General features: G+C 71.8%; 44 protein-coding genes (1 of these 44 cut by a window edge). 33 read left to right on the plus strand and 11 right to left on the minus strand.

Annotated elements, in window-relative coordinates:
• Positions 1 to 897 carry the 5' portion of a TldD/PmbA family protein gene (locus ACZ6RT_RS02540; RefSeq protein WP_470152013.1) on the minus strand. 603 nt of this gene lie to the left of the window's left edge, so the window shows 897 of its 1500 coding nt (coding positions 1–897); it begins with the start codon at positions 895 to 897; its stop codon lies off the left edge, out of view.
• Positions 898 to 973: 76 nt separating this feature from the next.
• Between ACZ6RT_RS02540 and ACZ6RT_RS02545 the strand changes: the two genes are divergently transcribed.
• The gene (locus ACZ6RT_RS02545) at positions 974 to 1678 is read left to right on the plus strand and encodes a beta-ketoacyl-ACP reductase (protein ID WP_399188570.1); all 705 of its coding nucleotides are present in this window, start codon (positions 974 to 976) and stop codon (positions 1676 to 1678) included.
• A gap of 1 nt (position 1679) precedes the next feature.
• Positions 1680 to 2444 (plus strand): enoyl-ACP reductase FabI, encoded by a 765-nt coding sequence (gene fabI, locus ACZ6RT_RS02550; RefSeq protein ID WP_344903142.1) that lies wholly within the window; start codon positions 1680 to 1682, stop codon positions 2442 to 2444.
• A gap of 111 nt (positions 2445 to 2555) precedes the next feature.
• Here fabI and ACZ6RT_RS02555 read toward each other — a convergent pair whose 3' ends face one another.
• Positions 2556 to 3650, minus strand: coding sequence for a hypothetical protein (locus tag ACZ6RT_RS02555; RefSeq protein WP_470152015.1), 1095 nt, complete (start codon positions 3648 to 3650; stop codon positions 2556 to 2558).
• Between the two features lie 324 nt (positions 3651 to 3974).
• Complete coding sequence (locus tag ACZ6RT_RS02560; protein ID WP_470152016.1) at positions 3975 to 4919, minus strand: aldo/keto reductase; 945 nt, start codon at positions 4917 to 4919, stop codon at positions 3975 to 3977.
• Between the two features lie 65 nt (positions 4920 to 4984).
• Between ACZ6RT_RS02560 and ACZ6RT_RS02565 the strand changes: the two genes are divergently transcribed.
• The 5 genes from ACZ6RT_RS02565 (at position 4985) to mshC (ending at position 9476) form a co-directional block, all read left to right on the plus strand.
• The gene (locus ACZ6RT_RS02565) at positions 4985 to 5686 is read left to right on the plus strand and encodes a histidine phosphatase family protein (RefSeq protein WP_470152017.1); all 702 of its coding nucleotides are present in this window, start codon (positions 4985 to 4987) and stop codon (positions 5684 to 5686) included.
• A gap of 9 nt (positions 5687 to 5695) precedes the next feature.
• Positions 5696 to 6268: a DUF3090 domain-containing protein gene (locus ACZ6RT_RS02570; RefSeq protein ID WP_399188578.1), complete on the plus strand. Its 573-nt coding sequence runs from the start codon at positions 5696 to 5698 to the stop codon at positions 6266 to 6268.
• On the plus strand, positions 6265 to 7026 hold the full coding sequence (locus ACZ6RT_RS02575) for an SCO1664 family protein (protein ID WP_344903126.1): 762 nt from the start codon (positions 6265 to 6267) through the stop codon (positions 7024 to 7026). The genes ACZ6RT_RS02570 and ACZ6RT_RS02575 overlap by 4 nt, the downstream gene beginning before the upstream one ends.
• A 279-nt stretch (positions 7027 to 7305) precedes the next feature.
• A complete protein-coding gene (locus ACZ6RT_RS02580; RefSeq protein ID WP_470152018.1) occupies positions 7306 to 8034 on the plus strand; it encodes an NRDE family protein in 729 nt (242 codons plus the stop codon).
• Between the two features lie 218 nt (positions 8035 to 8252).
• Positions 8253 to 9476 (plus strand): cysteine--1-D-myo-inosityl 2-amino-2-deoxy-alpha-D-glucopyranoside ligase, encoded by a 1224-nt coding sequence (gene mshC / locus ACZ6RT_RS02585; RefSeq protein ID WP_470152019.1) that lies wholly within the window; start codon positions 8253 to 8255, stop codon positions 9474 to 9476.
• Between the two features lie 215 nt (positions 9477 to 9691).
• On the opposite strand, the gene ACZ6RT_RS02590 is transcribed toward mshC, so the two are convergent.
• Together ACZ6RT_RS02590 and ACZ6RT_RS02595 are read right to left on the minus strand one after the other, a co-directional pair.
• Positions 9692 to 9895, minus strand: coding sequence for a cold-shock protein (locus ACZ6RT_RS02590; protein ID WP_344903117.1), 204 nt, complete (start codon positions 9893 to 9895; stop codon positions 9692 to 9694).
• Positions 9896 to 10107: 212 nt separating this feature from the next.
• Entirely contained in the window at positions 10108 to 10614 is a 507-nt protein-coding gene (locus ACZ6RT_RS02595) for a peptide deformylase (protein WP_470152020.1), read from the minus strand.
• A 204-nt stretch (positions 10615 to 10818) separates the two neighbouring features.
• Between ACZ6RT_RS02595 and ACZ6RT_RS02600 the strand changes: the two genes are divergently transcribed.
• The 7 genes from ACZ6RT_RS02600 (at position 10819) to ACZ6RT_RS02630 (ending at position 20841) form a co-directional block, all read left to right on the plus strand.
• Complete coding sequence (locus ACZ6RT_RS02600; protein ID WP_399188588.1) at positions 10819 to 12141, plus strand: MFS transporter; 1323 nt, start codon at positions 10819 to 10821, stop codon at positions 12139 to 12141.
• A 253-nt stretch (positions 12142 to 12394) separates the two neighbouring features.
• Positions 12395 to 14467 carry a molybdopterin oxidoreductase family protein gene (locus tag ACZ6RT_RS02605; protein WP_470152021.1) on the plus strand — a complete coding sequence of 691 codons (2073 nt, stop codon included), beginning with the start codon at positions 12395 to 12397 and terminating at the stop codon, positions 14465 to 14467.
• Positions 14464 to 15867 (plus strand): FAD-dependent oxidoreductase, encoded by a 1404-nt coding sequence (locus tag ACZ6RT_RS02610; protein WP_399188592.1) that lies wholly within the window; start codon positions 14464 to 14466, stop codon positions 15865 to 15867. Before ACZ6RT_RS02605 ends, ACZ6RT_RS02610 begins: the two co-directional genes overlap by 4 nt.
• A gap of 56 nt (positions 15868 to 15923) precedes the next feature.
• Complete coding sequence (gene nirB / locus ACZ6RT_RS02615) at positions 15924 to 18371, plus strand: nitrite reductase large subunit NirB (protein WP_470152022.1); 2448 nt, start codon at positions 15924 to 15926, stop codon at positions 18369 to 18371.
• Between the two features lie 151 nt (positions 18372 to 18522).
• The gene (gene nirD / locus ACZ6RT_RS02620; RefSeq protein WP_399188596.1) at positions 18523 to 18885 is read left to right on the plus strand and encodes a nitrite reductase small subunit NirD; all 363 of its coding nucleotides are present in this window, start codon (positions 18523 to 18525) and stop codon (positions 18883 to 18885) included.
• 55 nt (positions 18886 to 18940) lie between these two features.
• Entirely contained in the window at positions 18941 to 20110 is a 1170-nt protein-coding gene (locus tag ACZ6RT_RS02625) for a uroporphyrinogen-III synthase (protein WP_399188598.1), read from the plus strand.
• Entirely contained in the window at positions 20107 to 20841 is a 735-nt protein-coding gene (locus ACZ6RT_RS02630) for a sirohydrochlorin chelatase (protein ID WP_470152023.1), read from the plus strand. The genes ACZ6RT_RS02625 and ACZ6RT_RS02630 overlap by 4 nt, the downstream gene beginning before the upstream one ends.
• Positions 20842 to 20971: 130 nt before the next feature.
• On the opposite strand, the gene ACZ6RT_RS02635 is transcribed toward ACZ6RT_RS02630, so the two are convergent.
• Complete coding sequence (locus ACZ6RT_RS02635) at positions 20972 to 21826, minus strand: PAC2 family protein (protein ID WP_344903097.1); 855 nt, start codon at positions 21824 to 21826, stop codon at positions 20972 to 20974.
• A gap of 232 nt (positions 21827 to 22058) precedes the next feature.
• On the opposite strand from ACZ6RT_RS02635, the gene metH reads away from it, so the two are divergent.
• The 8 genes from metH to ACZ6RT_RS02675 all read left to right on the plus strand — a co-directional run bounded on the left by metH (position 22059) and on the right by ACZ6RT_RS02675 (position 33386).
• Positions 22059 to 25553, plus strand: coding sequence for a methionine synthase (metH, locus tag ACZ6RT_RS02640; RefSeq protein WP_470152024.1), 3495 nt, complete (start codon positions 22059 to 22061; stop codon positions 25551 to 25553).
• Entirely contained in the window at positions 25550 to 26227 is a 678-nt protein-coding gene (locus ACZ6RT_RS02645; protein ID WP_470152025.1) for an HAD family hydrolase, read from the plus strand. Before metH ends, ACZ6RT_RS02645 begins: the two co-directional genes overlap by 4 nt.
• A 135-nt stretch (positions 26228 to 26362) precedes the next feature.
• Entirely contained in the window at positions 26363 to 26962 is a 600-nt protein-coding gene (locus ACZ6RT_RS02650) for a cellulose synthase (protein WP_470152026.1), read from the plus strand.
• A gap of 264 nt (positions 26963 to 27226) precedes the next feature.
• Positions 27227 to 28237 (plus strand): ABC transporter permease, encoded by a 1011-nt coding sequence (locus tag ACZ6RT_RS02655; protein WP_399188608.1) that lies wholly within the window; start codon positions 27227 to 27229, stop codon positions 28235 to 28237.
• Positions 28238 to 28295: 58 nt separating this feature from the next.
• On the plus strand, positions 28296 to 30077 hold the full coding sequence (locus tag ACZ6RT_RS02660) for an ABC transporter substrate-binding protein (protein WP_399188610.1): 1782 nt from the start codon (positions 28296 to 28298) through the stop codon (positions 30075 to 30077).
• Between the two features lie 81 nt (positions 30078 to 30158).
• On the plus strand, positions 30159 to 31172 hold the full coding sequence (locus ACZ6RT_RS02665) for an ABC transporter permease (RefSeq protein WP_399188612.1): 1014 nt from the start codon (positions 30159 to 30161) through the stop codon (positions 31170 to 31172).
• Positions 31169 to 32212 carry an ABC transporter ATP-binding protein gene (locus ACZ6RT_RS02670; RefSeq protein WP_399188614.1) on the plus strand — a complete coding sequence of 348 codons (1044 nt, stop codon included), beginning with the start codon at positions 31169 to 31171 and terminating at the stop codon, positions 32210 to 32212. The genes ACZ6RT_RS02665 and ACZ6RT_RS02670 overlap by 4 nt, the downstream gene beginning before the upstream one ends.
• 58 nt (positions 32213 to 32270) lie before the next feature.
• Positions 32271 to 33386, plus strand: coding sequence for an ABC transporter ATP-binding protein (locus ACZ6RT_RS02675; protein WP_399188616.1), 1116 nt, complete (start codon positions 32271 to 32273; stop codon positions 33384 to 33386).
• A gap of 121 nt (positions 33387 to 33507) precedes the next feature.
• On the opposite strand, the gene ACZ6RT_RS02680 is transcribed toward ACZ6RT_RS02675, so the two are convergent.
• A complete protein-coding gene (locus ACZ6RT_RS02680; protein ID WP_344903073.1) occupies positions 33508 to 34191 on the minus strand; it encodes a response regulator transcription factor in 684 nt (227 codons plus the stop codon).
• Positions 34191 to 35123 (minus strand): sensor histidine kinase, encoded by a 933-nt coding sequence (locus ACZ6RT_RS02685; protein ID WP_470152027.1) that lies wholly within the window; start codon positions 35121 to 35123, stop codon positions 34191 to 34193. The genes ACZ6RT_RS02680 and ACZ6RT_RS02685 overlap by 1 nt, the downstream gene beginning before the upstream one ends.
• 507 nt (positions 35124 to 35630) lie before the next feature.
• On the opposite strand from ACZ6RT_RS02685, the gene ACZ6RT_RS02690 reads away from it, so the two are divergent.
• On the plus strand, positions 35631 to 37163 hold the full coding sequence (locus ACZ6RT_RS02690; protein WP_470152028.1) for a DUF1996 domain-containing protein: 1533 nt from the start codon (positions 35631 to 35633) through the stop codon (positions 37161 to 37163).
• A 134-nt stretch (positions 37164 to 37297) separates the two neighbouring features.
• On the opposite strand, the gene ACZ6RT_RS02695 is transcribed toward ACZ6RT_RS02690, so the two are convergent.
• Positions 37298 to 38218 (minus strand): RecB family exonuclease, encoded by a 921-nt coding sequence (locus tag ACZ6RT_RS02695; protein WP_470152029.1) that lies wholly within the window; start codon positions 38216 to 38218, stop codon positions 37298 to 37300.
• Positions 38219 to 38385: 167 nt separating this feature from the next.
• Here ACZ6RT_RS02695 and ACZ6RT_RS02700 point away from each other — a divergent pair, with 167 nt between their 5' ends.
• From ACZ6RT_RS02700 to ACZ6RT_RS02715, 4 genes are all read left to right on the plus strand, one after another.
• Positions 38386 to 39477: a site-2 protease family protein gene (locus tag ACZ6RT_RS02700; protein ID WP_399188927.1), complete on the plus strand. Its 1092-nt coding sequence runs from the start codon at positions 38386 to 38388 to the stop codon at positions 39475 to 39477.
• 157 nt (positions 39478 to 39634) lie between these two features.
• The gene (locus ACZ6RT_RS02705; protein WP_470152030.1) at positions 39635 to 41170 is read left to right on the plus strand and encodes a hypothetical protein; all 1536 of its coding nucleotides are present in this window, start codon (positions 39635 to 39637) and stop codon (positions 41168 to 41170) included.
• A gap of 12 nt (positions 41171 to 41182) precedes the next feature.
• The gene (locus tag ACZ6RT_RS02710) at positions 41183 to 41620 is read left to right on the plus strand and encodes a hypothetical protein (protein ID WP_470152031.1); all 438 of its coding nucleotides are present in this window, start codon (positions 41183 to 41185) and stop codon (positions 41618 to 41620) included.
• Entirely contained in the window at positions 41617 to 43077 is a 1461-nt protein-coding gene (locus tag ACZ6RT_RS02715) for an FHA domain-containing protein (RefSeq protein WP_399188628.1), read from the plus strand. Before ACZ6RT_RS02710 ends, ACZ6RT_RS02715 begins: the two co-directional genes overlap by 4 nt.
• Before the next feature lie 96 nt (positions 43078 to 43173).
• On the opposite strand, the gene ACZ6RT_RS02720 is transcribed toward ACZ6RT_RS02715, so the two are convergent.
• Positions 43174 to 43764 carry a TetR/AcrR family transcriptional regulator gene (locus ACZ6RT_RS02720; protein WP_399188630.1) on the minus strand — a complete coding sequence of 197 codons (591 nt, stop codon included), beginning with the start codon at positions 43762 to 43764 and terminating at the stop codon, positions 43174 to 43176.
• 85 nt (positions 43765 to 43849) lie between these two features.
• Between ACZ6RT_RS02720 and ACZ6RT_RS02725 the strand changes: the two genes are divergently transcribed.
• Complete coding sequence (locus tag ACZ6RT_RS02725) at positions 43850 to 44782, plus strand: carbohydrate kinase family protein (protein ID WP_399188632.1); 933 nt, start codon at positions 43850 to 43852, stop codon at positions 44780 to 44782.
• 100 nt (positions 44783 to 44882) lie between these two features.
• Positions 44883 to 46106: an aminotransferase class III-fold pyridoxal phosphate-dependent enzyme gene (locus tag ACZ6RT_RS02730; RefSeq protein ID WP_399188634.1), complete on the plus strand. Its 1224-nt coding sequence runs from the start codon at positions 44883 to 44885 to the stop codon at positions 46104 to 46106.
• 92 nt (positions 46107 to 46198) lie between these two features.
• Here the strand turns inward: ACZ6RT_RS02730 and ACZ6RT_RS02735 are convergent, their stop codons facing one another.
• Positions 46199 to 47329, minus strand: a complete 1131-nt coding sequence (locus tag ACZ6RT_RS02735) for a GNAT family N-acetyltransferase (RefSeq protein ID WP_470152032.1) — start codon at positions 47327 to 47329, stop codon at positions 46199 to 46201.
• Positions 47330 to 47490: 161 nt separating this feature from the next.
• Between ACZ6RT_RS02735 and ACZ6RT_RS02740 the strand changes: the two genes are divergently transcribed.
• From ACZ6RT_RS02740 to dop, 4 genes are all read left to right on the plus strand, one after another.
• Entirely contained in the window at positions 47491 to 48369 is an 879-nt protein-coding gene (locus tag ACZ6RT_RS02740; RefSeq protein ID WP_470152033.1) for a tRNA (adenine-N1)-methyltransferase, read from the plus strand.
• 206 nt (positions 48370 to 48575) lie between these two features.
• Positions 48576 to 50339, plus strand: a complete 1764-nt coding sequence (gene arc, locus ACZ6RT_RS02745; RefSeq protein ID WP_470152034.1) for a proteasome ATPase — start codon at positions 48576 to 48578, stop codon at positions 50337 to 50339.
• A 341-nt stretch (positions 50340 to 50680) separates the two neighbouring features.
• Positions 50681 to 51847 (plus strand): acyltransferase family protein, encoded by a 1167-nt coding sequence (locus ACZ6RT_RS02750; protein ID WP_399188642.1) that lies wholly within the window; start codon positions 50681 to 50683, stop codon positions 51845 to 51847.
• An 87-nt stretch (positions 51848 to 51934) separates the two neighbouring features.
• Positions 51935 to 53452, plus strand: a complete 1518-nt coding sequence (gene dop / locus ACZ6RT_RS02755; protein WP_344903034.1) for a depupylase/deamidase Dop — start codon at positions 51935 to 51937, stop codon at positions 53450 to 53452.
• Positions 53453 to 53589: the final 137 nt, after the last annotated feature.

Genomic DNA, 53589 nt, shown 5'->3' on the forward strand with positions numbered 1-53589 from the left:
CTCGGAGCCGTACACCAGCTCGCCGAGCCGGTCGAAGGTGGCGAAGCTCGTCCCGGCGTACGCCGCCTCGTACCCCAGGGCGCGGTCCAGCTCGGTGGCGTGCCCCACCGACTCGTGGATGGTCAGCCACAGGTTCGACGGGTCGATCACCAGGTCGTACGGGCCCGCCTCGACCGAGGGGGCCCGCAGCTTCTCGGCGAGCAGCTCCGGGATGCGGGCCAGCTCGGCGGGGAAGTCCCAGCCGGTGCCGGTGAGGTACTCGTACCCCCGGCCGACCGGAGGGGCGAGCGTCCGCGCCGAGTCGAAGCGGCCGTCCAGCACCCGCATCGCCTGGACGCGGGGATGGACGCGCACCCGCTGCTGGGTGGTGACCGTCCCGGCCGTGTCGGCGTAGAACTTCTGCTCCTTGACCTGCATCAGCGACGCCTGCGTGTGGTCCACGCCCGGGTCGCGCAGCAGGTCGCCCGACCAGTCGGCGAGCAGCGCCGCCTTGTCGCGCATCGGCACCTCGAACGGGTCGAGCTCGTAGGAGGAGACCCAGGTGACGTCGGCGTGCACCGGCTCGGGGGCCAGCTCGACCGGTTCGCGGTTGATCGCCGCGCTGACGACCGCCACCGCCACCGCCTGCTCGGCGACCGCGGCGGCGGCCTCCGCGGTGAGCTCGATGCCCGCGGCGAAACCCCACGTGCCGTCCTTGACGACCCGCACGGCGTACCCGAGGGTGTCGGCGTCGATGGCCCCCTCCAGCGAGGTGTCGGACAGGCGCACGGTCTGGCCGCGGATCCGCTCCAGCCGGAAGTCGGCGTGCTCGGCGCCCAGGTCACGGGCGCGCTGCAGGGCCGCGTCCGCCAGCCGCCGCAGCGGGAGGGCGAGGAAGTCGGCATCGATCTGGCGCATGCCGACGATCCTAGCGCCGTGATCTTGTCCCTCTCGGACAACAGAGTTACCGCTCGGTAGCCGATACCTTCGGACCATGGCTCGCTCTGTTCTCGTAACCGGCGGCAATCGCGGCATCGGCCTCGCGATCGCCCGCGAACTCGCCCAGGCAGGCGACGACGTCGCCGTGACCTACCGATCCGGACAGCCCCCCGAGGGACTGTTCGGCGTGCGCTGCGACGTGACCAGCACGGCGGACGTGGACGCCGCGTTCGCGAAGGTCGAGGCCGAGTACGGCCCGGTCGAGGTGCTCGTGGCCAACGCGGGCATCACCCGGGACACGCTGCTGCCGATGATGAAGGAGGAGACCTTCACCGACGTCATCGACGCCAACCTCACCGGCGCCTACCGGGTCGCCAAGCGCGCCACCCGGGGCATGCTCCGGCTCAAGCGGGGACGCATCGTGCTGATCTCCTCGGTGGTGGCGATGCTCGGCTCGGCCGGGCAGAGCAACTACGCCGCCTCCAAGGCGGGCATGATCGGCTTCGCCCGGTCGGCGGCCAGGGAGCTCGGCTCGCGCAACATCACCGTCAACGTGGTCGCCCCCGGTTTCGTGGAGACCGACATGACGGCCGAGCTGGACGAGGCGTACCAGGAGCAGATCAGGAAGAACATCCCGCTGGGCCGGTACGCCAGCGCGGAGGAGATCGCACGTGTGGTCAGGTTCGTGGCCGGCGAGGACGCCGCCTACATCACGGGGGCCGTCATCCCCGTCGACGGCGGCCTGGGAATGGGACACTGACATGGGAATCCTCGACGGCAAGCGACTCCTGATCACCGGTGTGCTCACCGACGCCTCCATCGCCTTCACGGTGGCCAAGCTGGCCCAGGAGGAGGGCGCGCAGATCGTGCTCACCGGCTTCGGCCGGCTCAGCCTGGTCGAGCGCATCGCCAAACGGCTGCCCGAGCCGCCCCCGGTGCTGGAGCTCGACGTCACCAGCGAGGAGCACCTCGGCTCGCTGGCCGACCGGGTCGGCGAGCACCTGGGCGGACTGGACGGGGTGGTGCACGCCATCGGCTTCGCCCCGCAGAGCGCCCTGGGCGGCAACTTCCTGAACACCTCGTGGGAGGACGTGGCGACCGCCCTCCAGGTCTCCACGTACTCGTTCAAGTCGCTCGCGACGGCCGCGCTCCCGCTCATGAAGGAGGGCGGCGCGATCGTCGGCCTGGACTTCGACGCGACCAAGGCGTGGCCGGTCTACGACTGGATGGGCGTGGCCAAGGCCGGGCTGGAGTCCTGCTCGCGCTACCTGGCCCGCGACCTCGGCAAGCACGGCATCAGGGTCAACCTGGTGGCGGCCGGGCCGATCCGGACGATGGCGGCCAAGAGCATCCCCGGCTTCGTCGAGTTCGAGGACAGCTGGCCCGCCAAGGCCCCGCTCGGCTGGGACGTCAACGACCCGGGCCCGGCGGCCAAGGCGTGCGTCGCCCTGCTGTCGGACTGGTTCCCCGCGACGACCGGTGAGATCGTCCACGTCGACGGCGGGGTGCACGCCATCGGGGCGTGACGTTCCCCGGCGTTCCCGGGGGCGTCCCCGGGGCCTTCGGTGCCCCTTCCGTGCCGTTCTCGCGTCCCGGCCGTGCCTCGCCGCCCGGCCGGGACGACGGCGTTCCCGGGGTCACGCCACCCGGTGGTGGTGTCCCGGCGGGACCGGCTCGAACGGTATCGACTCCTTGATCTTCCGCCTGCTGTAGAGCAGGCGGACCGCGAGGATGGCCCCGACGAGCACCACCGTGGTGAGCACGGTGCCCGCGGTGTCGGACGACCTGGTCGGCGTCACCGGCCGCTCGTTCCTCATCTGCCGCTGCAGCTCCTGCATCAGCGGGGCCGGCCAGAGCAGTTCCACCCGGGGGGCCTCGGCGTCGACCACGGGCGACGGGCGGGGGGACGGTCTGCGGTCCTCGCCGACGGTGAGGGGGTGCGGGTCCGGCGGCCGTGACGGCGCGTGCCAGGTCACCGCGGGCAGCGGGGTCCTGCGGGTGGGCGCGGGGCTCGGGCTCCGGGAGGGCTTCGGGGTCCGCGAAGGACTCGGGGAGGCCTGCGGCGAGGCCGTCTCCTCCGGGAGGGCGTCGGCCGACGGGGCGGTGCATCCGGGGGAGGCCGACGCGGACCGGCAGGGGGCGTCGAGGGTCTTGGGCGCGTCCTGTGACGTCCTGGCGGTCTGGTCCTGGCCTGAGGAGTCCTGCGGCCTGTCGGGGGCGGGGGCCTTCGTGGGCGCGGCGTCCGGTGCGCGCGTCGGCTGCCCGGTCGGCGGCTCCTCCTCGGCGGGCGGCTCCTCCTGCACCGGGGGGACCTCCTCGCCGCCGTTGCGCTTCTCCTTGTGCTCCTTCTCGTGACCCCTGCCGCGGTCGTCGGAGGGCGACGAGGGCGGCGGCGTGGCGAACGAGAACGGGGAGGACAGCAGCGGGGCCGGAGGGACGCCGACGCCGCCGACGCCGCCGACGATCCTGTCCGTGACCCCGTTCACCGCATGGCAGAGACCGCCGGTGACGGCGCCCAGCAGCCCTTCGTGGTCACAGCCGTCCGCCCGCGTGCCCGTGTCGCCTCGCGGGTCCGTGCCGTCCCGCGTGGTGTGCGCGGGAGTGAGGGGCACGGACGTGACGTTCGAGGGCATGACGGCGGCCCGCGCGGCGCTCACGGGCGCGATGGCGGCCGCCGGGATTCCGCTCCCCAGCGCCAGCGCCAAGATGCCCGCGGACATCGCAGCTCGCACTCGTCTCCTTCCCCCGGTCCCGGCAACGGCCGTGGCACCTCGCCGATGTCCGGACCCCCTGCCCGTCTGTCAGACAGTTTTGTAGGGGGGCTCGCTTTTTCCACGGAAAGTCGTCCTTCGGTATCGACTAGTGATACGTGAGACGAATTCTCGTTCTGCTCTTTCCCGTTCGCTTCCCCGGGAGCGGCCCTCCCGTCGAGGCCGCCCGTCCCGTCCGGTACCGTGCCGCCCTCCCGGCCCGCCGTCACGGCCCGTCACGGCCCGTCACGTGCCCGTGCGGCTCGTACACGTTCTGTACGCGCTGTACGCGGCGCGTGCCGCCCCTCAGTCGGCCGAGACGTCGTCGAGCGCCTCCCTTATCTCCACCGGCAGCGTCAGCTCCTCGGCCTGGAGCACCCCGGACAACTGGGCGTGGGTACGGGCCCCGACGATGGCGGAGGTCACCCCCGGCTGGTCGCGTACCCACGACAGGGCCACCGACAGCGGGGAGACGCCCAGCCCCTCGGCCGCGGTCGTCACCGATTCGACCACCCGGCGGCACCGCTCGTCCAGGTAGGGCGTGACGAAGTCGGCGAAGTGCGGGGTCGCGGCCCGCGAGTCCGCGGGGATCCCGGTGCGGTACTTGCCGGTGAGCACCCCTCGCCCGAGCGGGGACCAGGCCAGCACGCCCGCGCCCACGTGCTCGGCCGCGGCGATCAGCTCGCGCTCGGCCTCGCGGGCCAGCAGCGAGTACTCCACCTGGGCCGCGACGATCGGCACCCGGCCGGGGACCGCCCGCTGCCCCACCGCGGCGGCGGCGAGCTGCCAGCCCGAGTAGTCGCAGACCCCGGCGTACGCGGCGCGTCCCGAGGACACGATGGCGTCCACCGCGGCCAGGGTCTCCTCCAGCGGGACGTCGGGGTCGAAGGCGTGCAGCTGCCACAGGTCGACCTCGTTGACGCCCAGACGGGTCAGGGAGGCGTCGATCGCGGCGATCAGGTGCTTCCTGGAGGCGTCGCGGGGACGGCGGCCGGCCGGGGTGAGCACGGCCTTGGTGGACAGCACCAGCTCCGAGCGCGGCACCGAGTCGCGCAGCAGCCGCCCGAGCAGCCGTTCGGCGTCACCGCCCGTGTAGACGTCGGCGGTGTCGATGAGCGTGCCGCCGGCCTCGGCGAACGTGCGGAGCTGCGCCGCGGCCTCCTCGGCTCCGGTGTCACGCCCCCACGTCATCGTCCCGAGACCCAGGCGGGACACCGACAGGCCGCTCCGGCCCACATAGCGCTGCTCCATGATCCGGCCAGATTACCGCCCGGCCACTTAAAAGTAGTGGAGTGAGGGCTGTAAGACTTGGCCCCGTGACGACCTTGTTGCTGGCCAGACACGGCCTTACCCATCTCACCGGCCCGGTGCTCGCGGGCTGGACCCCCGAGGTCCACCTCAGCGACGCGGGACGGGCCCAGGCGGAGGCGCTCGCCGCGCGGCTGGCCGGCCTGGAGCTCGACGCGATCGTCTCCAGCCCGCTGGAGCGCTGCCAGGAGACCGCGCAGGCGGTCGCCGGGGGGCGGCCGGAGGCCGAGGTGCTGACCGACGAGCGCTTCGGCGAGTGCCGCTACGGCGACTGGACGGGCCGCCCGATCGCCGAGCTCGTCAAGGACCCGCTGTGGCCGGTCGTCCAGGCCCACCCGAGCGCGGTGACCTTTCCCGGGGGCGAGTCGCTGGCGGCCGTGCAGCACCGCGCCGTGACCGCCGTCAGGGAGTGGAACGAGCGGCTGGGCCCGAAGGCGACCTACCTCGTCTGCAGCCACGGAGACGTGATCAAGGCCATCGTGGCCGACGCCATGGGGCTTCACCTGGACCAGTTCCAGCGGATCACGGCCGATCCGGCCTCGCTCACCGCCGTTCGCTACACCCCCCTGCGTCCCTTCGTGCTCAGGCTCAACGACATCGGGGGAGATGTGAGCGGATTGCGGCAAAAGGAGGGTTCGGAGGGCGAGGAGGGGGGAGAAAATTCCACCGGGAGCGATGCCGCAGTCGGCGGCGGATCCGGGACCACGTAAGGTCGGGCTATGCCGGTCTTCGACTACGATCCACCCGAGAGATTCGTGGCCGGTGCCGTGGGGCAACCGGGATCACGAGCCTTCTTCCTGCAGGCTCGGGGCCAGGGCAGGCTGACCACCGTGGCGCTGGAGAAGTTCCAGGTCGCGGCGTTGGCCGACCGTCTCGACGAGCTGCTCGACGAGGTGCTGCGGCGGGGCGAGGGCGACGTCCCGATGCCCGCCGTCCAGGCCGCGCCGGCGGACAACGCCCCCCTGGACGTGCCGATCAGCGAGGACTTCCGCGTGGGCGCCATGGCGCTCGCGTGGGACTCCGAGGCGGCCCAGGTGGTCATCGAGGCCCAGGAGGCGGTCGCCGAGGAGGAGGAGTTCGACCCCTCGGAGACGGACGAGCCCACGGTACTGCGCGTTCACATCAGCCCCGTCGCCGCACGGGCCTTCACCAGGCGGGCCCTGGCGCTCGTCGCCGCCGGGCGCCCGCCCTGCCCGCTCTGTGCCCAGCCCCTCGACCCCGAGGGGCACATCTGCGTGCGGCTCAACGGTTACCGGGGTAATAGCGCTTCAGCTGCTGGAGGAGGCGAATGAGTGCTGAGAGCGAGCCGACGCTGAGTGCGGCGCCGGCCACGGGGCTCGACGAGGAGACCGCGACGCGTCTGCTCCGGAACGGAAGGCTGGAGGTGGCGGGCCGCCTGGTCGAGGCGACCAACATGACGCTCTACTGCTCGATACGGCACGCCGGGCTCTCGGCGGCCTGCGTGTACAAACCCGTGCGGGGCGAGCGCCCCCTGTGGGACTTCCCCGACGGCACCCTGGCCGCCCGCGAGGTCGCCGCCTACGAGGTGTCCGCGGCCATCGGCTGGCGGATCGTGCCGCCCACCGTCTACCGCGACGGCCCCTTCGGTCCCGGCATGTGCCAGCTGTGGGTGGACACCGACCCCGAGATCGACCTGATGGTGCTGATCCGCAGCCGCCACCCCTCGCTGCGGCGGATGGCGGTCTTCGACGCGGTCGTCAACAACGCCGACCGCAAGGGCGGCCACCTGCTGCCGCTCGCCGACGGCCACATCTACGGGGTCGACCACGGGGTCTCCTTCTCCGCCGAGGACAAGCTGCGCACCGTGCTGTGGCAGTGGCGCGGCAAGCCGCTGTCGCGCGAGGCCATGAACGTCCTGACCCGCCTCGAACGCGACCTGGAGGAGGGCCGCCTCGGGAACCGCCTGCGCGAGCTCCTCACCTCCCACGAGGTCGAGGCCACCTGGGCCCGGGTCCGCAGGCTCCTCGACACCGGCCTGCACCCGATGCCCTCCAAGGACTGGCCCGCCATCCCGTGGCCGCCGATCTGAGCCCTTCACCCCCTGCACCACCGCGCGACCCTCACCACCGCGCGACCCTCACCACCGCGCGACCCTCACCACCGCGACCCTCGCCGCCCCGCGGCCCCACCGTCCCCGCGACCGGCCCGCCGGGACGATCCCACCGGGAGAGCCGTCCCCGGACGACCGTCCCCGGAGGACCGCGCCCGGACGACCGCGCCGTGACGCCGGGACGGCCTCGCCGTACGGACCCTCGCCGTACGCACCCCCGCCCCGACGGCGTGCCCGCCGAGGGCGTAATCTCCCGGCATGTGCACGGTTGTCGTCAGCATCGATCCGAGCGCCGAGATCCCCCTGATCGTGGTCGGGGTGCGCGATGAGTTCACCGACCGTCCATGGGTCCCCCCGGGCGAGCACTGGCCGGGGGAGCGTCCCGGCCTGATCGGCGGGCGTGACCTGCGGGGCGGCGGTACCTGGCTGGCGGTCGATCCCGGGAGCAGGAGGGTCGGGGCCGTCCTCAACGGGCACGGCCTGCCCGCCCCGGACGCGACCCGCCGATCGCGGGGCGACCTGCCGCTGCTCGCGGCGGCCGGGGAGGACCTGCCCGAGAGCGGCCTGGGCGGCTACGACCCCTTCCACCTGCTCCGGGCCGACCTCGGCGGGGCCCGGCTGTGGCACTGGGACGGGGTCGCGCTGGGGCGGGAGGACCTCCCCCCGGGAACCCACATGATCGTCAACAGCGGCTGGGAACGGGGCGAGGAGGACGAGCGCGTCGCCTTCTTCCGGCCGCTGTTCGCCGCCGCGGAGCGCCCGTCCGGGCTCGACGGCCCCTGGGAGAGGTGGCGGGAGCTCGCCACCGGCGCGGGAGTGCCGTCCGGCGACCCCCGTACCATGATCGTCAATCGTGATCTGCCCGAGGGCCGGGTCTTCGGGTCGGTGTCGGTCACCCTGCTGGGGCTGGCGCCCGGGGGTGTCCGCTACGAGTTCACCGCCGACCCCCGGGACCCGGCCGCCTTCGGCGTGATCCTGCCGGAATGATCTGGTGAGCCCCCGGGGTTGAGGTGAATGTCCTTGTTCACCACCCCGGGGTGACCGGGATGGTCGGTTCGCTGGATAGGCTCCTTTTTTGACGTCCTCCCATGGCCGGCGCCGGGACCACCGGCCTCCCGCGGTCCGGATCCCCGCCGGCACCGGGCGGTCCGCTCCGCTTCCCCTCCCGGGGTTAGAATCCGGGGTCCCCACGCTGGAGGTATGTGATGAGATCGTGGTCGGCGCCGACGGTTCCCGGGCTTCCCGGTGCCGGTGTCCCGCTGCGGCTGTTCGACACGGCCGCGCGCGAGGTCGTCACCACGCGGCCGGGTGCCACGGCACGGATGTACGTCTGCGGCATCACCCCCTACGACGCCACCCACATAGGGCACGCGAACACCTATCTCGCCTTCGACCTGGTCAACCGGGCCTGGCGGGACGCCGGGCACGAGGTGCACTTCACTCAGAACGCCACCGACGTGGACGACCCTCTGCTGGAGCGCGCGGAGCGGACCGGCGTGGACTGGCGTGAGCTGGCAGAGCGTGAGATCGAGCTGTTCCGGACCGACATGGAGGCGCTGCGCATCCTCCCGCCGCGCGACTACGTGGCCGTGACCGAGGTGATCGACCAGGTGGCGGACCTGGTCGAGGTGCTGCGCGACAAGGGCGCCACCTACGAGCTCGACGGGGACGTCTACTTCGACGTGTCCGCGGCCCCCAAGTTCGGCGCCGTGTCGGGCTACTCCGAGGAGCGGATGCTGGCCCTGTTCGGCGAGCGCGGGGGAGACCCCGGCAGGCAGGGCAAGAAGCACCCCCTGGACTGGCTGCTCTGGCGCGCGGAGCGCCCGGGGGAGCCGTCCTGGCCCTCGGTGTTCGGGCCGGGCAGGCCGGGCTGGCACATCGAGTGCACCGCGATCGCCCTGGCGAACCTGTCCGGAGGCTTCGACGTCGCGGGCGGCGGCTCCGACCTGATCTTCCCGCACCACGAGTGCGGGGCCCACGAGGGCCATGTGGCGTCCGGCGAGTGGCCCTTCGCCAAGGCCTACGTCCACGCGGGCATGGTCGCCCTGGACGGCGAGAAGATGTCCAAGTCCAAGGGCAACCTGGTCTTCGTCTCCCGCCTGCGCCGGGAGAGCGACCCGATGGCCATCCGGCTGGCGCTGCTGGCCCACCACTACCGCTCGGACTGGGAGTGGACGGCCGGCCTGCTGGCCTCGGCCGAGGCGCGGCTGGCGCGCTGGCGCTCGGCCGCGGCGCTGAAGGCCGGCCCGGACGCCGGTGCCCTGCTGGAGCGGGTACGCGACCGGATGGCCGACGACCTGGACGCCCCGGGGGCCCTGGCGGCCGTCGATGACTGGGCCGAGCGGGCCCTGTCCGGGGGCGGGACCGACCCGGACGCCCCGGCCCTGGTCGGGCGGATCGCGGACACGCTGCTGGGGATCGCCCTGTGACCCCCTGACCCCCGGGGACCGCGCTCTGCGCTCCGGGCTGCTCCCCGGCGCCCCTGTGGACGCCGGGGAGCCCCGATCTCCCCTGAGCACCGGGGGATCCGAAGGCCCGGCGGGGAGCGGCGCGACCGGGGAAAGAGCGGGTGAAAACGAGCGAGCCCGCCCCGCTCGCGCGGGACGGGCTCGATCTGAAGTCTTTGTCAGACCATCAGACCAGGTCAGATGACCTGAACCTGGTCGGCCTGCGGGCCCTTCTGGCCCTGCGTGGTGACGAAGCTGACACGCTGGTTCTCCTCCAGGCTGCGGTAGCCGCCGGAGTTGATTGCCGAGTAGTGCACGAAGACATCGGCGGTGCCGTCATCCGGTGCGATGAATCCGAAGCCCTTTTCGGCGTTGAACCACTTAACGGTGCCCTCAGACAAAACTACTTCTCCTCATTGGGAGCCTCACCGAACCGCCAGGTCGGCGGCACGGGGCTGCGTTGCGGACCCTACCATGCACCCGCGGAGACCATCCGGAGAAACCTGTAACGTCCGCTGTCGGCGGACTCTCATAAGCACTTGAGATGATAAGGCTAAGCGAGCATTACGACTGCAACAACCTAACTCTATCGCCCCGCATCGAGACGCACAACTCACGAGATGGAGGCGAGGAACCGCTCCCGATCCTCGGCGGGCAGGCGGTCGACGAACAGGGTTCCCTCGAGGTGGTCGGCCTCGTGCTGCAGCACCCGGGCGAGCATGCCCAGCGCCCGGACCGTGACGGGTCTGCCGAACATGTCGCGGCCACGCGCCGTGACCATGTAGGAGCGTTCCAGTGGCCACCAGTGGCCCGGCGCCGACAGGCAGGCCTCGTCGGCGGTGATCCTGCGCTCGGACAGCTCCAGGCGGGGGTTGACCAGGTGACCGGACCTGCCGTCCAGCTCGTAGACGACCACCCGCAGCGGGACCCCGATCTGCGGCGCGGCCAGACCGGCACGGCCGGCCCCCGCCCGCATCGTGGCCTGGAGCGACTTGACCAGGACGCGCAGCTCCCGGTCGAAGACGGTCACCGGCTCGGCGACCGTCCGCAGCACGGGATCGGTGAAGGGTCGGATCGGCTGGACGGCCACGCGCACTCCCCGCAGAGGTCGAATCGGCATCGAGGACGGTTCCCGCTGCCGCCGTGGCTCAACCGTCACCCTCCGGGACCCCGTGTTTCGGTCATGTTGCCGGAGTGCGGCGTGTGCATTGCATATTTCCACGGTTAGTCACATGTAACCGGCGCACCATCACACATAGTGAATGTGCGTAACCGCCCCCTCGTAGTTTTCGGACCGAAGCCCCGAAAACCCGCAGGAGGAACGATGGCGAAGCCCTGGATCAGTGACTGGCGGCCCGACGACCCGGACTTCTGGCAAGGCCAGGGCAAGAGGGTGGCCCGGCGGAACCTGATCTTCTCCATCTTCGCCGAGCACCTGGGGTTCACGCTGTGGACCGTGTGGAGCATCGTGACCGTGAAGATGGGCTCCTACGACTTCTCCACCGACCAGCTCTTCTGGATCGTCTCACTGCCCAACCTGGTCGGCTCGGCCCTGCGCATCCCCTACACCTTCGCCCCCGCCAGGTTCGGCGGCCGGAACTTCACCGTGGTCAGCGCCCTGCTGCTGCTGATCCCCGCGGTGCTGCTGGCGTTCGCGGTCGGTGACCCGAACACCCCGTACTGGGTGTTCCTGGTGATCGCGGCCACCGCGGGCCTGGGCGGCGGCAACTTCGCCTCCAGCATGGCCAACATCACCCACTTCTACCCTCAGGGCAGGCAGGGGACGGCGCTCGGCCTCAACGCGGCGGGCGGCAACATCGGGGTCAGCTCCGTGCAGCTCGTCATGCCCCTGGTGATCGGCGCGTTCGGGCTGGCCGCGGCCGGGCTGTTCTGGATCCCGTTCATCCTGGCCGCCGCGCTCGGCGCCTACTTCTTCATGGACAACCTGACCTCCGCCAAGGCCAGCCCCGCGGACCAGCTCAAGGTCGCCGGACGGGCCCAGACCTGGATCATGTCGCTGCTGTACATCGGCACGTTCGGCTCGTTCATCGGCTACGCCACGGCGTTCCCGCTGCTCATCAAGAGCCAGTTCCCCGAGCAGGCCTCCCTGGTCGCCCTGGCCTTCCTCGGCCCGCTGGTCGGTTCCCTGATCCGCCCGGCCGGAGGCTGGCTGTCGGACCGGCTCGGCGGCGCCCGGGTGACGCTGGTCAACTTCGGCGCCATGGCCGGCGCGGCGGCGCTGGTCTGGCAGGGCCTGGCCCAGCACGCCTTCCCGCTCTTCTTCTGCGCCTACATGCTCCTGGTCGCCACCACCGGAATCGGCAACGGCTCCACCTACCGCATGATCCCGGCGATCTTCCGGGCCAAGGCCGTCGCGGGCCTCGCCCCGGGCACGACGGCCTACGAGGCGGCGCTCGCGGTCGGCAGGCGGGACTCCTCCGCGGCGGTCGGGATCATCTCCGCGATCGGCGCGTTCGGCGGGTTCTTCATCAACCGCGGGTTCGGCAGCTCCATCGCCGCGACCGGGGGAGCCGGTGCCGCGCTGGGTTCGTTCGCCGCCTTCTACGTGCTGTGCGCGATCCTCACCTGGGCCTGCTACCTGCGTACCGCGGGTTCGGTGCCCAGCCTGGCGGCGGCCCGCGTGTGACCGGCGGCGCGCCGGGCACCCCGGGCACCCCGGGCCCGCCGGGCGAGCCGGGCACCCCGGCACGTCCGGAAAGCCCGGCACGCCCGGCACGCCCGGGACCCGGTGCGCGGCGCGCCCTCACATCCGGCGCGGGCCCGGCCGACGGACCACTCACACCCGCCTCATCGCGCATGTGAACGCGGTTAGCGGCTTGTAGCACATCGGTAACAGGGGGGACCTCGCGGTGAAACCGCCTGAAAGCACCATCGGATCCATGCCGGTCTCACTTCCCGCCCCGCCGCCTGTGAAGGCCGGGACGGCGACCCACTGCCCGTACTGCGCCCTGCAGTGCGGCATGAACGTCGCGACGGGTGAGACGATCACCATCACCCCGCGCCAGGACATTCCCGCCAACGCGGGAGGACTGTGTCAGAAGGGCTGGACCGCCGGTGAGCTCCTCACCGGTGACCGGCTCACCACCCCCCTGCTGCACGGTGAGGAGGCCGGCTGGGACGAGGCGCTGGACTTCGTCGCCGACCGGATCCGCGCCGTCCAGGCCGCCCACGGCCCCGACGGGGTGGCCGTGTTCGGCGGCGGCGGGCTGACCAACGAGAAGGCCTACCAGCTCGGCAAGTTCGCCCGGGTGGTGCTGCGGACCAGCCAGATCGACTACAACGGCCGGTTCTGCATGTCCTCGGCCGCCGCGGCCACCGGCCGCGCCTTCGGCATGGACCGCGGCCTGCCGTTCCCGATCACCGACCTGGCCCGCGCCGACGCGGTGCTGCTGGCCGGCGGGAACGTGGCCGAGACCATGCCGCCCTTCGTCCGGCACCTGGCCGCGATGCGCGAGGCCGGCGGGCGGCTGATCGTCATCGACCCCCGCGTCACCCCGACCGCCCGCCAGGCCGACCTGCACCTGCAGCCCACCCCCGGCACCGACCTGGCGCTGGCGCTGGGCCTGCTGCACATCGTCGTCGCCCAGGGCGACGTCGACGAGGACTACGTGGCCGCCCGCACCACCGGGTTCGAGGCGGTCCGCACCTCGGTCGCGGCCTGGTGGCCCGAGCGGGTGGAGCGGATCACCGGCGTGCCGGTCGCCTGGATGCGCGCCGCGGTGGCGATCCTGGCCGCCGCGGACCGGGCCGCGATCCTCACCGGCCGCGGGGCCGAGCAGCACGCCAAGGGCACCGACACGGTCGGCGCGTTCGTCAACCTGGCCCTGGCCCTGGGCCTGCCCGGCCGCGAGGGATCGGGGTACGGCTGCGTCACCGGCCAGGGCAACGGCCAGGGAGGCCGCGAGCACGGACAGAAGGCCGACCAGCTCCCCGGCTACCGGAAGATCGACGACCCGGCCGCCCGCGCGCACGTCGCCGCGGTCTGGGGCGTCGACCCCGACGAGCTGCCCGGCCCGGGCCGTTCGGCCTACGAGCTGCTGGACGCGCTCGGCACCCCCACCGGCCCCCGGGCGCTGCTGCTGTTCGGCTCCAACCCGCTGGTCTCGGCGCCGCACGCCGGGCGGGTGGCCGAACGCCTCGGCGCGCTGGACCTGCTGGTGGTCTCGGACATGGTCCTGTCGGAGACGGCCGCCACGGCCGACGTGGTCCTGCCCACCACCCAGTGGGCCGAGGAGAGCGGCACCATGACCAACCTGGAGGGACGGGTGCTCTTGCGCCGCCGGGCGATCGACCCGCCCGCGGGGGTGCGCAGCGACCTGGAGATCCTGCGCGGCCTGGCCGCGCGGCTGCGCGGCACGGACGGCTTCTCCGCCGACCCCCGCGAGGTCTTCGACGAGCTGCGCCGCGCCTCGGCCGGCGGGATCGCCGACTACGCGGGCATCACCTACGAGCGGATCGCGGCCGAGACCGGCGTGTTCTGGCCGTGCCCGGCCGAGGACCACCCCGGCACCCCGCGCCCGTTCCTGGACCGCTTCCCCACCCCCGACGGGCGCGCCCGCTTCCTGCCGGTCGAGCACCGCCCGCCCGACGAGGACGTCGACGCCGAGTACCCGCTCTACCTCACGACCGGGCGGGTGCTGGCCCACTACCAGAGCGGCGCGCAGACCCGGCGGATCGCCGCGCTCAACGCGGCGGCACCGGAGGGCTTCGTGGAACTGCACCCCGACCTGGCCGAACGGCTGGACGTGACGCACGGCGAGAGGCTGCGGGTGATCGGCCGGCGCGGCGAGACCGAGGCCCCGGCCAGGGTCAGCGCGGCCATCCGGCCCGACACCGTGTTCATGCCCTTCCACTGGCCGGGCGTCAACCTGCTCACCAACCCCGCCCTGGACCCGGTGTCGCGGATGCCGGAGTTCAAGGTGTGCGCGGTCAGAGTGGAGCGTGCCCGATGACCCGGATCGTGGTGGTGGGCAACGGCATGGCCGGCGCCCGCCTGGTGAGCGAGATCCGCGCCCGTGACCGGCACGTGGGACTGACCGTGTTCGGCGCCGAGCACGGCCAGCCCTACAACCGGGTGCTGCTGTCGAACGTGGTGGCCGGGACGATGCCCCCCGACCAGGTGCGGCTGCTGGACCCGGCCTGGTACGCCGACCACTCGGTGACGGCCGTGCCCGGCGTCGAGGTGGTCGCGGTGGACCGGGAGAGCCAGTTCGTGATCACCGCGACCGGCAGGCGCGAGCCGTACGACGTCCTGGTCCTGGCGACCGGCAGCGAGGCCGTGGTGCCGCCGGTGCCGGGCGCGGAGCGGGCCGTGACGTTCCGGACGATGGACGACTGCCACGCGATCCTGCGGGCGGCCGGATCGGCGCGGCGCGCCGTGGTGGTCGGCGGCGGGCTGCTCGGCATCGAGGCGGCCAGGGGCCTGGCCGGGCGCGGGCTGCCGGTGACGCTGCTGCACCTGGCCGGGCACCTGATGGACCGCCAGCTCGACGCCGAGGCCGGGCTCGTGCTGGGCCAGACCCTGGGCGGGCTGGGCGTGGAGATCAGGACCGGCGTCACCGTCGAGGAGATCGCCGACGACGGCGTGCGGCTCTCCGCCGGCGAGCTCGTCGAGGCCGACCTGGTGGTGCTGGCCTGCGGCGTCCGCCCGGTGACCGCCCTGGCCAGGGACGCGGGCCTGGAGGTGGCGCGCGGGATCGTCGTCGACGACGAGATGCGCACCGACGACCCCTCGATCTTCGCGATCGGCGAGTGCGCCGAGCACCGGGGCAGGGTCTACGGGCTGGTCGCCCCGGCCTGGGAGCAGGCCGCGGTGGTCGCCGACCTCGTCACCGGCACCGACAAGACCGCCCGCTACCGGGGGTCGCGGCTGGTGACCCGGCTCAAGGCCAGGAGCGTGGAGCTGGCCGCGATGGGCGAGACCCACCTGACCGAGGACGACGCCGAGGTCGTGCGGTTCAGCCACCGGGCGACCGGCACCTACCGCAAGCTGGTCATCCGGGACGGCCGCCTGGTCGGCGTGATCCTGCTGGGCGAGACCTCCACGGTGGGCAACCTCACCCAGCTCTTCGACCGGGGAGGGCCGCTGCCGGGCGACCGGGCGGGGCTGCTGTTCCCCGGCCTGTCGGGCGGAACGGTCGCCGAGAGCCCGGTCAGGATGCCCGACGCGGCCAGGGTCTGCCAGTGCAACAACGTGACCAAGGGCCAGATCAGGGCCTGCTGGGAGTCCGGTGCCCGGGACGTCGCGGCCGTGGCGGCCGCCACCCGGGCCACCACCGGCTGCGGCGGCTGCCACGACGCGGTGGAGGGCATCGTCGACTGGCTCTGCGAGCAGGAAGGGGTCTCGGCATGACCGGCGGGACGGGCGCGGGGCGGACGGACGAGATCGACGAGAAGGGAAGGACGACCATGTCACGGCTTGTCGTCGTGGGACACGGACCGACATCGCACCGCCTGGTCGAGGCCCTGATCGCCAAGGGTTTCGCGGGCCGCATCACCGTGCTGGGGGAGGAGCCCCGATCGGCGTACGACCGGGTGGCGCTGACCTCGTACCTGACCGGGAAGAGCGTGGAGGACCTCAGCTACCCGGTGCCCGGCGGCGTCGTGCTGCGCCTGTCGTCCCGGGTCGTCGAGATCGACCGCCGGGCGCGGGAGGTCGTCACCGCCGACGGCCACCGGGAGCCCTACGACACGCTGGTGCTGGCCACCGGGTCCAGCCCGTTCGTGCCGCCGGTGCCCGGCAGGGAGCTGGAGGGCTGCTTCGTCTACCGCACGATCGACGACCTCGACGCGATCAGGCGGGCCGCCGCGGACGCCACCGGCGGCGTGGTGATCGGCGGCGGGCTGCTCGGCCTGGAGGCCGCCGACGCGCTGCGCGGCCTGGGCATGGACACGCACGTGGTCGAGATGGGCGGCTGGCTCATGCCCCGCCAGGTCGACGAGGGCGGCGGCTCCGTGCTCCGGGGCCACGTGGAGGCGCTCGGCCTGACCGTGCACACCGACGCCGGCGCGAAGGAGATCGTCGCCGGCCCGGACGGGCGGGTCGCCGGGCTCCTCAAGCCCGACGGGGAGACCATCGACGCCCAGATCGTGATCTTCTCGGCGGGGGTCAGGCCCCGTGACGAGCTGGCCCGGCAGTCCGGGCTGGAGGTCGGCGCGCGCGGCGGGATCGCGGTGGACGACGGCATGCGCACCGGCGACCCGGCGATCTACGCGATCGGCGAGTGCGCCCTGCACGACGGCATGGTCTACGGGCTGGTCGGCCCGTGCTTCACGATGGCCGAGGTCGCCGCCGACCGCATCTGCGGCGGCGAGGCGGTCTTCACCCGCGCCGACCTGTCCACCAAGCTCAAGCTGCTCGGTGTGGAGGTCGCCCAGTTCGGCGCCATGGAGGGCGCCCTGGACGTGACGTTCATGGACCCGGTGGGCGGCGTCTACCAGAGGCTCTTCGTCAGCGACGACGCCCGCACGCTGCTCGGTGGGATCTGCGTCGGCGACGCCACCCCGTACAACACCCTCAAGCCGTTCGTCGGCCGCGAGCTGCCGGGATCGCCGAGCGAGCTGCTGTTCACCGGCGGCCCGTCGAACATGGAACTGCCCGACGACGCCCAGGTCTGCTCCTGCAACAACGTCACCAAGGGGCAGGTGTGCTCGGCCATCGCCGACCACGGCCTCACCGACGTGCCCGGCATCAAGGCGTGCACCCGCGCGGGCACCACCTGCGGCAGCTGCGTCCCGATGCTCAAGCAGCTCCTCGTCTCCTCGGGCGTGGAGGTCTCCAAGGCCCTGTGCGAGCACTTCGCGCAGAGCAGGGCCGAGTTGTTCGACATCGTGCGGGTCCGCGGGCTCACCACGTTCTCGCAGATCATCGCCGAGCACGGCACCGGGCGCGGCTGCGACGTGTGCAAGCCCGTCGTCGCCTCGATCCTGGCCTCGCTCGGCAACGGCCACATCCTCGACGGCGAGCAGGCCGCGCTGCAGGACACCAACGACCACTTCCTGGCCAACATCCAGCGCAACGGGACCTACTCGGTGGTGCCGCGCATCCCCGGCGGGGAGATCACCCCCGAGAAGCTGATCGTGATCGGCGAGGTGGCCCGTGACTTCGACCTCTACACCAAGATCACCGGAGGGCAGCGGATCGACCTGTTCGGGGCCCGGGTGGAGCAGCTGCCGCTGATCTGGAAGCGCCTGGTGGACGCGGGCTTCGAGTCCGGCCACGCCTACGGCAAGGCGCTGCGCACGGTCAAGTCGTGCGTGGGCTCCACCTGGTGCCGCTACGGCGTGCAGGACGCGGTCGGCCTGGCGGTGGCGCTGGAGCTGCGCTACCGGGGGCTGCGCTCGCCGCACAAGCTCAAGTCGGCCGTGTCCGGCTGCGCCCGCGAGTGCGCCGAGGCCAGGGGCAAGGACTTCGGCATCATCGCCACCGAGCAGGGCTGGAACCTCTACGTGGGCGGCAACGGCGGCTTCACCCCCCGCCACGCCGACCTGTTCGCCTCCGACCTGGACACCGAGGAGCTGATCCGCGTCATCGACCGGTTCCTGATGTTCTACATCCGCACCGCCGACCGCCTGCAGCGCACCTCGGTGTGGCTGGAGAACCAGGGGCTGGCCTACGTCCAGGAGGTGATCCTGGAGGACTCCCTGGGGATCTGCGCCGACCTGGACGCCCAGATGGCGCGGCACGTGGCCGGTTACGCCGACGAGTGGCGCGTCACGATCGAGGACCCGGACAAGCTGCGGCGGTTCGTCTCGTTCGTCAACGCCCCCGGGACCCCGGACCCCTCGATCGCCTTCGAGACCGAGCGCGACCAGGTCAAGCCGGTCCTGATCCCGCTGGAGGCGATCCGCTCCTGAGCCGGGCGCCCGGCCGCCCCGGCCACCGAGCCCACCGAGAGCACCGAGCCCACCGAGAGCACCGAGAGCACCGCGCCGGGCGGCCCCGGCACCCCGGGAAACCCGAGCACTCCGAGCAGATCGAGCAGACCGAGCAGAAAGGCCCGCACCGATGACCGCCGTACGCGAAGACCTGGAGACGCTGGAGACGACCGTCTGGACGCCGGTCTGCTCCTACACCGACCTGCTGCCCGAGCGCGGAGCCTGCGCGCTCGTCGGCGGCCACCAGATCGCGGTGTTCCGCACCTTCGACGGTGCCCTGTTCGCGGTCGGCAACCGCGACCCGTTCAGCGGGGCCCACGTGCTGTCCCGCGGCATCGTGGGCACCCGCGCGGGCGAGCCCATCGTCGTCTCGCCCATGCACAAGCAGGCGTTCTCCCTGATGACGGGGGTCTGCCTGGACGAGGCGTCGGTGGCCGTGCCGATCTACCCGATCCGGCTGGCCGGCGGGACGGTCGAGGTGAGCGCCGGATGAGCGCGAGAGGGGCCCGCGGCCGCCCGGACACCCACGAAGGAGTGGTGAACGACAGATGAGCATCACCGCCGCCGACGACCAGGCCGGCTCCCCGGAGACCGCGCCCGACGCGCTGGCCGGGTTCACGATCGGGGTCACCGCCACCCGGCGGCGCGAGGAGTTCTGCGCGCTGCTGGAGCGCAGGGGGGCCAGGGTGGTGAGCGCGCCGGCGATCCGGCTGGTGCCCGTGGCCGAGGACGCGGAGCTGCTGGCCGCCACCCGGGCCGGCCTGACCGCCCCCATCGACGACGTGGTGATCACCACCGGGGTCGGTTTCCGGGGCTGGATGGCCGCGGCCGAGGGCTGGGGGCTGTCGGGGGAGCTCGCCGAGCACCTGGCCGCCGCCCGGCTGCTGACCCGCGGCCCCAAGGCGCGCGGCGCGGTCCGGGCCGCGGGCCTGACCGACCACTGGACCCCGCCCACCGAGTCGTGCGAGGAGGTCAAGCAGTACCTGCTCGCCCAGGACCTGCGCGGCCGCCGCATCGCCGTGCAGCTGCACGGGGAGCCGCTGACCGGCTTCGTGGCCGCGCTGCGCGAGGCCGGGGCCGAGGTCATCGAGGTGCCGGTCTACCGGTGGCTGCCCTACCGCGACGTGTCGCCGCTGCGCCGCCTGGTCAGTCAGGCGATCTCCGGCGGGGTGGACGCGGTGGCGTTCACCAGCGCCCCGGCCGTGCTGGCCATGCTCAACTCCGCCCGCGCCGAGGGGCTGGAGGACGCGCTGATCGCGGCGTTCGCCGGTCCGGTGGTGGCCGCCTGCGTGGGCCCGGTCACCGCGGCGCCCCTGGAGGCGCGCGGGGTGCCCACCGTGCAGCCCGAGCGCTCCCGGCTGGGCACGCTGGCCCGTACGCTCGCCAGGCACCTGCCCCGGCACAGCGTCACCCGGCTGACCGCCGGCGGCCACCGGCTGGAGATCCGCGGCCACGCCGTCGCGGTGGACGGCGAGCTCAAGCCGCTGCCCCCGGCGCCGATGGCGGTCCTCAAGCGCCTGGCCGACAAGCCGGGCCACGTGGTGGCCCGCTCGGACCTGCGGACGGTGCTCCCGGGCGGACCCTCGCGCGACTCGGCCGAGCACGCGGTCGAGATGGCCATCACCCGCCTGCGCCGAGCCCTCGGCCCCTCGGGGATCGTCGAGACGGTCGTCAAGCGCGGCTACCGCCTGGCCTGCGACCGGGGCGAGGGCCTGTGACGACGCTGGTCCTGGCCGGGCACGGCACGCGCAGCGCCCGGGGGGAGGAGACCCTGGCCGGACTGTGCGACCTGGTACGCGCCGGGCGTCCCGGGACCCGCGTCGAGCAGGCGTTCCTGGAGATCAGCTCGCCCCCGCTGGCCGGCGTGCTCGCCGGCCTGACCGGTCCCGTCGTGGTGGTCCCGCTGCTGCTGGCGGGCGGCTACCACGTGCACATCGATCTTCCCTCGGTGGTGGCGGCGGCCGGTTCGGACGCCGTGGTCGCGCCCCCGCTGGGGCCCCACCCGCTGCTGGCCGCGGTCCTGGCCCGCCGGCTGGCCGCCGCCGGCCTGCGGGCGGCGGACTCGGTGATCCTGGGCGCCGCGGGCTCCTCCGACCCCGCGGCCCTGGCCGACGTACGGGCGGCCGCCCGGCTGCTGGCGGCCCGGCTCTCCCGCCCGGTCGTCGCGGCCTTCGCCGCCGCGGGCACCCCCACGGTCGCCGAGGCCCTGGAGCGGCTGCGCTCGGGACCGGCGCCACGGGTCGCGCTGGCCTCCTACCTGCTGGCGCCCGGTTTCTTCCAGGGCCGCCTGGAGGCCGCGGGAGCCGACCTGGTCGCCGCGCCCCTGGGGGTGGACACCGACCTGGCCGCGCTCATCTGGACCCGTTTCGACCAGGCCCACCGCACGGCGACGGCCGCCGGCACCGGCCGGGTGCCGCGGGGCCCGCGGGAGATGTCGCACCGGGCCTGACCGCGGGGGACGTCACCGCGGGCGTCCCGAGGCACCCTGGAGGCACCCTGGAGGCACCGGGAGACGCCGGGAGACGTCGTGGGCGATCATGCGGAGCCCCCGGGCGGCCGGACCCCCGGCCCCGGAGGTCTCAGCCGTCGGAGTCGCGGTCGCGGCGGCGCAGGTAGCGCTCGAACTCGGCCGCGATGGCGTCGCCGCTCGCCTCGGGCAGCTCGGCGGCGTCCTTGCGCTCCTCGAGCTCCTTGACGTACTCGGCGACCTCGCTGTCCTGCGAGGCCAGCTCGTCCACGCCGTGCTCCCAGGCCCGTGACTCCTCGGCCAGCTCGCCCAGCGGCATCGGGATGTCGAGCAGGTCCTCCATCCGGCTGAGCAGCGCCATGGTGGCCTTCGGGTTGGGCGGCTGGGCCACGTAGTGCGGCACCGAGGCCCACAGCGAGACGGCGTGCATCCCGGCGGCGCCCAGGGAGTGCTGGAGCACGCCGACGATGCCGGTCGGGCCCTCGTAGCGGCTCAGCTCCAGGTTGATCGCCCTGGCCAGGCCCTCGTCGGTCGCCGACCCCACGATCGGCACCGGCCGGGTGTGCGGCGAGTCGTTGAGCAGGGCGCCCAGCAGGACGGCCAGCTCGACCCCCAGCTCGCGGCAGACGAACACGATCTCCTCGCAGAACGCCCGCCAGCGCATGTTGGGCTCGATGCCGCGCAGCAGCACCACGTCGCGGTCGACGCCCGGGGGCCTGGCCACCGAGAGCTTGGTGGTGGGCCAGGTGATGGAGCGGGTCAGCCCCTCACCCATCTCGACGATCGGGCGGGTCACCTGGAAGTCGTAGTAGTCCTCCGGGTCCAGGGCGACCAGCGGGGTGGCCTTCCACTCGTCCTCCAGGTGCGCGATCACTCCGCTCGAGGCCTCACCCGCGTCGTTCCACCCCTCGAACGCGGCGATCATCACCGGGTCGACGAGCTCGGGCAGACCTTCGATTTCGATCACGCGCCCCTCCTTTTCGCCGTACCGTCCTATCCGGCTAAGCCTATGCGGTGAGGGGGGCTTCACGTCACCTTCCCGACGTGGTGCGGACGATCAGGACGTGACCGCCGGGAACGGTGTGGCGCGCCGCGCGGTCACCTCCCGCGAACGGCGGGGCCGCCGGGGGCCGCGCACGGCCGAGGGCGGCGATCATGGTGCTCGATGGCGCCGGACGGGCCCCGGTATTCTTGCCCCCATGACGAGCACCCCGTCCACCCCCTCTACCTCTACCCCCACCCCTTCCTTCCGTGACGTCCTGGCCGAGCGTGTGATGGTGGCCGACGGGGCGATGGGGACGATGCTGCAGGCCCATGACGTGACCATGGACGACTTCCAGGGTCACGAGGGCTGCAACGAGGTGCTCAACGTCACCCGTCCCGACATCGTCCGCGCCGTGCACGAGGCCTACTTCGAGGTGGGCGTCGACTGCGTGGAGACCAACACCTTCGGCGCGAACCTGTCGGCCCTCGGCGAGTACGACATCTCCGACCGCGTCTTCGAGTACTCCGAGGCCGGGGCCCGGGTCGCCCGGCAGGCCGCCGACGCCTGGTCCACCCCGGACCGGCCGCGCTTCGTGCTCGGCTCCATCGGCCCCGGCACCAAGCTGCCCACTCTGGGCCACAAGCCGTACGCGGAGCTGCGCGACGCCTACCGCGACAACGCCGCCGGGCTGATCTCCGGCGGCGCCGACGCGCTGATCGTGGAGACCTCCCAGGACCTGCTCCAGGTCAAGGCGGCGGTGATCGGCGCCCGCAGGGCCATCGCCGACGCCGGGCGGGACGTGCCGGTCATCGCCCAGGTGACCATCGAGACCAACGGGGCCATGCTGCTGGGCTCGGAGATCGGCGCCGCCCTGACCGCGATCGAGCCGCTCGGCGTCGACGTGATCGGCCTCAACTGCGCCACCGGCCCGGCCGAGATGAGCGAGCACCTGCGCTACCTGGCCCGGCACGCCCGGGTCCGCCTGTCGTGCATGCCCAACGCCGGGCTGCCCGTGCTCACCTCCGACGGCGCCTACTACCCGCTGAGCCCCGGCGAGCTGGCCTCGGCGCACGAGAACTTCACCCGCGACTACGGCCTTTCCCTGGTCGGCGGGTGCTGCGGCACCACGCCCGAGCACCTGCGCCGGGTCGTCGAGCGGGTCCGCGGGCGCGAGACGGCGCCGCGCCGCCCCCGCCCCGAGGCCGGGGCCTGCTCGCTCTACCAGAGCGTCCCCTTCCGCCAGGACACCTCCTACCTGGCCATCGGCGAGCGCACCAACGCCGTCGGCTCCAAGGCCTTCCGCGAGGCGATGCTCGCCCAGGACTGGGAGGAGTGCCTGGAGATCGCGCGCGGCCAGGCCCGCGACGGCGCGCACATGCTCGACCTGTGCGTCGACTACGTGGGACGCGACGGCGTGGCCGACATGAAAGAGCTGGCGTTCCGCTTCGCCACCGCCTCCACGCTGCCGATCGTGCTGGACTCCACCGAGCCCGCCGTGCTGGAGGCCGGGCTGCAGATGCTCGGCGGGCGCGCGGTCGTCAACTCGGTCAACTACGAGGAGGGCGACGCCCCCGGGACGCGCTTCCACCGGAACATGACCCTGGTCAGGGAGTACGGCGCGGCCGTGGTGGCCCTGACCATCGACGAGGAGGGCCAGGCCCGTACCGCCGAGGCCAAGGTCCGCATCGCCCGGCGCCTGGTCGAGGACCTGACCGGGAACTGGGGCATGAACGTCGAGGACATCCTCGTGGACGTGCTCACCTTCCCCATCGCCACCGGCCAGGAGGAGACCCGGCGCGACGCGCTGGAGTCGATCGAGGCGATCAAGGAGCTCAAGCGCCTGCACCCGGGCGTGCAGACCGTGCTGGGCCTGTCGAACGTGTCGTTCGGCCTCAACCCGGCCGCCCGCATCGTGCTCAACTCGGTCTTCCTCAACGAGTGCGTCAACGCCGGCCTGGACGCGGCGATCGTGCACGCCTCCAAGATCCTGCCCATGGCGCGCATCCCCGAGGAGCAGCGCGAGGTCGCCCTGGACATGGTCTACGACCGGCGCCGGGAGGGCTACGACCCGCTGCAGCGGTTCATGGAGCTCTTCGACGGCGTCGACGCCGCCGCCCTCAAGGCGTCCAAGGCCGAGGAACTGGCCGCGCTGCCGCTCTGGGAGCGCCTCAAGCGCCGCATCGTCGACGGCGAGCGCAAGGGCCTGGAGGCCGACCTGGACGAGGCCCTCGCCCGGCGCCCGGCCCTGGAGATCGTGAACGACGTACTGCTCGACGGCATGAAGACCGTGGGGGAGCTGTTCGGCTCCGGCCAGATGCAGCTGCCCTTCGTCCTGCAGTCGGCCGAGGTGATGAAGACCTCGGTGGCCTACCTGGAGCCGCACATGGAGCGGGTCGAGGGCGAGATCAAGGGCCGCATCGTGCTGGCCACCGTCAAGGGCGACGTGCACGACATCGGCAAGAACCTGGTCGACATCATCCTCTCCAACAACGGCTACGAGGTCGTCAACCTCGGCATCAAGCAGCCGATCTCGGTCATCCTGGAGGCCGCCGAGGAGACAAGGGCCGACGTCATCGGCATGTCCGGGCTGCTGGTGAAGTCCACGGTGATCATGAAGGAGAACCTGGAGGAGATGAACTCCAGGGGCATCGCCGGCAGGTTCCCCGTGCTGCTCGGCGGGGCCGCGCTCACCCGCGCCTACGTCGAGCAGGACCTCGCCGACCTCTTCCAGGGCGAGGTCCGCTACGCCCGCGACGCCTTCGAGGGCCTGCGCCTGATGGACGCCTTCATGGCGGTCAAGCGCGGCGAGAAGGGTGCGAGCCTGCCGCCGCTGCGCGAGCGCCGCGTCAAGGGCGGCGCCACGCTGGTGCGGACCCCGGTGGAGGAGCTGCCCGCCCGCTCCGACGTGGCCGCCGACAACGCCGTGCCGGTCGCCCCCTTCCTCGGCGAACGCGTGATCAAGGGTATCCCGCTCGCCGAGTACGCCGCCTTCCTCGACGAGCGCGCCACCTTCATGGGCCAGTGGGGCCTCAAGGCCGCCCGCGGCGGTGACGGGCCGAGCTACGAGGAACTGGTCGAGACCGAGGGCCGGCCGCGGCTGAGGATGTGGCTGGAGCGGATGCAGACCGAGGGGCTGCTGGAGGCGGCGGTCGTCTACGGCTACTTCCCGTGCGTCAGCGACGGCGACTCGCTGATCGTCCTGGACGAGGGCGGCGCCGAGCGCACCCGGTTCACCTTCCCGCGCCAGCGCCGCGACCGGCACCTGTGCCTGTCGGACTTCTTCCGCTCCAAGGACTCCGGCGAGGTCGACGTGGTCGCCTTCCAGGTCGCCACCATGGGCAACCGGGTCTCCGAGGCGGCGGCCGAGCTGTTCGCCAAGGACGCCTACCGCGACTACCTGGAGCTGCACGGGCTGTCGGTGCAGCTCACCGAGGCCCTGGCCGAGTACTGGCACGCCCGGGTCCGCTCCGAGCTCGGCATCGGCGGCGACGAGTCCCTGGAGGACATGCTCAAGGTCAACGTGGCCGGCTGCCGCTACTCGTTCGGCTACCCCGCCTGCCCGAACCTGGAGGATCAGGTCCAGCTGATGGGGCTGCTGGACCCGGGCCGGATCGGCGTCGAGCTGTCGGAGGAGTTCCAGCTCCACCCCGAGCAGTCGACGTCCGCGCTGATCGTGCACCACCCCGAGGCGAACTACTTCAACGTATGACCGGCGACCGGGGGGACGAGACGATGCAGGCGGTCCTGTTCGACATGGACGGGCTTCTCGTGGACAGCGAGAAGATCTGGTTCCAGGTCGAGGCCGAGGTGATGGAGCGGCTGGGGGCGGGCTGGACGCCCGCCGACCAGGAGAACCTGGTGGGCGGCTCCATGGCCTCCAGCGTGGCGTACATGCTGCGCGTCTCCGGTTCCGGCGCGGCGCCGGAGCAGGTGGAGACCTGGATGGTGGACGGCATGATCGCCCGCCTGTCCGGCGGGGTGGAGATGATGCCCGGCGCCGCCGCCCTGCTGACCGAGGTGCGCGGGCAGGGCCTGGCCACCGCCCTGGTCACCTCCTCGTCCCGGCCGATCGCCGAGGCGTGCCTGCGCGGCATCGGCGCCCACCACTTCGACCGGATCGTCACCGGCGACGACGTGACCAGGCACAAGCCCGATCCCGAGCCGTACCTGCGGGCCGCCCGGCTGCTGGGCGCCGATCCGGCCCGCTGCGTCGCGCTGGAGGACTCGCCCAACGGGGTGACGGCGGCGACCGCCGCGGGGTGCCGGGTGGTGGCGGTGCCCAGTGTGCTGCCGATCCCCGACGCCCCGGGACGCCTGGTGGTCGCCTCGCTGCTGGAGGTCGACGTGGCCACCCTGCGCGAGCTGGCGGCGGCCCGACCCTGAGGCGGCGTCCCTGAGCCGGAGCGCCACCGGGGGCGTGATCCCTTAGGGGATGATCCCTCCTCAGGAAGGAGACCTCGTCCCGATTCCGCGTGCCAGGATGGAGGACGGGTACGCCGATACGAGGGATGGTCCGCCATGTCGTACGACCAGATCGCGTGGTTGCCGCTCTGCGCCGGGATCACCGGGGTGGGGCTGGTGCTGAGTTTCCTGACGATGCGCCGCCGGGGGGCGGCCGCCGGGTTGCGCGTCATGGCCTGGTCGCTGCTGCCGGTCGCGGCCTACCTGACCGGCGCGCTGCCCACCCTGTGGCAGATCGGCACGGCGATCGCCGGCTTCGTCGCCGGCGTGGCGTTCAACCCCATGGTGTGGGCCGGGGTGGGCGTGGCCGGGCTGTCCGTGCTGCTCTTCCTGATCTCGGGCTTCCTGCGCGGCCGCCGTCTCAGGGCCGCGGCGGGCTCCGCGGGCTCCGGGGCGTCGTCCCCGGCGCGGTCCGTCCCGTCCGCAGCATCCTCGTCCGGCACCGCGCTGCCGGGGGCGACGGCCGTCACCCAGCCGCTGCCCAAGCGGACCCCCAAGGGGCAGCCCTCCCCGGCCACGCCCGCGTCTCCGGCGTCTCCGGCGTCCCCGGCGGCTCCCGCGGCACGGTCCGGCGCTCCCCGGCACGCCGCCCAGCCGGCCGCAGACGATGACTTCTCGGACATCGAGGACATCCTCAAGCGCCGCGGAATCGGATGACGCAGGGTGACGGCCTCGTTTCAATGTCACAGATCCGAGACAGAAGCGGAACGAGGTACGGACATTCTTCGCGGGATCAAAACAAATGAATTTCGCGTGAATCACAGTTAAGCCACATAGCGCCTCAGGGGACTGGTCAGCGCAGTTCAGCCCATAGATTCTGCGCACGGGCCACGAAATACCGGCCCGTAGACTCACGGCGCGTCACCCCGACCCGGGGGGCGCCGACGGACGACGTCGTCTGGGATCCAGGGGGCCAACTGTATGACCGCACCGCTCGACGTTCCCGACGCGGCCATGGAGGCCAAGCCGGAGTCCGTTCTCGAAGGAGTGGGCGGCAAGGCCATCGAGGGCCGCTCGCTCGGTCAGATCGCCTGGATGCGCCTGAAGCGTGACAAGGCAGCGATCATCGGCGCCTTCGTCGTGGTCTTCCTGACCCTTGTCGCGATCTTCGCGGAGCGCCCCTTCGGCGGGCTCATCGCGTTGTTCGGGGACTCGCCGAACATCCCCAACAACGACCTCATCGATCCCATGACGAGCGCCCCGATGGGGGCGTGGGGCGGGATCAGCCTGGAGCACCCGTTCGGCCTGGAGCCGGTCAACGGCCGTGACATCTTCGCCCGGATCATCTCCGGCGCGCAGATCTCGCTGCTGGTGGCCTTCCTGGCCACGCTGCTGTCGGTGGTGCTCGGCTCGCTGATGGGCGTGCTCGCCGGGTTCTTCGGCGGCTGGGTCGACACCCTCATCAGCCGGGCCATGGACGTCTTCCTGGCCTTCCCGCTGCTGCTGTTCGCGATCGCGATCGTCGGCGCCGTCCCCGACCAGGCCCTGGGCCTGAAGGGCAACGCCCTGCGGATCGCAGTGATCGTGTTCATCATCGGGTTCTTCAACTGGCCCTACATCGCGCGTATCGTGCGCGGCCAGACCCTGTCGCTGCGCGAGCGCGAGTTCGTCGACGCGGCGCGCTCCCTCGGGGCCCGCAACGGCTACATCATCTTCCGCGAGGTGTTCCCCAACCTCGTGGCGCCCATCCTCGTCTACGCGACCCTGCTCATCCCCTCGAACATCCTGTTCGAGGCGGCCCTGTCCTTCCTCGGGGTCGGCGTCAACGAGCCCCAGGCCTCCTGGGGAGGCATGCTCACCACCGCGGTGACCTACTACACGATCGCGCCTCACTTCATGATCGTCCCGGGCCTGGCGATCTTCGTCACCGTCATGGCCTTCAACCTGCTGGGCGACGGGCTCCGGGACGCCCTCGACCCGCGAGCCCGGTAGCCCCAAGCGACCGCGTCCTTATATCACCGTCACTCATGACAAGGGGTGGACCACCACGATGAGGAAGACCAATGCCCTGGCGCTCGCAGCGCTGGGTACAGCGCTGACCATGGGACTGGCCGCCTGTGGCGGAACGGCCGGTGGCGGTGGCAACACGTCCTCCGGCGGCGGCCAGGGGACCGGTGCCGCGGCTTCGGCCGCCAAGCACAACGACGGTTACACCAAGGTCGTCAACGCCTCGGACACCAAGGGCGGCACCCTGAAGTTCGCCCTGTCCGACGAGCCCGACTCGATGGACCCGGGCAACACGTACTACGCGTGGAACTGGAACTTCACCCGCCTGTACGCCCGTCCCCTGCTCACCTACTCCCCCGAGCCCGGTGACGCCGGCCTGAAGCTGGTGCCGGACCTGGCCGAGGCCGCCGGCGAGGCCAGCGAGGACGGCAAGACCTGGACGTACAAGCTCAAGAAGGGCATCAAGTACGACGACGGCACCGAGGTCAAGGCCGCGGACGTCAAGTACGCCATCGCCCGCAGCAACTTCACCTCCGAGCTCACCGACGGCCCGAAGTACTTCGCCGAGTACCTCGACGCCGGTGACTACAAGGGTCCCTACAAGGACAAGAACCTCGACAACTTCAAGGGCATCGAGACCCCGGACGACCACACCATCGTCTTCAAGCTCAAGAAGCCCTTCGCCGAGTTCGACTTCCTGGTGGCCAACCCGCAGTCCGCGCCGGTCCCGCAGGCCAAGGACACCGGCCTCGACTACGAGAAGGCGCTGGTCTCGACCGGCCCCTACAAGCTCGACAGCTACGAGGTCGGCAAGCAGTTCAACCTGGTCAAGAACGAGAACTGGGACCAGGCCACCGACACCACCCGCAAGCAGCTGCCCGACCGCATCGAGGTGCAGTTCAAGCAGGCCGCCGACGACATCGACCAGCGGCTCATCAACGGCCAGATCCACGTCGACCTCGGTGGCACCGGTGTCCAGCCGGCCGCCCGCGCCAAGATCGTCGGGGACCCCAAGCTGAAGGACTCCACGGACAACCCCTTCACGCCGTTCAACCGCTACGCGATGATGTCGACCGCGGTGAAGCCGTTCGACAACATCGACTGCCGCAAGGCCGTGCAGTACGCCACCGACAAGACCGCCACCCAGGCTCCCTGGGGCGGCCCGCTCGGCGGCGAGATCGGCACCACCGCGATGACCCCGACCACGGTCGGCTACAAGCAGTTCGACCTGTACCCCAACGGCGCCGACCACAAGGGCGACCTGGCCAAGGCCAAGGAGCACCTGACCGCCTGCGGCCAGCCGAACGGCTTCGAGACCAACATCGCGGTCCGTGGTGACCGGGTCAAGGAGGTCCAGGTCGCCGAGGCGCTCCAGGCCTCCCTCGACCGGGTCGGCATCAAGACCACCATCAAGAAGTACCCCTCCGGTGACTGGAGCGCCCAGTACGCCGGCCGTCCGGACTTCGTGCACAAGAACGGCCTGGGCATCATGATCGCCGGCTGGGGCGCCGACTGGCCGTCCGGCTTCGGCTTCCTGTCGCAGATCGTCGACGGCCGCTTCATCAAGGACTCCGGCAACTACAACATGATGGAGCTCAACGACCCGACGGTGAACGAGCTGCTGGACAAGGGCATCCAGACGACCGACGCTGCCGCCCGCAACGAGATCTGGGCCCAGGTCGACCAGAAGGTCATGGAGTCTGCCGCCTTCATGCCCTTCGTCTACGAGAAGACCCTGATCTTTCGTCCGTCGACCCTGACCAACGTGTACGTGCACCCGGCCTACGGCATGTACGACTACACGTGGCTCGGCGTCCAGCAGTAGCCCTTCCCTAGTTAGCCAAAGGCAGGTGAAGGCCTGACGGTGCCCGGGAGCGACCCTCCCGGGCACCCCGGCCGAACGATCGTGGTCGCTTTCATCGTCCGCCGCGTGATCGCCGCCGTGCTGATGCTCGCCATCGTCAGCATGGTCACCTTCGCGATCTTCTTCCTCATCCCGCGTGCCCTGGGCCAGACCCCCGAGGGCATGGCGTCGCGCTACGTGGGGCGAGACGCCACCCCCGAGGCGATCCAGGGTGCCGTCGAGCGACTGCACCTGGACGATCCGATCCTGGTCCAGTACGGCCGGTTCGCGCAGGGCATCGTCGCCGGCCAGGACTACTCCCTGGGCCCGCGCAAGGCCGAGTGCCCGGCCCCCTGTTTCGGCTTCTCGTTCAACAACAACCAGCCGGTCTGGCCGACACTGCTCGACCGGCTCCCCGCGACGATGTCCCTCGCCCTGGGCGCCGCGATCACCTGGATCGTCGTCGGCGTCAGCGTGGGCGTCATCTCCGCGCTGAAACGCGGGACCCTGGCGGACCGGGCGGCGATGACGTTCGCCCTGGCCGGTGTCTCGCTGCCCATCTACTTCACCGGCCTGGTCTCGCTGTCGGTGTTCGCGTACACGCTGGGGATCTTCCCCGGCGGTGGCAGCTACACCGCCTTCAGCGACAACCCGATCATGTGGTTCCAGGCGCTCGTGCTGCCCTGGATCACCCTGGCGTTCCTGTACGCCGCCCTGTACGCCCGGCTCACCCGGGCGGGCATGCTGGAGACCATGGGTGAGGACTACATCCGCACGGCCCGCGCCAAGGGCCTCAAGGAGCGGACGGTCGTGACCAAGCACGCCCTGCGGGCCACGCTCACCCCGATCCTCACCATCTTCGGCCTCGACCTCGGACTGCTGCTGGGCGGCGCGGTGCTCACCGAGAGCACCTTCTCCATCCCCGGCATCGGCAAGCTGGTCATCGACGCGATCCGGGGCAACGACCTCCCCGTCGTCCTGGGCGTGACCCTGTTCGCGGCGATCTTCATCGTCGTGGCCAACCTCATCGTGGACATCCTGTACGCGGTGATCGATCCGAGGGTGAGGATCTCATGACGGCTCCCGCACCGGAGTCCTTCCTGGAGCTGCGCGACCTGCGCATCCACTTCCCGACCGACGACGGCCTGGTCAAGTCCGTCGACGGCCTGTCGTTCAGGCTCGACCGGGGCAGGACCCTGGGCATCGTGGGCGAGTCGGGCTCGGGCAAGAGCGTGACCAGCCTCGGCATCCTGGGCCTGCACAAGGGCGGCAGCGCCCGGATCTCCGGCGAGATCTGGCTGGACGGCGAGGAGCTCGTCAGCGCGAGCGCGGACCACGTGCGGACCCTGCGCGGCAAGAAGATGGCGATGATCTTCCAGGATCCGCTGTCGGCCATGCACCCGTACTACACGGTGGGCGCCCAGATCATCGAGGCGTACCGGATCCACAACGACGTCAGCAAGGCCGTCGCCCGCAAGCACGCGATCGACATGCTCGGCCGGGTGGGGATCCCGCAGCCCGACAAGCGGGTCGACGACTACCCCCACCACTTCTCCGGCGGCATGCGCCAGCGCGCGATGATCGCGATGTCGCTCTCCTGCGACCCCGAGCTCCTGATCGCCGACGAGCCCACCACGGCCCTCGACGTGACCGTCCAGGCGCAGATCCTCGACCTGATGCGCGACCTGCAGAGCGAGTTCAACTCCGCGCTGATCGTCATCACCCACGACCTCGGCGTGGTCGCCGAGCTCTCCGACGACATCCTGGTGATGTACGGCGGCAAGGGCGTCGAGTACGGGACCGCCGAGGACATCTTCTACCGGCCCGAGCACCCCTACACATGGGGTTTGCTGGGATCCATGCCCCGCCTGGACCGCGAGCCCACCGAACGGCTGCTCCCGATCAAGGGCTCCCCGCCCTCCCTGATCAACGTGCCGTCCGGCTGCGCCTTCAACCCCCGCTGCACCTTCGCCGGTCGCACCGAGGGCAAGGCCACCACGGAGGTGCCGCAGCTGCTGGAGACCGACGGCGGCCACCTGGTCCGCTGTCACATGCCGCGCGCGGAGCGGCGGTCCATCTGGGAGAACGAGATCAAGCCGATCATGGAGAGCACGTGAGCGAGCGAGCCGGCCGGCACGGCATGTCCCAGGGCACGCGACGGGTAGGGGAGGACGCGTGACCGCGGCCGACGCCACCGAGGACAGGAGCGGCGCGACCGAGGCGGCCGCCTCCGACGCCCTGCTGTCCGTCCAGGGGCTGGAAAAGCACTTCCCGGTGACCAAGGGCCTGCTGCGCAGGCAGGTCGGCGCGGTCAAGGCGGTCGACGGGATCAGCTTCGACGTCCGCAAGGGCGAGACGCTCGGCCTGGTCGGCGAGTCCGGCTGCGGTAAGAGCACCACCGGGCGCCTGATCACCCGCCTGCTGGAGCCGACCGGCGGGAAGGTCGTCTTCGAGGGCCACGACATCACCCACATGTCGCAGGGCAGGCTCCGCCCGCTCCGCCGCGACATCCAGATGATCTTCCAGGACCCGTACTCCTCGCTCAACCCCCGGCACACGGTCGGCGCCATCGTCGGCGCCCCGTACCGGATCCAGGGGGTCCAGACCGAGCAGGGGACCAAGAAGGCGGTCCAGGAGATCCTGGCGCTGGTCGGGCTCAACCCCGAGCACTACAACCGCTACCCGCACGAGTTCTCCGGCGGGCAGCGCCAGCGCATCGGCATCGCCAGGACGCTCGCGCTCAAGCCGAAGCTGATCATCGCCGACGAGCCGGTGTCCGCGCTGGACGTGTCGATCCAGGCCCAGGTGGTCAACCTCCTGGAGGACCTGCAGAACGAGCTCGACCTGACGTACCTGATCGTCGCGCACGACCTGTCGGTCATCCGGCACATCAGCGACCGGGTCGCGGTCATGTACCTCGGCAAGATCGTCGAGCTGGCCGACCGCAAGGACCTGTACGAGTCGCCCATGCACCCGTACACCACCGCGCTGATGTCCGCGGTGCCCGTCCCGGACCCGGCCCGGCGCAGGGACCGCGAGCGCATCCGCCTGACGGGCGACGTGCCCAGCCCGCTCAACCCGCCGCCCGCCTGCCGGTTCCACACCCGGTGCTGGAAGGTCCAGGAGATCTGCAGGACGGTGGAGCCCCCGCTGGCCGAGCTGGCCCCCCGCCACCGGGTCGCCTGCCACTTCCCGGAGAACGCCCCCGCGGGACACTCCCCGGGGAACGCCGGGACCTCCGGCGGCACGACCCCCGGCGACGGTCAGGGCCCCGCGGTCCTCACCGGCTGATACCCCTTTCGGAGGCCCGCACGGCCCCGCACGCGGCTCCGGCCCGTGCGGGGCCGTGTGGGTTTCCGGAGGGACCACAGGGCTTCTCAGGCGCCCTTCACGGGCCCTGCCGGCGCCCCGGTCAGGGCAGCGCGCCCGGTGTGATCAACCCGGTCTCGTACGCGAGCACCACGGCCTGGACGCGGTCGCGCAGGCCCAGCTTGGTGAGCACGTTGCCGACGTGCGTCTTGACGGTCGTCTCGCTCACCACCAGCTCGGCCGCGATCTCCGCGTTGGACATGCCCTTGGCGATCAGGCGGAGCACCTCCAGCTCACGCTCGGTCAGCCGGTCCAGCCGCGCCGGCGTGGACTGCTGGTGGGCCGACGGCAGGTGCGCCCCGAACCTGTCCAGCAGGCGCCGGGTGACGCTCGGCGCGACGATGGCGTCACCCGCCGCCACCACCCGGATCGCCTGGACCAGCTCCTCCGGCGGGACGTCCTTGAGCAGGAAACCGCTCGCCCCGGCCCGCAGCGCCTCCACGATGTACTCGTCGAGGTCGAAGGTCGTCAGCACCAGCACCCGCGGCACGTGCGCGCCGCTCACGGCCTCGCGCACGATCCGCCGGGTCGCCTCGATGCCGTCCACCCCGGGCATCCTGATGTCCATCAGCACCACGTCCGGCAGCAGCGCCCGCGACTGGTCCTGGGCCGCCTTGCCGTCCCCCGCCTCGCCGACCACCGTCAGGTCGGCCTCGGCCTCCAGGATGAGCCGGAAACCGGTGCGCAGCAGCGGCTGGTCGTCCACCAGCAGCACTCGGATCGTCATCACGCGTCCTTGAGGGGGAACCGGGCATCGACCTCGAATCCGCCCCCGGGACGCGGGCCGATCCTCAGAAGTCCACCATAGAGGGCCACACGCTCGCGAATGCCCGCCAGTCCGTGACCTGTCACCTCCCGGTCGGCGGTCTCGGCCCCGGGGCCGAGACCGTCGTCGGAGACCTGGACGGCCAGAGCGTCCGGCTCGTGGCGCACCGTCACCCAGGCCCGCGCCCGCGGCCCGGCGTGCCGCAGGCTGTTGGTCAGGGCCTCCTGGACCAGCCGGTAGGCGGCCAGGTCCACCCCGGGCGAGAGCGTCTCCCGCTCGCCCTCGATCCACAGCTGCGTCCGCAGCCCGGCCTCGCGCATCTGGTCGACCAGGGCGGGGATCTCCCGCACCCCCGGCTGCGGGCCGCGCTCGGCCGGGGTGGCGTCGGTCCTCAGCACCCCCACGATGCTCCGCATCTCCGACATCGCGGTCCTGCCCAGCTGCTCGATCGCGGACAGGGCCTCGCGCGCCCCGTCGGGGTCGCTGGCCAGCACCCGGCGCGCCGCCGCCGCCTGGACGGTCATCACGCTCACGTGGTGGGCGACCACGTCGTGCAGCTCGCGGGCGATCCGGGAGCGCTCCTCGGCCCTGGCGGCCCGGGTGTCGGCCTCGCGGGCGCGCTCCATCCGCCGGTCCCGGTCGCGCAGCTCCGCCTGGTAGGCGCGGCGCAGCCGCACGCTCCGGCCGGCCACCCAGAGCGAGGCGGTCAGGACGGTCACCAGCAGGTGGGTGCTCCACCGGCCGCCTTCGCCGTCCGCCACGGACGACAGCAGGTAGGCGGTCACGGTCAGCACCGGGGCGCACAGGCTGAGCGCCAGCCCCCGCCGGGAGGCGATCGTGTAGACCAGCACCAGGGCGGCCCCCCAGAGCGGCCACGCGCCCCGCCCCGCCACGGTCAGCGCCCCACCGGCCAGGCAGACCAGGCAGAGAAGGAGGAGGTGTGCCCATGGCTGTGTCCATGGCGACGCTTCGCGTCGCGGTGAGGCCGCTCTTACCCGGCGACTTCCCTCGTCGCTCATCCGCTTCGCTCCTTCGCTCCTCGGTCCGGTCGCCGGCGCGGCCTCACGGATCCATGGCGACGCTGGCGCGTCACGGTGAGGCCGCTGGGATCCGGCGACTTCCCTCGTCGCTCATCCGCTTCGCTCCTTCGCTCCTCGGTCCGGTCACCGGCGCGGCCTCACGGGACTCCCCGGGAACGCTTCGAGGGTACGTCCCTTGCGGCGGCATTGCCCGCGTGGCCTCCCGCTGCGTCGGCGAGGGGCGGACGACAGGGCGGTGGGAGTTTCTCCGGGGTTTTCGTTATCCGCGTGCGGCCCGGGGGTCTCCTGTGTGGCGGCGCGTGCGAGCGCCGTCGGACCTTCCCTGCACGGCTTCCCAACAGGACAAGGACTTCATTCACTATGAGCACAACCGCCTCGCGCGGCATCCGAGCCGGACGCGCGTCCGTCGTACGCCGCGTCCGCCGCCTGTCGCTGGCCGGTGTTCTCGTCGGCCTCCTGAGCACCTCCGTGGTGAGCGTCGCCTCCTCGGCCGCCGCGGCCGAGGTGCCCCTTTCGCAGGGCCGTGACGCGGTCGCCTCCTCGGCGGAGCGCGGTGACCTGTCGGCCGCGGCCGCCGTCGACGGCAGGCCCGGTACCCGCTGGGGCAGCGCGTTCGGCGACCCGCAGTGGCTCGCGGTCGACCTCGGCAGGTCCACCGCCATCAAGAAGATCGTCATCAACTGGGAGAACGCCTACGCCACGGCGTTCCAGATCCAGACCGCCGCCGACGGCGACGGCCCCTGGAAGACGGTGTACGGCACCACGGCGGGCAAGGGCGGCGTCCAGACCATCGACGTGTCGGCCACCGGCCGGTTCGTGCGGCTGTACGCGACCAAGCGGTCCGGCCGGTACGGCGTCTCGCTGTGGGAGTTCCAGGTCTTCGGCACCGGCTCGGGCACCCCGGCCCCGACCCCGAAGCCGACCTCGACGACCAGGCCGACCCCGAGCGCCACCCCGACGTCCACGAGCAGGCCGACGCCCGGCGCCACCCCGACCTCCACGGCCAGGCCGACGCCCGGCGCCACCCCGACCACCACCGCGCCCGCGGGCGGCTGGGTACCGGTGGACCAGGCCGCGTGGAAGAAGGCCCTGGACGCGTACCACAAGGTCGCCCCCCGGCCGGTCCCCGCGGGGATCGTGAGGGTCCCCGAGTTCCAGACCAACTGCGAGGTGGCCAACCTGGCCAAGGACGACCCGATCGTGCTGCCCGGCCTGTCCGGCGCCTCCCACATGCACACCTTCTTCGGCCCGAAGGTGACGGCGACCACCACGACGGAGGACCTGCTCGCGGGGTCCACGAACTGCGACGCGCCCGGGGACAACAGCGCCTACTGGGTGCCGACCCTGATGCGTGACGGCAAGCCGGTCCCGATGAAGAACTTCCGCGTGTACTACGGCGCCCGGCTCAAGGACCCGTCGGAGGTCGTGCCCTTCCCGCCGGGCCTGGTCGCGGTGCAGGGCGACGCGAAGCGGCAGGTGGCGACGCCGAAGAACGCCAGCGGCCAGTTCTGGTGCGCCGGCAGCGCGGAGACCGGCCGCAGCGCCGACGGCAACTGGCCCGTCTGCGCGCGGGGCGGCAACCTGATCTACCAGATGACCTTCCAGGACTGCTGGGACGGCAAGCACATCGATTCGCCCGACCACAAGTCGCACATGGCGCCGATGAAGGACGGCCGCTGTTCCGGCTCCCATCCGGTCGCGGTCCCCAGCGTCTCGCTCATGGTCGGCTACGACTCCCTCGGCGGTGACGGCCTGACGCTGTCGTCGGGACTGCCGTCCTCGATGCACGGGGACTTCATGAACGCGTGGAAGCCGGAGACGCTCGGCGCGCTCGTGAAGATCTGCATCAACGCGAAGGCCAAGTGCGGCACCACGCCGGGCTGGGACCGCTGACCGGTCCCCGCCGCCACCTCGCACGACCTCGCCGTGCCGGTGTCCCCGCGTCCCGCGGGGGCACCGGCACCGTCAGACGATCACGGGGCGCGCTCCGGGGCCGTCGCCCGCAGGCCCCGCGCGGCCCGGGACCGTCATGCCGGCGATCTGTCGCCGTGCTCCTGGGCGGGTTCGTCGCGGGCGCCGGCCCGGCCGTCGGTGCGGCCGCCGGTGCGTCCGCCGGTGCGGCGGACGGTGTCGCCCGGCTGGCGGGCCGGGACCGGCGGGGGAGTGCCGCCGAACTCCGGGCACAGGTCCTTGTAGTTGCACCAGCCGCACAGCCTGCTGGGGCGGGCGCGCCACTCGCCCGTCTCCAGGGCCCGCTCGATCGCCTGCCACAGGGCCCAGACCTTGCGCTCGGTGGCCAGCAGGTCGGCCTCGTCGGGGGTGTAGCGCAGGATCTCGCCCTCGCCGCCCAGGTACATCAGCTGGAGCAGGCGGGGCACCGAGCCGCGCAGGCGCCAGATCACCAGCGCGTAGAACTTCATCTGGAACAGCGCCCTGGCCTCGAAGGCGGGCCCGGGGGCGCTGCCGGTCTTGTAGTCGACCACGCGGATCTCCCCGGTGGGCGCCACGTCCAGCCGGTCGATGTAGCCCCGCAGCATCAGGCCGTTGCCCAGCACCGCCTCCACGTACAGCTCCCGCTCGGCGGGCTCCAGGCCGGTGGGGTCCTCCAGGGCGAAGTAGCGTTCCAGCATGACGCGGGCCCTGGCCAGCCAGGCGGCCCGCTCCTGCTCGTCGGTGAACATGTCGGCGTAGGACGGCTCCTGCTCCAGGAGCTTGCGCCACTGCGGCTCCAGCAGGTCCCAGGCGGCGTCGACCGTCCGCTCGGGGGCGGGCAGGTCGTACAGGCGTTCGAGAACCGAGTGGACCATCGTGCCGCGCACCGCGGCGGGCGACGGGGGCTCGGGAAGCCGGTCGATCACCCGGAAGCGGTACAGCAACGGGCACGTCATGAAGTCGCCCGCGCGCGACGGCGACAGGGCTCCGATGATCGTGGGCTCGGACGTCGACATGACCGCACTGTAGGTCACGGTGACGACAGTTCGCGCCCGGACGGACCCGTGGCGTCTGCCGGAGGCGCGCCGGCGCGTACCATCGAGGCCTGAGGGCGGACCGAACGAGGAGTGGTGAGCCAGCGGTGAGCAGCGAGAGCCCGCGCCGGGAGAGCCCGGGACTGAGGATGGGGCGTCCGTTCGGCATCCCGGTCTACGTCTCGCCGACCTGGTTCATCGTGGCGGCGTTCATCACCTACGTCTTCCAGCGCGTCGTGGCCTCCTGGCTGCCCGAGCTGAGCGTCCCGCTGACCTATCTGGTCTCGTTCGTCTTCGCGGTGCTGCTGTACGTCTCGGTGCTGCTGCACGAGCTGGCGCACTGCGTGGTCGCCAGGATGTACGGCCTGCCGGTCCGGCGCATCACGCTCTACCTGCTCGGGGGCGTCTCGGAGATCGAGCGCGAGCCGGAGACCCCGGGCCGGGAGTTCATGGTGGCCTTCGCCGGGCCGCTGCTCTCGCTGGGGCTGGCGGCCGTCGGCTTCGCCGTCTACCAGGTCGTCCCGCCGGACACGATCGCCGGTGTCCTGATCTTCCAGCTCTGGTTCGCCAACCTGATCGTCGGGATCTTCAACCTGCTGCCGGGGCTGCCGCTCGACGGGGGCCGCATGCTGCGGGCCGGCGTGTGGAAGGTCACCGGCAGGCCCGGCGCCGGCACCGTCGTGGCGGCCTGGGTGGGCCGGGCGCTGGCCGTGGGCCTGGTCGCGATCCCCGTCGGGCTGGCGCTGGTGACAGGCCAGGCGCCCGACGTGACCAACCTCATCTGGTCGCTGGTGCTGGCCTCCTTCATCTGGTTCGGCGCCACCCAGGCGCTGCGCGGCGCCCGGGTGCGGGCCCGCATCCCCCAGGTCAACGCCCGCGCCCTGGCCCGGCGGGCCATCGCGGTGACCGGTGACGTGCCGCTGGCCGAGGCCCTGCGCCGGGCCGCGGAGGCGCGGGCCGGGGCGATGGTCGTGGTCGACCACGAGGGCCGTCCCACCGGGATCGTCAACGAGGTCGCGGTGGAGGCCACCCCGGAGGCCCGCCGTCCCTGGGTGACGGCGGGCTCGCTCTCGCGGAGCCTGGAGCCGTCGCTGGTGCTGGCCGCCGACCTGGAGGGCGAGTCGCTGATCGACGCCATGCGCGAGTCCCCGGCGGGGGAGTACCTCCTGGTGGAGCGCGGGGGCGAGATCTTCGGGGTGCTCGCCACGTCCGACGTCAACAAGGTGTTCAGCGGAGTTTAAGCGAACCGCAGGTCGTTCACAGGCGTCCCACTGAATACTCGCCGGCAGAGGGGCCGGACGGCGCATCCCGCCGCCCGTTCCCTCGTTCCCGGCCTGTACCAGGACCAGATCTCCGACCAGCGAACGGGCTGGTCACGTAGCTCAAGGGACGCATCCATTGGCACCCCCCCACACCCCGGCCCCGCGCGGTGACCTGACACCGGACCTGCTCGGCACCCCCGAGTGGACCGACCAGATGGTCGCGGCCGCCGGCATCCCCATGTACGACATCCCGTTCCTCAGCGTCGGTGGTGGCATCGGGTCCTTCGTGACCTTGGACTACCTGCGCATCTACGGGGTCCCGACCTCGCAGATGCGGGTGGTCTCCAACATCGACCACCCGTGGCAGACCTACGAGTTCCTCACCCGGTGCTCGCAGATCCCCCGCGGCGAGCGGATCCGCTCCGACTCCTCCTCCCGTCCCGACAACCTGTGGGGGTTCCCCTCCTACGCGCTGGAGGAGGCGTGGAAGGAGAAGAAGCCGTCGTACCTGTGGCAGATCCTCACCGAGCCGCTGCTGAACGACTACTGGACCCCGCGCGCCGGCACCGTCTTCGAGAACCTGGAGCGCGAGGCCAGGCGCATCAACTACTGGGACATGCTGGTCAAGGGCCAGGTGCGGATGGTCCGCCGCCGGGCGGGCGGCGGCTACTTCACCGTGGTCACCCCGCCCGAGGGCGCCGCGCCCACCAAGCGCATCGTCTTCCGTTCCCGCTTCGTGCACATCGCGGTCGGTTACCCGGGCCTGAAGTTCCTGCCCGACCTGCAGAAGTTCCGCACCGAGCACGGTGACTACCAGCACGTCGTCAACGCCTACGAACCGCACGAGCAGGTCTACGAGTTCCTCAAGACCAGGCCGGGCACGGTGGTCATCCGGGGCGGCGGCATCGTGGCCTCCCGGGTGCTGCAGCGGCTCTTCGACGACCGGGAACGGTACGGCCTGCAGACCCAGATCGTCCACATCTTCCGCACGTTCGTCACCGGCTCGCACGGCCCGCACGTCTGGTCGCGCCGCAAGGGCGGTCACGGCTGGGCCTACCAGGGCTTCAACTACCCCAAGTCGGTTTGGGGCGGCCAGCTCAAGGCGGAGATGCGCAAGCTGGAGGGCGCCGACCGGGCGAGGAAGTACAAGGAGATGGGCGGCACCAACACCCCTTTCCGGCGGCGCTGGCAGGAGCAGCTGCGCGCGGGCCGCGAGGGCGGCTACTACCACGCGGTGCAGGGCACCGTCGACCGGGTGGAGCACTCCGCGGACGGGCGGCTGGTCAGCTACGTGCGCAGCAAGGACGGCATCGTCCGTGAGCCGGTCTCCGACTACATCATCGACTGCACCGGCCTGGAGGCCGACATCGCCGAGCACCGCGTCTTCGACGACCTGCTGCGCAACACCGGGGCGGGCCGCAACCCGGTCGGCAGGCTGGACGTGGAGCGTCACTTCGAGGTGAAGGGCACGGCCAGCGGCGACGGGGTGCTGTACGCCTCGGGGTCGGCCACGCTCGGGGGCTACTTCCCCGGTGTCGACACCTTCCTGGGCCTGCAGATCGCCGCCCAGGAGATCGCCGACGACCTCGCACGGCGCGGGTTCGTCAAGAGGATGGGGCCGCTGCGCTCGACCGCGCAGTGGTTCAAGTGGGCCCGCAACTCGCCGGTGTAAGGAGTACTTCCCGTGGTTCCGACCCTGCTGGGCCGTGTTCAGACGCGCCTGTTCATGCTCGCCACCCTCGGCGTGCTCGTCACCCTGCTGATCGTCCCCGTGCTCCCGGGCTCCTCGCGGCCGCTTCCCGGGCGCTACGCCGACGGGCTGCTGCTCGTCGCGGCGGTCGCGGTGCTGGGGGTCGTCTGGGAGCTGATATATCACTTCCTGATGCAGTTCAGATGGGAGAAGGACTGGCCGACATCGTTCGGCCTGCTGACGCTCATCCCCGAAGGCCTTGTGCTGTACTTTTTGCTACGGTCCGGTGCAGTCGGTTTCATCGATCCGATTCCGCCGGCCGCCTTCTGGACGCACTTCACCGTCGTCTGGGTATGCATCTGGCTGGTGACGAACGGGCCCATGCGGGTGCCGTTCATCCGGTGGCGTTTCCGGGGAGGGAGAGTTCTGTGACCGACCAGGGCTTCGGGGTGGTGCGTCCGCTTCCGGGCAACGGGCTGGTGGCCCATGTGGGCGGCCTGCTGCTGGTGTGCGACGCGGCCGAGGCCGTCGTCGGGGATCTGCTGGGAGCGCTGCGGGAGACCGCGGGCTCCGGCGGCGACGGCAGGGCGCTGGCCCGCCGGGTCGCCCAGATCCTCGCCGTCTCGATGGGGGAACCGGTGGCGTGCGCCGTCGCCGGTCCCGTCGGTGACGGCGTGGCCGTCCTGGTCAGTGGTCCGGCGTTCGCGTCGGTGACCGGTTCGGCCGGAGAGGTCCGGCTCGCCGGGCGCGACGCGCTCACCTGGTCCGACCGGCTGGTGCCCGGCCCGGTGACCCGGGTCGAGCTGCGCCTGCCGGACGCCGGGGCCGTGCACCCGCTCTCCACCCTGGACGCCGGGGTGATCGTCGCGGGCGGGGTCGAGTGCGACCTGACCGAGACGCCCACCTGGACCCCGGCGCCGCGGCGCACGGAGCCCGCCGCGCCCCAGGGCGCGCAGGAGGCGCCGCGGATGCAGTCCGCCGCGCCCCGGGGGGTGCACGAGGCGCCGCGGATGGAGTCGTCCGCACCCGCGTCCATCCCGATGCCCGCGCCGCCCGAGCGGGTGGCGTCCCCGGAGCGGCCGTCCGTCCCCGAGCGGCCGTCCGTGCCGGACACCGGCGCCCCCGCGCCCTACCCGATGGGGCAGGCCGAGTCCCACCCGTCGGTACCCTCGCCCGTGGAGCCGCGGCGTGAGCCGCAGGCGCAGTGGCACGCGGCCCCGGACCGCGACCACCCCGCGGAGACGCCGTCCGGGCCCTCGCGCGCGCAGCACGCCGACATCGACACCGCCATGGCGAGCGGGATGGGCGGCGACCCGGTCGACGTCCGCGAGCAGCCGTTCGAGTACGAGCTGCCGGCGCCCGGCGGCGCGCAGCCCGCCGACGAGCCGCCCCCGGCCGCCGAGCCCGAGGCCCGGCCGCTGGTCTACGGGGTCGACTGCAAGAACGACCACTTCAACGACCCCCGCGTGCCCTACTGCGCGGTCTGCGGCATCGCGCTGGTGCAGCGGACCCTCGTCCCCTACAAGGGTCCGCGCCCGCCGCTGGGGGTGCTGCTCCTCGACGACGGCCTGACGCTGCGCCTGGACACCGACTACCTGATCGGACGCGACCCGGAGAGGGCCCCCGAGGTGGCCGACGGATCGGTACGCCCGGCCAAGGTCACCAGCCCCGACGGTTCGGTCTCCCGCCGCCACCTGCGGGTGGCGCTGGACGGGTGGGACGTGAACCTGGTCGACCTGGGATCGGTCAACGGCACCCAGATCCAGCCGCCCGGCGACCCCAACTTCTACGACATCCCGCCGAACGAGCCGGTCGCCATCATGCCCGGCACCACCGTGCGGATCGGCGTCTCGCGCACCATGCGCTACGAGTCGCACCGCAACCGCTGAGCGCCCCCGCTCCTCCGGCTTTTCCGGGCGGTACGGCCGTGGCCGTGCCGCCCGTGCCGCCCGTGCCGCCAGGACGTGACCGGCCGGCTCCACGCCCTACCGGCTGAGGCGTTCCAGCTCGGCGCCGAGCATCCGCTCCAGCCGCTCCGGGCCGAGCCTGCCCGGGTACAGCAGGCGGTGCACGCTCAGGCCGTCGACCAGGGCCAGCAGCCGCTCGGCCACGTCGTCCAGGTCCTCCCCGGTGACGATCTCCCCGTCCGCGGCCGCCGAGCCGAGCAGGCTGCGTACCAGATAGCGCAGTTCCTCGGCCTCGGCGCGCTGGGCCTCCAGCAGCGCGGGGCTGGTCATGCTGCGGCTCCAGAAGCCGACCTCCAGCCCGCTCTCGGCGACGCGCTCCTCGTCCAGCGGCAGGTTGTCCAGCAGCAGCTCGCGCAGGGCGGCCAGGCCGGTGAGGCCCGCCAGCTTGCCGCGCAGCCGCTCCACGATGCGCCGGTGCGAGGAGCGCAGGGCCGACAGCATGATGTCGTCCTTGTCGGCGAAGTAGTGGGTCAGCACGCCGTTGGAGTATCCGGCCTCCCTGGCGATGGCCCGGGTGGTGGCGGCCTCGATGCCCTCGCGCAGGATGATGCGGCGGGCCGCCTCGACGACCTCCTCGCGGCGCTCCTCGTGGTCAACGATCTTCGGCATCTCGTCCCCTTCCCCGTACGGCATCCGTTGACATTTTAGTCGGTCGCCCGTCTATCATCCGCTGAAGACATGAGGAGGACCCGTCATGACCGTCGTCACCCTCGGGGTGCACATCGTCGACGTGCTCGCCAGGCCGGTGGAGTCCATCCCCGCCGGGCAGGACACCCACCTGCTGGAGCAGATCCGGGTCACCGCCGCCGGGGCCGCGGCCGGGACCGCCGTCGACCTGGCCGCGCTCGGCGTCCCGGTCGCCTCGGTGGGCGCGATCGGCGACGACGAGCTCGGAGACCTGCTCGTCATGATCATGGAACGGCGCGGCGTCGACGTGTCCGGGATCGTCCGCAGGACGGGGGAGCAGACCGCCGCCTCGATCCTGCCCATCCGCCCCGACGGCGGGCGCCCGTCCTTCCACGTGCCCGGAGCCAACCTGGGCCTGTCGACGGCCGACGTCGGCCGCGAGCGGATCCTCGGCGCGCGGATCGTGCACCTGGGCGGCATGGACGTCACCTGGGGCCTGTACGACCCGGGGTTCCTCGCCCTGCTGGACGAGGCGCGGGCCGCGGGCACGATCGTCACGATGGACCTGCTGTCCAACATGCCGGACCTGATGCAGGGGGTACGGACCTTCCTCGGCCACGTCGACTACCTGCTGCCCAACGAGGAGCAGGCGCTGATGATGAGCGGTGCCTCCGGCGCCGAGGAGGCCGCGACCGCGCTGCTGGCCGAGGGCCCTTCGGCGGTGCTGGTCACGCTGGGCGCCGAGGGAAGCCTGATCGCCTCCAAGGAGGGGATCACCCGCGTCCCCGCCCTCGACGTCCCGGTGGTCGACACCACCGGGTGCGGCGACGCCTACTGCGCCGGGTTCATCGCCGGGCTGGCCGACGGCCTGGACGTGGCCGGGGCGGCCCGGCTCGGCACCGCGCTGGCCGCCCGGGTCGCCGGAGGTCTCGGCTCCGACGCCGGGCTGACCGGCGCGCGGGAGCTGCGCGGGGCCCCCGGGCCCCGTGACCCGGCGTGACCCCGTGACCCGGCGTGACCCCGTGTGGTCCCGTGACCCCGAGCCCCTTTTCGACCGTGATCTCCCGACCGCGACCTTCCCGACCGTGAAAGGACGACGCATGTCCATCGACGCCGAACTCAGGGAACGGGCCGCCAAGGTCGTCCCCGGAGGCATGTACGGCCACCTCAACGCGGCCCTGCACGGCCCCGCCTACCCGCAGTTCTTCGTCGGCGGCGAGGGCTGCCGCCAGCGGGACGCCGACGGCCGCGAGTACGTGGACCTCATGTGCTCCTGGGGACCGGTGGTGCTCGGCCACCGCCACCCCGCGGTCGAGGCGGCCGTCGCGGCCCAGCTCGCCGCGGGCGACTGCCTCAACGGTCCCGGCCCGGTCTACGTCGAGCTCGCCGAGCTGCTGGTGGAGACCGTGCCGCAGGCCGACTGGGTGATGTTCTCCAAGAACGGCACCGACGCCACCACCCAGGCGCTGATGGTGGCCCGCGCCGCCACCGGCAGGGACAAGGTGCTGATGGCCCACGGCGCCTACCACGGGGCCGACCCCTGGTGCACGCCGAGCACCGCGGGCACCACCCCGGCCGACCGCGCCGACCTGACCGAGTTCACCTACAACGACCTGGCCTCGGTCGAGGAGGCCGCGGCCCGGATCGAGGGCGAGGTCGCCGCGATCATCGTCACGCCCTTCAAGCACGACTCGTTCGAGGACCAGGAGCTCGCCACGCCCGAGTTCGCCCGGGGGGTGCGGGCCCTGGCCGACCGGATCGGCGCCGCGCTGGTGATCGACGACGTGCGCGGTGGCTGGCGGCTGGACCTGGGCGGCTCCTGGGAGCCGCTGGGGGTACGCCCCGACCTGTACGCCTTCAGCAAGGCCATGGCCAACGGCCACCCGATCGCGGCCGTCACCGGCGTGGACTCCCTGCGCGCTCCGGCCCAGACGCTCTACACCACCGGCTCGTTCTGGTTCAACGCCGCCCCGATGGCCGCGGCCAAGGCCACGATCGAGACGCTGCGCGACATCGGCGGCATCGCCCTGATGGAGCGGGCGGGCACCCGCCTCCGCGAGGGCCTGGCCGCCCAGGCCGCCTCGCACGGCTTCACGGTCAACCAGACCGGCCCGGTGCAGATCCCCTGGCTCTCCTTCGAGGGCGACGCGACCCTGGAGAAGGGCATGTTCTGGGCCGCGGCCTGTGTCGGGGAGGGCGTCTACCTCCACCCCTGGCACAACTGGTTCCTCTCGGCCGCCCACACCGACGCCGACATCGACCGGGCGCTGCAGGGCACCGACGCCGCCTACGCCAAGCTCAGGGCCCACTTCGGGGCCGACTGAGACCCGACCCGGACCCCGCGGGAAAAACCCGGAGGGCCCCGAAGGGCCGGAGGCGAGCCCGACAGGGAGCGGTCCGGCCCTCCCGGGCGGGCTCAGCGGCCCCCGGACCCGTCCGGCCCGCCCGGGGTCTCCCGCAGGCGGTACCACTGCAGGTCGTCCAGGCGCGTGCCGTCCGGGCCGGGCAGCAGCCCGCGCATCAGCGCCTCCCTGGTGAACCCCGCCCGCTCCAGCACGCGTTGCGAGGCGAGGTTGTCCGGGGAGGTGCCCGCGATGATCCGTTCCAGGGGGGTGTGCTCGAAGGCCCAGCCCACCAGCAGGTTCACGGCCCGGGTGGCGAAGCCCCGGCCGCGGAACTCCGGCAGCACGCTGTAGCCCGTCATGGCCTGCCCCAGCGGGGGGATCACCCCGCTGAGCTGGATGTCCCCGGCGAACGCGCCGGTCGAGGCGTCCAGGATCACCGCCTGGACCATCGTGCCGGCCAGCCAGTCCGCGCCCGCGGAACGGCACCGCTCGGCGGCCTCCTCCACCCCGGGCGCCTCGGGCGGGACGCTGTGCTCGACCACGTCCGGCAGGACCTGCAGTGCCAGGTAGTCCTCCGTGTCGGCCGCGGTGAGCGGCCTGAGCCGTACCGTCCCGTCGGTCAGCGAACCCCCGGGGAACCACGGCAGGTACGGCCGCACGCGCTCGCCGGAGTCGCCGCGCAGGCGCGCGAAGGAGACCAGGTCTCGGCGGGTGCCGTCGCGCCGCTCCTCGGCCCCGCGGCGCACGCCCTCGCGCCGGAAGCCCGCGGCCATCGCCACGCACTGGCTGGGCAGGTTCTCCACGTCGGCGAGGAGCTCGACGCGTTCCAGCCCGTGGGCCAGGCCCCAGCCGGTCAGGGCCGAGGTCGCGGCCGTGGCCACCCCGCGGCCCCGGGCCCAGGGCGCCACCAGGTAGCCGATCTCGGCGGTGTCCCGCGGCAGCGGGGGCTTGAGGCCGATGTTGCCGAGCCACTCGCCGGTCTCCGGATCCGCGATCGCGAACTCGGCGCCCCCGGCCTTCCAGGCGGCGCGGGCCGCCTCCAGGTACCGCAGCGCGTCGTCGTGGGTGTAGGGCGAGGGGACCAGGGGGATGAACCGGACGATCTCCGGGTCGGCGCAGGCCCGCACGATCGACTCGGCGTCGGCGTCGGTGTGGGGCCTGAGCGTGACGGGGCCGGCGGGGATCACTTCTTCTGGGAGCACACGGCAACAGCTACCAGGTTTCGGCCCGTACCGGCGAACCGTTTACCCCGACCCTCGATCGGACCCGTCCCCCGTCCCGGCCCGGTCCGGCAGGCCGGGGGGTCAGGTGCGGCCCGCCGGGGCGGGATCGGCCGCCGCCGGGCGCCGTTAACCTTGCGCTCATGGGTTTTCGCAGGCATGGGCCGTTTCAGGCCGGGGATCAGGTTCAGCTCACCGACCCCAAGAACAAGCGTCACACGGTGACGCTGAAGGAAGACGGCGTGTTCCACACGCACAAGGGCGGGATCCCGCACAGTGAGCTGATCGGCCGGCCCGAGGGCTCGGTGGTGCGTTCGTCCGGCGGCACCCAGTATCTGGCGTTCAGGCACCTGCTCCAGGACTACACGCTCTCCATGCCGCGCGGCGCGGCGGTGATCTACCCCAAGGACTCGGCGCAGATCGTGGCCATGGCCGACATCTTCCCCGGTGCCCGGGTGGTGGAGGCGGGCGTCGGCTCCGGCGCGCTGTCCTGCTTCCTGCTGCGCGCCGTGGGCGCCGAGGGCACGCTCACCTCGTACGAGCGGCGCCAGGACTTCGCCGAGATCGCCACCAGGAACGTCGAGAAGTTCTACGGCGGGCCGATGGAGCAGTGGCGCCTGGTGGTCGGCGACTTCGTCGAGTCCCTCGACGAGAGCGACGTCGACCGGATCGTCCTGGACATGCTCGCCCCGTGGGAATGCGTGGACGCCGCGGCGAAGGCGCTCACCCCCGGGGGTGTGATCTGCTGTTATGTGGCGACCACGACTCAGCTGTCGCGGACGGTGGAAACTCTCCGGGAGCACGGGAGTTTCACCGAGCCCCATGCGTGGGAGACCCTGGTTCGTGACTGGCATGTCGAGGGACTGGCCGTGCGGCCCGACCACAGGATGGTCGGCCACACCGGTTTCCTGGTCACGGCGCGTCGCATGGCGGACGGCGTGACGCCGCCACCTCGACGCAGACGCCCGGCGAAGGGGGCCAATGCCGAGGACTCCACGGACTCCACCACCTCCACCAGCTGATGACGATTCGGACACGAGGATCCGTGTACAGAGTGACGCGCGAACCGACCCTCATGTTCATATACTTCTAGTACTAAAAGCACTAAAAGGGATTAATCATCACGCACTTAATGTAGTCATACGAACACTGCTCGACCAGGTAAGGGACAGCCCCCAGATGGGTAGGGTTTTGAGTAGTCGGTCTCGACTGGGAAGGAGGTGACGCCGTGGCAGCTCGCGACGACGCTGAGGCTCGTGCCGCGCAGCGCGAACGGGAGGTCGCCGACCTCACAACACAGGTCTCCTTCTTGCAGGAGGAGATCACGGCGTTGCGCAGGAAGCTGACGGAGTCTCCCCGGCAGGCCAGGATCCTCGAAGAGCGTCTCCATGACGTGCAGGCGAACCTCGCGGCCGTGACGGGCCAGAACGAGCGTCTGGTGGCCACCCTCAAGGAGGCCAGGGACCAGATCGTCGCCCTGAAGGAGGAGGTAGACCGGTTGGCGCAGCCGCCATCCGGATTCGGTGTTTTCCTCGAAGCACGAGAAGACGGCACGGTGGAGGTCTTCACCGGTGGCCGCAAGCTCAGGGTGAACGTCAGTCCCGCGGTGGAGGTCGAATCGCTGAAGCGTGGCCAGGAGGTCATGCTCAACGAGGCGCTCAACGTGGTCGAGGCCCTCGGGTTCGAGGACCTCGGCGAGATCGTGATGCTCAAGGAACTCCTTGAGGACGGCCGGCGCGCGCTGGTGATCTCGCATGCCGACGAGGAGCGGGTGGTGAAGCTCGCCGAGTCCCTGGTCGACCAGCCGATCCGGGCGGGCGACTCCCTGCTGCTGGAACCGCGTTCGGGCTACGTCTACGAGCGCATCCCCAAGTCCGAGGTCGAGGAGCTCGTCCTGGAGGAGGTGCCCGACATCTCGTACGAGGAGATCGGCGGGCTGATGCGGCAGATCGAGCAGATCCGGGACGCCATCGAGCTCCCGTACCTGCACGCCGACCTCTTCCGCGAGCACAAGCTCCGCCCGCCCAAGGGCGTGCTGCTCTACGGTCCCCCCGGTTGCGGTAAGACGCTCATCGCCAAGGCCGTCGCCAACTCCCTGGCCAAGCAGGTCGCGGAGAAGACCGGCCAGTCCGGCAAGAGCTTCTTCCTCAACATCAAGGGCCCGGAGCTTCTCAACAAGTACGTCGGCGAGACCGAGCGGCACATCCGCCTGGTCTTCCAGCGGGCCCGCGAGAAGGCCTCCGAGGGCACCCCCGTGATCGTCTTCTTCGACGAGATGGACTCGATCTTCCGTACCCGTGGATCGGGCGTCTCCTCCGACGTCGAGAACACCATCGTCCCGCAGCTGCTGAGCGAGATCGACGGCGTCGAGGGCCTGGAGAACGTCATCGTGATCGGCGCCTCCAACCGCGAGGACATGATCGACCCGGCGATCCTGCGGCCCGGCCGCCTGGACGTCAAGATCAAGATCGAGCGGCCGGACGCCGAGGCGGCCAAGGACATCTTCTCGAAGTACCTCATCGAGGAGCTCCCCCTGCACCCCGAGGACCTGTCCGAGCACGGTGGCGACCGCCGGGAGACCATCTCCGGCATGATCCAGCGGGTCGTCGAGCGGATGTACACCGAGAGCGAGGAGAACCGCTTCCTCGAGGTGACCTACGCCAACGGCGACAAGGAGGTCCTGTACTTCAAGGACTTCAACTCCGGGGCGATGATCCAGAACATCGTCGACCGCGGCAAGAAGATGGCGATCAAGCAGTTCCTGGAGACCGGGCAGAAGGGCCTGCGGATCCAGCACCTGCTGGCCGCCTGCGTGGACGAGTTCTCCGAGAACGAGGACCTGCCCAACACCACCAACCCCGACGACTGGGCCCGCATCTCCGGCAAGAAGGGCGAGCGGATCGTCTACATCCGCACCCTCGTGACGGGCAAGCAGGGCACCGAGGCGGGACGCTCCATCGACACGGTGGCCAACACCGGTCAGTACCTGTAACGGCGCCCCGCCGGTCCGCGCGGACCGGCGGCACCCGCTGCGGACCGGCGGCGCGGTTCCCCTCCCCGGGGAGCCGCGCCACCGGCGTTCCCAGGCCCGCTCCGCGTTCCCGTGGCCGCTCTACGTTCCGGGGCCCGTTCCGCGTTCCGGGGCTCCCCGGGATCACCCGGCGCCGTCCTCGTGGCCGCCCCCCGCGCCCGCCTCCCGCCGTGACCGACCGGCACGTCACCTCGTTCCCACAGGTCACAGGGGTGTACGGGAACAACCCCCCGTCACGGGGAACCCAGGTGATCGAAAAGCCGTCCAAGTGGCGTGCGTGAACACTGCGGCCCGGCCCCCGGGTGAACGGCACGGCCCCTCGCGAGACGCCCCGGGAAGGCGGCCGTCTCGCCGAACTGGACCTGCTGAGGTTCACCGCCGCGCTGGCGGTGCTCGCCTTCCACTACTTCATCGCCTTCGCCTCGGTGTGGGGCGACCGCCCGGCCGAGCTGTTCCCGGCGATCTCCACGATCTCCGGGCTCGGCATCCTGGGCGTCGAGCTGTTCTTCATGATCAGCGGCTTCGTGATCCTGATGAGCATCTGGGGCAGGAGCCTGGGCGCGTTCGCGCTCTCCCGGCTGGTCCGGCTCTTCCCGGCGTACTGGGTCAGCGTGGCCGTCACCGCCGCGGTCTACGGCCTGACCGCCGCCACGGCCCTGGACCCCAAGCTCAGCCCGGGGGAGTACGGCGTCAACCTGACGATGCTCCAGCGGGCCTTCGGCGTCTACGACGCCAACGGCGTCTACTGGTCGCTCTGGGTGGAGCTGCGCTTCTACCTGCTGATCTCGATCCTGGTGATCGTCGGGGTGACGTTCGCCCGCTGCCTGGTCTTCATGGGCGTCTGGCTGCTGGCGGCCGGGTTCTTCGCCGGGAGCGAGGAGGCCTGGGTCGATCTCGTGATCATGCCCAAGTACGCGGCGTACTTCGTCGGCGGCATGGCGTTCTTCCTGATGACCAGATTCGGCCCCCGGCTGGTGCTGTGGTGTCTGGCCGGGATCAGCGGCGGCCTGGCCGTCAGCGCGGCGCTCGACCGGGTGGCCGGGCGGGTGGAGAGGGTCGGCTACGCCGCGATGCCGGTGCCCGACTGGGCCGTGGTCGCCACCGTGATCGGTTTCTACGTGCTGATGGCGATGGTGGCGCTGGGCTGGCTGCGGTGGCTGCGCTGGCGTGGCCTGGTCGTCCTGGGCGCGCTCACCTACCCGCTCTACCTGTTCCACACCGCGGCCGCGGTCGTGATCGTCCCGGCCCTGCGGGACACGCTGCCGCCCCCGCTGACCGCGCTGGTCACGGTGTTGGCCGCCGTCGCCTTCTCCTACCTGGTGTACCGGGTGGCCGAGCGGCCCCTGCAGGAGCTCGTCAGGGCCCGCAGGCGCGGAAGGTCTCCTGACACCCCCGGGACGCCCTCCCCGGCCTCAGGACCGCTCTCCACGATCCCTGCCGCATCGGGCGAAAAGGCTTCGGTGCCATAACTGTCCGACCACCGGGCATAGTGAAGGGTCTAGGGTCGGGAATAGACACCAGGCAGAGAAACAGTCCCTGATGAACAGAGGGTGCGCATGACGGTACGGCGGGTGATGGGCATCGAGACCGAATACGGCATCTCCGTGCCCGGACAGCCGGGGGCCAACGCGATGGTGACCTCCTCTCAGGTCGTGAACGCCTACCTGGCGGCCTCGGCGGCCCGGGTCCGGCGCGCGCGATGGGACTTCGAGGAGGAGAATCCGCTGCGCGACGCGCGCGGGTTCGACCTCGCGCGAGAGGTGGCCGACCAGAGCCAGCTCACCGACGAGGACCTCGGCCTTGCGAACGTGATCCTCACCAACGGGGCCCGGCTGTACGTGGACCACGCCCACCCCGAGTACTCCACGCCCGAGTGCACCAATCCTCGGGCGGCGGTGATCTGGGACAAGGCGGGCGAGCGGGTCATGCACGACGCGGCGGTCCGCGCCTCGGCGATGCCGGCCAACGCCCCGATCCAGCTCTACAAGAACAACACCGACAACAAGGGCGCCTCCTACGGCTGCCATGAGAACTACCTCATGCGCCGGGCCACCTCCTTCGCCGACATCGTCCGGCACCTGACGCCGTTCTTCGTCTCCCGGCAGGTCGTCACCGGAGCGGGCAAGGTCGGCATCGGCCAGGACTCCCGCGGCGAGGGCTTCCAGATCAGCCAGCGCGCCGACTTCTTCGAGGTCGAGGTGGGGCTGGAGACCACCCTCAAGCGGCCGATCATCAACACCCGGGACGAGCCGCACGCCGACCCGGAGAAGTACCGGCGCCTGCACGTCATCATCGGCGACGCCAACATGTCGGAGATCTCGACCTACCTCAAGCTGGGGTCGACCGCGCTCGTCCTGGCGATGATCGAGGACGGCTACTTCACCCGGGACCTCACCGTCGACAACCCGGTGCAGGCGCTGCGGGCGGTCTCGCACGACCCCACGCTCAAGTACGAGATCTCGATGCGCGACGGCCGGAAGCTCACGGCCGTACAGCTCCAGATGGAGTACCTGGAGCTGGCGCGCAAGTACGCCGAGGAGCGCAGCGTCAACGGCCTGGACGAGCCCACCAAGGACGTCCTGGAGCGCTGGGAGTCGGTCCTCACCCGCCTGGCGGACGACCCGATGCAGCTGGCCGGGGAGCTCGACTGGGTCGCCAAGCTGGAGCTCCTGGAGGGCTACCGCACCCGGGACGGCCTGCCCTGGTCGCACCCGCGCCTGCAGCTCGTCGACCTGCAGTACTCCGACATCCGCCCCGACCGGGGGCTGTACAACCGGCTGGTCGCCCGGGGCCGCATGAAGCGCCTGGTCACCGAGGAGGAGGTGACCCGGGCCATCGAGGTGCCGCCCAACGACACCCGGGCCTACTTCCGGGGCCGTTGCCTGAGCCAGTACAGCGAGTCGGTGGCCGCGGCCTCCTGGGACTCGGTCATCTTCGACATCCCGGGCAGGGAGTCGCTGCAGCGCGTCCCGACGATGGAGCCGCTGCGCGGCACCAAGGCGCACGTGGGCGAGCTGTTCGACCGCTGCCGTACCGCATCGGAGCTGGTGACGGCGCTGACCGGCGAGCAGTGAGCCCTGGGGGGGGGGGGGGGGGGGGGGGGGGGGGGGGGGGGGTCGGCGGGGGGGGGGGGGTGGGGGGCGCACCGTACGGCACCATCCCTCCCTCTCCCGCTCCTGTCCATCCTCTTGTAGGTTTCCCCACGCCTCCA

This window comes from Streptosporangium sp. NPDC050148, assembly GCF_055586505.1.

What these genes read in the sequence shown, in the direction of transcription:
- nirD (WP_399188596.1), top strand. Translation starts at nt 18,523, where the DNA reads ATGACCGCCGTACGCGAAGACCTGGAGACGCTGGAGACGACCGTCTGG.
- ACZ6RT_RS02560 (WP_470152016.1), bottom strand. Translation starts at nt 4,919, where the DNA reads ATGGAGCAGCGCTATGTGGGCCGGAGCGGCCTGTCGGTGTCCCGCCTG.
- ACZ6RT_RS02740 (WP_470152033.1), top strand. Translation starts at nt 47,491, where the DNA reads ATGGGTTTTCGCAGGCATGGGCCGTTTCAGGCCGGGGATCAGGTTCAG.
- fabI (WP_344903142.1), top strand. Translation starts at nt 1,680, where the DNA reads ATGGGAATCCTCGACGGCAAGCGACTCCTGATCACCGGTGTGCTCACC.
- ACZ6RT_RS02670 (WP_399188614.1), top strand. Translation starts at nt 31,169, where the DNA reads ATGACGGCTCCCGCACCGGAGTCCTTCCTGGAGCTGCGCGACCTGCGC.
- ACZ6RT_RS02625 (WP_399188598.1), top strand. Translation starts at nt 18,941, where the DNA reads ATGAGCATCACCGCCGCCGACGACCAGGCCGGCTCCCCGGAGACCGCG.
- ACZ6RT_RS02720 (WP_399188630.1), bottom strand. Translation starts at nt 43,764, where the DNA reads ATGCCGAAGATCGTTGACCACGAGGAGCGCCGCGAGGAGGTCGTCGAG.
- ACZ6RT_RS02610 (WP_399188592.1), top strand. Translation starts at nt 14,464, where the DNA reads ATGACCCGGATCGTGGTGGTGGGCAACGGCATGGCCGGCGCCCGCCTG.
- dop (WP_344903034.1), top strand. Translation starts at nt 51,935, where the DNA reads ATGACGGTACGGCGGGTGATGGGCATCGAGACCGAATACGGCATCTCC.
- ACZ6RT_RS02660 (WP_399188610.1), top strand. Translation starts at nt 28,296, where the DNA reads ATGAGGAAGACCAATGCCCTGGCGCTCGCAGCGCTGGGTACAGCGCTG.
- nirB (WP_470152022.1), top strand. Translation starts at nt 15,924, where the DNA reads ATGTCACGGCTTGTCGTCGTGGGACACGGACCGACATCGCACCGCCTG.
- ACZ6RT_RS02545 (WP_399188570.1), top strand. Translation starts at nt 974, where the DNA reads ATGGCTCGCTCTGTTCTCGTAACCGGCGGCAATCGCGGCATCGGCCTC.
- ACZ6RT_RS02600 (WP_399188588.1), top strand. Translation starts at nt 10,819, where the DNA reads ATGGCGAAGCCCTGGATCAGTGACTGGCGGCCCGACGACCCGGACTTC.
- ACZ6RT_RS02605 (WP_470152021.1), top strand. Translation starts at nt 12,395, where the DNA reads ATGCCGGTCTCACTTCCCGCCCCGCCGCCTGTGAAGGCCGGGACGGCG.
- ACZ6RT_RS02695 (WP_470152029.1), bottom strand. Translation starts at nt 38,218, where the DNA reads ATGTCGACGTCCGAGCCCACGATCATCGGAGCCCTGTCGCCGTCGCGC.
- metH (WP_470152024.1), top strand. Translation starts at nt 22,059, where the DNA reads ATGACGAGCACCCCGTCCACCCCCTCTACCTCTACCCCCACCCCTTCC.
- ACZ6RT_RS02580 (WP_470152018.1), top strand. Translation starts at nt 7,306, where the DNA reads ATGTGCACGGTTGTCGTCAGCATCGATCCGAGCGCCGAGATCCCCCTG.
- ACZ6RT_RS02730 (WP_399188634.1), top strand. Translation starts at nt 44,883, where the DNA reads ATGTCCATCGACGCCGAACTCAGGGAACGGGCCGCCAAGGTCGTCCCC.
- ACZ6RT_RS02595 (WP_470152020.1), bottom strand. Translation starts at nt 10,614, where the DNA reads ATGCCGATTCGACCTCTGCGGGGAGTGCGCGTGGCCGTCCAGCCGATC.
- ACZ6RT_RS02680 (WP_344903073.1), bottom strand. Translation starts at nt 34,191, where the DNA reads ATGACGATCCGAGTGCTGCTGGTGGACGACCAGCCGCTGCTGCGCACC.
- ACZ6RT_RS02700 (WP_399188927.1), top strand. Translation starts at nt 38,386, where the DNA reads ATGGGGCGTCCGTTCGGCATCCCGGTCTACGTCTCGCCGACCTGGTTC.
- mshC (WP_470152019.1), top strand. Translation starts at nt 8,253, where the DNA reads ATGAGATCGTGGTCGGCGCCGACGGTTCCCGGGCTTCCCGGTGCCGGT.
- ACZ6RT_RS02690 (WP_470152028.1), top strand. Translation starts at nt 35,631, where the DNA reads ATGAGCACAACCGCCTCGCGCGGCATCCGAGCCGGACGCGCGTCCGTC.
- ACZ6RT_RS02655 (WP_399188608.1), top strand. Translation starts at nt 27,227, where the DNA reads ATGACCGCACCGCTCGACGTTCCCGACGCGGCCATGGAGGCCAAGCCG.
- ACZ6RT_RS02650 (WP_470152026.1), top strand. Translation starts at nt 26,363, where the DNA reads ATGTCGTACGACCAGATCGCGTGGTTGCCGCTCTGCGCCGGGATCACC.
- ACZ6RT_RS02645 (WP_470152025.1), top strand. Translation starts at nt 25,550, where the DNA reads ATGACCGGCGACCGGGGGGACGAGACGATGCAGGCGGTCCTGTTCGAC.
- ACZ6RT_RS02575 (WP_344903126.1), top strand. Translation starts at nt 6,265, where the DNA reads ATGAGTGCTGAGAGCGAGCCGACGCTGAGTGCGGCGCCGGCCACGGGG.
- ACZ6RT_RS02725 (WP_399188632.1), top strand. Translation starts at nt 43,850, where the DNA reads ATGACCGTCGTCACCCTCGGGGTGCACATCGTCGACGTGCTCGCCAGG.
- ACZ6RT_RS02570 (WP_399188578.1), top strand. Translation starts at nt 5,696, where the DNA reads ATGCCGGTCTTCGACTACGATCCACCCGAGAGATTCGTGGCCGGTGCC.